The sequence below is a fragment of the Collimonas sp. OK242 genome, from assembly GCF_900107095.1.
Classification (GTDB): domain Bacteria; phylum Pseudomonadota; class Gammaproteobacteria; order Burkholderiales; family Burkholderiaceae_D; genus Collimonas.
Genome location: NZ_FNOR01000019.1, coordinates 57,022 through 102,203 on the forward strand (window position 1 = coordinate 57,022; position 45,182 = coordinate 102,203).

Below are 45,182 nucleotides of genomic sequence, written 5' to 3' on the forward strand. Positions count from 1 at the left end.
GAACTGGCGGCCCAATACGGCGCCTGGGTGCGTCTGCACTATGTGTATCCTTACCCGCACGTCGACCAGATCATTCCGCTGATGGCGCAGGGCAAGGTGCTGCCATATCTGGACGTACCGCTGCAACATGCCCATCCCGACGTGTTGAAGCGCATGAAGCGTCCGGCCAGCGGCGAAAAGAATATCGAACGGATTCAAGCCTGGCGCGCAATGTGCCCGGACCTGACCATACGCTCAACCTTCATCGCCGGCTTTCCAGGCGAAACCGATGCAGAGTTCGACTACCTGCTGGATTTCCTTAAAGAAGCGGAAATCGATCGCCTCGGCTGTTTCGCCTATTCGCCGGTCGAAGGTGCGACCGCCAATGCGCTGGATAATCCGGTGCCGGAAGAACTGCGCGAAGAGCGCCGTGGACGCGTGATGCAGCTGCAAGAGGAAATTTCCAAGAAGCGCTTGCAGGCCAAAGTCGGCAAGACCATGCGGGTGCTGATCGATGAAGTCGATCGTAATGGCGGTATCGGCCGTTCCAGCGCCGATGCACCGGAAATCGATGGCGTGGTCTATGTCAAGCCGCCATATGAGCCGCACAAGAAACTGGTGGTTGGCGAGTTTGTCGATGTCACCATCACTGCCTCCGACGCGCATGATTTGTGGGCTGCTGCATGATGGCAGGGAAGTTTGCCGCAGCACTGGTGTTAGTGCTTGGTGCTGCTTCCGCTCCGCTATTTGCGGGCAATGATAAGGTAGGCGCTGAGGCTGCCGACGTCGCCACTGCCCCCGCAGCGCCGAATTTGTTCGCCAAGCCCTTGACCTTGCGCGGCAAGCTGGGCGACGCGCAGATCGAAATGCATTTGCAATTGAAGCCGGATCCGACCGAAGGCATACAAGGTACTTATACGATTGCCGGCCAATCCACTAAAATCCTGCTGGCCGGCGAATCGGAAAACACCGATGTCATCATGGAAGAATCCATCAATGGCAAAGATGTCTCCGGCGAGTGGGCCGGAAAACTGGTCGACAATACTTTCAGCGGCACCTGGTCCACCATGGACGATGCGGTGACCAAACCCTTCGTGCTGACCGTCCTGACTGCTAAACCCGTTAAATAAATTCTGCTTACTATTGAACATGCCAAAAAAGACCCCTCAAACCGCATTGATGCACAGCGAATATTGCGCGCCGCCAGGTTTTGACGCTTTTCCGGTGGCGATTCATCACGCTTCCACGGTGCTGTTCAAGAATGTCGCGGCGATGCGGGCCCGCGACTGGCAGGAAAAGAGCAGTTATACCTACGGCCTGCACGGCACGCCAACCTCATTCACGTTGGAAGCGCGCCTGGCTGAAATCGAAGGCGGCCGGCATTGCCTGCTCGCGCCGAGTGGCCTGGCGGCGATCACCATGGTTGATCTGGCCTTGCTGAAGAGCGGTGACGATGTGCTGTTGCCAGACAACGTATATAACCCGAATCGTGAACTCAACAACTGGCTGGCCAGGGATTTCGGCATTACAGCCCGTTATTACGATCCTTTGATCGGCGCCGGCATTGCCGATCTGATACAGCCGAATACACGCTTGATCTGGACCGAAGCGCCGGGCTCGGTATCGATGGAAGTGCCGGATCTTCCTGCTATTTGCGCCGCAGCACATGCCAAGGGCGCGCTGGTGGCGATCGACAACACCTGGTCTGCCGGGCTGGCTTTGCGTGCGTTCGATCTTGGCATCGATATCGTGATGCAAGCGCTGACCAAGTACCAGTCGGGCGGATCGGATGTGCTGATGGGCGCCGTGCTCACCAGAGATCCCGCTTTGAATCAGCGCCTGCAGACTGCGCACATGCGGCTGGGTTTCGGGGTCGGCATGGACGACGCCTATCTTGTGTTGCGCAGCCTGCCAACCATGAAGTTGCGCTTCGAAGCGCATGATGCAGCGGCACGTACAGTCGCCGCCTGGCTGCAGCAGCAGCCGCAGATCAGCAAGGTGTTGCATCCGGCTTTTGCGGATTGCCCGGGGCATGAAATCTGGAAGCGTGACTTTAGCGGAGCAGGTGGTTTGTTCTCGGTGCTGTTCGACGCCGGTTATAGCGAAGAGCAGACCGACCGCTTCGTCGACAGCTTGAAATTATTCAAGATCGGCTATAGCTGGGGTGGTGCAAACAGTCTCTGTGTTCCTTACCGGATTCAGAGCATGCGGAAAAACTGGCAGGATCAGGGCGTATTGGTACGCTTCAATATCGGCCTGGAAGATCCGCAGGATTTGATTGCCGATATCGAGCAAGCGTTCGCTGCCATGTAGATGTAGAGTCTGGATCGCATGTGGCAATGGCCACGATCAAATAGAAATGCCGACCCTTTAGCTTTAGGTCGGCATTTTCTATTTATGGATCAGCGCCATAGGGTGGCACGATGCGCCCACCCTATGAGTCCTTCAGCTTTTTTCAAGCAAGTAGTAGCCAAATCCGAGCATAGCCTTGCCTGACGCCAGATAGCTGTCATACCAGCGCTGGGCTCGCTCGCTGAAGCCTGTGGCATCCGGGTCCTCAGGGTGCGTTGCTACATGGCGCATCATTGCCTGGTAGTACATGCCTTCATATTGATCCCATTCATCGTCACTGCTCACCGTTGATGTCAGTAGCTTGTAGCCATGTGTCAGCGCACGGCTCGCGTTCTGTTCGTGACTGGTGAGTTCGTCGCGTGTCGCGCCGAGCATGGCGAGATATTGCTCCGAAGGGGATAGTTTCCAATAGCTTTCGCCAATGAGAAGTAAGCCACCGGGTTTGAGCCATTGCTTGCTGATAGCGAGAGAGCGATCAAAGCCGCCAAATGCGTGGCTCGACCCAATGCAAAGAATGGCATCGTAACCGGTTGCCGGCAGTGGGTGCTGCACTATCAGGCTTTCGACAAGGGTCAGGCGGTCATCGCCCGGATTACTACTAGCCCATTCATTTGCTGCTTCGGCAAGGAACCGTGAATTGATGTCGACGCCGATGCCACGAACCGACGCCGGCGTCGACTGCAACAGATCACGCAGCAGCGCGGCTTTACCGCATCCAGCATCCAGCACCAAGGCATCCGGTGCCAGCTGCAACGCAGCTATTAGCGTGCTGGCTTTAGCAGGCGAAAGAGGGCAGCAATAGCGATGGTCGCTATGCGCGATAGTGGTGTATTTGAATTGATCTTGCGAGGAACTGGACATGCGTCAGGTCAGGTATTGCAGCATATAGATGGCACTTGGCTGGCCAGCCGATACTTGATAGCTGGCGAGATTTTCCTTGGCCGGAGAGTGCGCTACTTCCACGGCTGTGTAGCCCAGCGCGCCCCAAAATATGTGCGACTGTTGCACCGATACCAGCGCACTCCAATGCAAACCGCTGGCGCGCGCGTGTTCCAGCGCAGCCGCCACCAAAACATTACCCGCTTGCCGGCCCCGTGCGTTTGGCGCTACGGCCAGGTCATGCAAGTACAAGCAATCCGGCGTTGTTGCGATCTTGAAAGGCTGGTCCAGCGCGGTGATGACATCTTTGTTTGACGGATAACTGAATAAATACGCCGCCGGGTTTTGTCCCGGCGGCGACCATACCCAGCAAGTGGCCGGCGTCAGGGCGAGGCGGGCGCGGAATACGGCTTCCGACTCTTGCATGGGCGATGGATAACATGCCGCCTGAATGCGCATGATGGCAGGAATGTCATTGTCAGACATGATTCTGACAGCACTGCCGGCGTCAGCCGACGCATGCAGCGCTGTTAATGCCGCGATAGCTGAAGTCAAGCCGGCATCGCCTTATTGTCATTCAAATCAACCAGGCCCTTGATCAGGCGATAGCCTTTCCATAGCCATGCAATACCCCACACAGCGAAAGCCAACGGGATGCCGATCACCGTCAGGAACAGGGCGCCGCCGACGAACATCCACAGCAGATACCACCAGAATGAACGAATTTGCCAATTGTGATGGCTGTACACAAAGGTGTCTGCCGCATCCTGGCGTTTGACATAATTGATGATCAGAGGGATCCAGGAAAATGCCCCCAGGGAAAATACCAGGCTGGCGGCGTGAAAAAGATAAAGCCACCAGGCAAGATTCTTCTCGGAGTGCAATTTGCTATCGAAAACCAATTCTTGTGCCATGGCCGTCCTTTGCATTTTGTTAAGGGGGAAGGCGCTTATTTCAACGGAAATTACGCCAATATAGGCAAGATGCCATCCAAACCGACAAAATTCAAGGCCACGCCGGCTTGCGCCCGCACCACCGGCTTGGCGCGGAAGGCTACCGACAGGCCTGCAATTCTCATCATGTTCAGGTCGTTGGCGCCGTCGCCCATGACGATTGCCTGGCTTGGGGCGATATTCAAGTCGGCGCAGACGCGCTCGACGGTCAGTTTCTTTACCTCGGCGTTGACGATGCCGCCGACTACTTTGCCGGTCAGTTTGCCGTCGACGATTTCAAGTACGTTGGAATGGGCGTAATCGAGTCCCAGGGCGGCTTTCATGCGATCGGTAAAGAAGGTGAAACCGCCGGATACCAGCAAGGTCTTGATGCCGGCAGCCTTGACTGCCGCCAGCATGTTTTCCGCTCCCGGCGATAATTGCAGCCGCTCGTCAAACACCCGTTGCAATGCCGAAGCATCCAGGCCGTTGAGCAAGGCCACGCGCCGGGTCAGGCTCTCATTGAACTCGATTTCGCCACGCATCGCCGCTTCGGTAATCGTCGAGACTTGCGGCTTCAAGCCTTGCATGTCGGCGATTTCATCGATGCATTCGATGGTGATCAAGGTCGAGTCCATGTCCATGACCAGCAGCTTGAAATCCCCCAGTTTTGCGCCCGGTTCCGGCGCTGACGGCAGCCAGGCGCAGTCGATCCCGGCGCCGTAGCACGCAGCGTCGATCAGCGTCTTCAGGCTTCCGGAATACGCGACATTGTCGCAACGCCATGCATGGCGGCCACCGCTGCTTATATCTACAGCGGCAACGCCAGCCAGGTTGGCGATGCGGTCAATGGCGTTGCGTTCTGCACTCAGGCTTTGCAAGATGAGATTCATGTGTCTGTATGGCTTTACGAAAATTTAAATAATTTAATAATTGAGTAGCGATGCCGGCCGATTTTATCTTATTCACCTTGCTTGCCTTGCTCACCCCGCCAGGGCCTTGATGGTGGCCTTGACCTGCGTCAGGCGCGCCGCCAGGTCGGGCATGTTGACGGTAATCCGCAATTTGTCCTGGCCGTTGAGCTTGATATGGCGGTTTTTTTGAATCAGTTCGATGATGCGCATCGCGTCGATCGGCGGATTCGGCAAGAACTGCAGCAGGGCGGAGTCGGTATGGGCGTCGATCTTGACGATGCCTATCGACTTCGCGGCAATCCGCAGGCGATGGGTTTCGATCAAGGCTTTCGCCGGATCCGGCAGCTTGCCGAAGCGATCGATCAATTCCTCCTGCAGGTCGTCGATCTTGTCTTGCGCGTTGCAATTGGCCAGCCGCTTGTAGATCGATAAGCGTTCGTGCACATCGCCGCAATAATCGTTGGGCAGCAAGGCCGGCACATGCAGATTGATTTCGGTGGTGGTCGACAGCGGCGCCGCCAGATCCGGCTCCTTGCCATTCTTCAATGAGCGCACGGCTTCGTTGAGCATGTCGGAATACAGCTGGAAGCCGATCTCTTGCATTTCTCCAGATTGGTTTTCGCCCAGCACCTCGCCGGCGCCGCGGATTTCGAGATCGTGCATGGCCAGGTAGAAACCGCTGCCCAGCTCTTCCATTTGCTGGATCGCATCCAGCCGGCGCTGCGCCAGTTTGGTCAAACCCTGGACGTCATGCACCAGCAGGTAGGCGTAAGCCTGGTGATGCGAGCGGCCGACCCGGCCGCGCAACTGATGCAGCTGCGCCAGGCCAAACTTGTCGGCGCGATGCATGATGATGGTGTTGGCGGTTGGAACATCGATGCCGGTTTCGATAATGGTGGTGCACAACAGGATGTTGAAGCGCTGGGCAACGAAGTCGCGCATCACTTTTTCCAGGTCGCGTTCGTGCATCTGGCCGTGGGCGATGGCAATCCGCGCCTCCGGCAACAGCGCTTCCAGCATCGCCTTGCGGTTCTGGATGGTGTCGACTTCGTTATGCAGGAAGTAGACCTGGCCGCCGCGTTTCAATTCGCGCAAACAGGCTTCGCGGATGGTCGATTCGCCTTCGCTGCGCACGAAAGTCTTGATGGCCAGGCGCTTTTGCGGCGCGGTGGCGATGATCGAAAATTCACGCAAGCCTTCCAATGCCATCCCCAGCGTACGCGGGATAGGCGTGGCGGTCAGCGTCAGGACGTCGACTTCCGCCCGCAACGCCTTGAGCGCTTCTTTCTGGCGCACGCCAAACCGGTGTTCTTCATCGATGATCACCAGCCCGAGGCGCGAGAACTTGATGTCATCGGATAATAATTTGTGGGTGCCGATCACGATATCCAGCGTGCCGTCGGCCATGCCTTTGATCGCTTGCGCGACTTCCTTGCCGGAGCGGAAGCGCGACAGTTCGGCGATTTTTACCGGCCAGTCGGCAAAACGGTCGGCAAAGGTTTGCGCGTGCTGTTCTGCCAGCAAGGTAGTCGGCGCCAGGATCGCAACTTGTTTGCCGCCGAGCACGGCGACAAACGCCGCGCGCAATGCGACCTCGGTCTTGCCGAAGCCGACATCGCCGCAAATCAGCCGGTCCATCGGCTTGCCGCTGGTCATGTCCTGGATCACGGCGTTGATCGCCGCGGCCTGATCGACCGTTTCTTCAAAGCCGAAACTTTCAGAGAAAGCCTCGTAATCATGTGCCGAATATTCGAATGCATGGCCCTGGCGCAAAGCGCGCCGCGCATACAAATTCAATAACTCTGCAGCAGTATCGCGTACCTGTTGCGCAGCTTTGCGCTTGGCCTTTTCCCATTGCCCGGAACCGAGCGCATGCAGCGGCGCATCTTCAGGCGAGGCGCCGGAGTAGCGTGAAATCACATGCAGCTGCGATACCGGCACGTATAACTTGGTATCCTTGGCGTATTCCAGATGCAGGAATTCGGTTTCGCCTTCGCCCAGATCCATGCTGAGCAAGCCCATGTAACGGCCGATGCCGTGGTTGATATGCACCACCGGATCGCCGATCTTGAGTTCCGACAGGTCGCGCACCATCGACTCGACCTGGGTCGCGCCTTCCTGCTTCTTTTTGCCGATGCGGCGGCCGGAGCCGGCGTACAGTTCGGTTTCCGTGATGAAGATGAACTGCGGCAGCTCAAAGCCGGCGTGCAAGGGCGCCACGCCCAGCATCAGTTTCTTGGTGGAGGTGGCGAAGTCGGCATAGCCGTCGCACAGCGCCAACGGTAAATCGTATTCGTTGAAATACTGCTGCAAGGTTTCGCGGCGGCCATTCGATTCGGCGCAGATCATCACCCGCCGCTCGCTTTGCAGCAGATAGGCGCGCAGATTGGTCAAGGGGTCGTCGATACGCCGATTGACCGCGATATTGGGAATCGGCGCCGACAACTCGGAGGCGGCGTCGCTGTGCTGAATCACCCAGCGGCCATACGCTTTGGCCAGGCTGAAAAAAATCTCGTCGGTCAAGAACAAGGCTTCCGGCGCCAGCAAGGGGCGCTCGCGATCCGACTTCAGGAATTTGTAGCGTGACTGGGTATCGCTCCAGAAGCGCTGGATGGCGCCGTCGATATCGCCGACCAGGGCAAACGTCGCAGTGGCGGGGAGATAGTCGAACAAGGTCGCCGTGGCTTCAAAAAACAGCGGCAGGTAATATTCGATGCCGGCCGAGGCGATGCCGTTGCCGATGTCCTTGTATATCGCCGAACGCGACGGGTCGCCTTCGAATACCTCACGCCAGCGGCTACGGAAAGCCGAGCGCGCCGCCTCGTCCATCGGAAATTCGCGGCCCGGCAGCAAGCGTACTTCCTTGACCGGATATAGTGAGCGCTGGGTATCGGCGTCGAAGGTGCGTATGGTTTCGATGGCGTCGCCGAACAAATCCAGCCGGTACGGCAACACCGAGCCCATCGGGAAAATATCGATCAAGCCGCCGCGCACCGAATATTCGCCGGGCGACATGACCTGGTTGACATGGCTGTAACCTGCCAGCGTCAGCTGCGATTTCAGGCGCGCTTCATCCAGCGTCTCGCCCTGCTTGAAAAAGAAGGTGTAACCCGCCAGGAAGGACGGCGGCGCCATTCTGACCAAGGCAGTGGTGGCGGGCACCAGCAGCACGTCGCATTGACCGCTCTGTACCTCATACAAGGTCGCCAGCCGCTCCGATACCAGGTCCTGGTGCGGCGAGAAGGCATCGTAGGGCAGGGTTTCCCAGTCCGGCAGCAAATGGCAGCGCAGGCCGTTGGGCTCATCGCCAGCGGTTTGGAACCAGGGGATTTCCGCGCGCAGCCGCTGGCCATCGGTGGCGTCGGCCACCACTACCACCAGCATCCGTTGTTGCAATTTGAGCGCCAGCGCAGCCTGCGCCAATGCGTAAGCATCGGCCGAGCCGTGCAAAGCCGGCAGCACAAAACGGGCAGCCGGCCTGGGCAGCAATTTTTCTAGATCAAAGGACATTAGGGCCTGTTGAAAATAACATGCGAATAACATACGGCGTGACATACGGCGGCACAAACGATAGTGCAAGCACGGGCATGGTCAAAAAAAGCCGCAATACGCCTGATTTGACAGTTAAAATTCAGAGCCGCATTATAAACCACGGGCATCAATGCCGATTCTTACGGCTCAGGACATGCTTCAGCTAATATCGTCTCAGGCACGCAGCCATTTTTTTCACCGCCATTTTTGCTATGCATTCATGACATTTTCTCAGAATTTCCAGCGAGCCCATTGCGCATGAATTCCTCACGCTATTTTGCCCTGATTCCTGCTGCCGGCATCGGCGCCCGCCTTGGCGCGGATATTCCCAAACAGTATATGCCCCTGGCCGGCCGGCCGATGCTGACGCATGTCTTGACGACCTTTGCCGCGGCCAGCGTGATCAGCCATGTTTTTGTAGTGGTCAGCGCCGATGACGGCTATATAGGCGAACTGATGGCGGCCGCACCGCATTTGCAGGGAAGGGTCAGCGTGCTGTTTAACGGCGGCGCCAGCCGTCGGGAGTCGGTATTGAACGGTTTGCAGGCGATCCGGCCCCTGGTTGGCGATGACGACTGGGTGCTGGTGCATGACGCCGCCCGGCCCGGCCTGACTGGCGGCTTGATAGAACATTTGATTGAGACGCTGCAAGATGACCCGGTGGGCGGTTTGCTGGCGCTGCCGGTGGTCGATACCCTGAAGCGCAGCGATCAGGAAACGCGCGTGGAGCAAACTGTGGAGCGCACCGCATTGTGGGCAGCTCAGACTCCGCAAATGTTTCGCTACAGCCTGCTGTTGCGTGCATTAATGCGGGCATTGGCCTTGGCCGAAGCCGTTACCGATGAAGCCGGTGCGGTTGAATTGCTAGGCCTGCAGCCGCGCCTGGTCGAAGGCAGCCCGCGCAATTTTAAAGTGACCCTGCCACACGATGTGGCATTGGCGGAGATGTTTTTAAAGGAAGAATCGTGAAGTCAATTGCACTGTATTCAAAGGAGCACGTATGAGCCATCCCGGGTTTCGCATCGGCCAGGGCTACGATTGCCACGCCTTGCAGGCCGGCCGGCCATTGATCATCGGCGGTGTGACGATTCCGCATAAAACCGGCTTGCTGGGGCATTCCGACGCCGACGTGCTGCTGCATGCGATTATCGACGCCCTGTTTGGCGCGGCAGCCTTGGGCGATATCGGCCGCCATTTCTCCGATACCGATGCGCAGTTTGCCGGCGCCGATTCACGGAAATTGCTGCGCGAAGCGGTCAGGCTGATCGGTGCGGCCGGTTACGCTGTCGGCAATATAGATTCCACCATCATTGCGCAAGCGCCGAAAATGGCGCCGCATATTCCATTGATGGCGGCGCAGATTGCCGCCGATTGCGGGATTGCCGTCAATCAGGTCAATGTGAAGGCTAAAACCAATGAAAAACTGGGTTATCTGGGCCGGGAAGAAGGAATCGCAGCGGAGGCTGTGGCTTTGCTGTTTCCGCTGTAATCAAGTCCCGCAGGGCGGGCATTATGTGCCCACCCTGCGAAAATTCCCTTAGGTTTTCAGCTGCAGTTCGATCTGGGTCGCCAGGCCGCCGCCATCGCGGTTGTTGACGCGCAACTTGCCGCCGTGTTGCTTGACAATCCGGCTGACGATCGCAAGGCCCAGCCCTGAACCGTTGGCTTGTCCGCGCGCGACATCGAGCCGGGTGAACGGCCGCAGCAGGCGGTCGATCTCGCTATCCGGCACGCCATCGCCGTGATCGGCAATATTCACGATGACTTTGTCCTGGCGGATATGGCAGCTGATGTCGATCTCGACGCAGTCGTCGCCTTCCTTTTTTCCATAGCGGCGAGAATTTTCCAGCAGATTATCCAATACACGCCTGAGTTCGGTTTCGTTGCCGGATATATGCACATTGGGCGTGATGTTGGTTTGAATCTTGATATCGGTTTGGCGCGTCGCGGTTTGCACCACGTTATCGATCAGCTCGCTGAGGTTGATTTTCTCGAAATTGCTGGTATCGGTCGGCTTCGCGTAGTCGAGGAACTGACCGATGATGCCATCCATCTGCGCCAGGTCGGATTGCATGCCGGTGCGCGCGTCATCGGATAAATTTGCCATTTCCACTTCCAGCAGCATACGCGCCAGCGGCGTCCGTAAATCGTGCGAAATGCCGGCCAGGATGATCGCGCGATCCGATTCGATGCGCTGCAAATCGTTGACCATCTGGTTAAAGCTGCGATTGGCTTCTTCAATTTCGGTCGGCCCGGTTTCCGGCAACGGTTCGGGCCGTATGCCTTTGGCCACCGCGCGCGTGGCCGCGGTAAGGCGCGATAGCGGCTGGTTAATCAGGGTCGAAATAAACATGGCGCCCAACAGCGACAGCAACAGTGCGACGCTGGCCCATTGCAGCCATTGAATGCCGGAAGTGCGTTCAAGCCGCTCGCTGTCGAGCATCAGCCAGTATTCGTCGCTATCGATCTTGAAGCTGATCCAGAAGCCATCGATATCATTGACCTTGGATGAAAACCGGGTCTGGTTACCGAGGCGAGCCCGGACTTCTCTTTCGAGGTCTGGCATCAACGCGTTATCGGGCGGCGGATCGATCTTGTCGCTGTCTTCCAGCGGGTAGATGCGGATGCCTTCATTGCTGGCCAGGTCGAACAATAGCTCGCTGCGCAAGTCCGGCGCGGAATGGGTGAGGGCGGCGCGGGTAATGGTGACGATGGAAATGATCTGCGCTGCGATTTGTTGCGCGCGCGGACCCCGTTCGACAATCCTGAAGCTGGCGACCCACGTCGCCATGCTGACCGTAATCAGAAAGGCGAGCATGAAAAAGGTCCGCCACAGCAGACCGCTTTTCAGCCAGGCCAGCCGGTTAGTCGTTACCATGTGGCCGCTTGATACAGTTGTTGCCAGGTGGAAATTTCGAGCAAACCGACATCAACGCGGCTGGCCTTCAGGAATGAATACGTAGCCGAGTCCCCATACTGTCTGTATGTAGAGCGGGCTGGCCGGATCGGGCTCGATCAGCTTGCGCAGGCGCGAAATCTGAACGTCCAGGCTGCGGTCGAATACTTCATACTCGCGGCCGCGCGCCAGCTCCATCAATTTTTCGCGGGACAGCGGTTGCCGTGCGTGCCGCGCAAATACCTTGAGCACCGAGAATTCGCCGGTGGTGAGCGGAATCGACTCGCCATTTTTTTTCAATGTGCGCGTGCCGAGGTCCAGTATGAATTCGCCGAACTCGAAAGATTGCGGGGTCTCCGACGGTGCGCCCGGCAATTCATCGGGGCCTTTGCGTCGCAGCACTGCGCCGATGCGCGCCACCAGTTCACGTGGGTTGAACGGTTTCGGCAGGTAATCGTCGGCGCCCATTTCCAGTCCGACGATGCGATCTACATCTTCGCCTTTGGCGGTCAGCATGATGATCGGCGTCTGGTCGCCGGCGCCGCGCAAACGGCGGCAGATCGCCAGGCCATCTTCGCCCGGCAGCATCAGGTCAAGCACCAGCAGGTCATAACGTTCGCGTATCCACAACTTGTTCATCGCCTGGGCGTTCTCTGCCGTGACCACCTGGAAGCCTTGCTCCGTCAGGTAGCGTCGCAGCAGATCGCGCAATCGAATGTCGTCATCGACCACCAGGATTTTATGTTGGTGGGCTGCGCTTGCTTGATTTTGGGTGTTGATCGTATTCATGGTCATATGGTAACGTCAGAGTGCGCATCGAAAGTACAGTAAATGCTCATGGATTACAAAGTGTTACACACTTTACTAAAAACGTCTTATGCCAATTAATAGAGGAGCTTACACTCAATTTGTGGCGATTAAATCTTAACCGTTATCCAGTATTCACAGAAGAAGTCCATATGATGATGTTTCGGAAAATCAGTGTCTGTTTGTTGTTGCTGTCGGCAATGATGAGCGCCTCTGCACGTTCCGACCGGGCGCCTGATGAGCGCGGAGAGCGCCGCGCGCCGCCGCCGTCGCAGTATGAGCCGCAGCGCGGCCAGGCGCCGGATCAGCAATGGCAAAATCGCGGGCGTGGGTCTGAGCCTAATGATGGCGGACGTGGCAGGATGTCGCCGGACGACCGGCGCGCTCTGCGCCAGCAAATCGACAGGGCTGGCCGCGATATTTATCCGCAGCGTCGGTGATGCGCCTTTGATATTTGATATCCGAAAAAATCAGACACGCCAGCTTGTATGGCATAGCGAAGCGAACCGAACCGGTGATGAGGATCACCGGTTTTTTTTTGTTGCGTGTTACTTTTTAAAGGAAGGCGAGTCGGGAATGCTGTGCGCCATGCGGATGCTGCTTCGGTTTTCCGGCTTTGGCTGACAGGAATCGAATTCACGACCCCTTGGTTCGTAGGAGCGCCGGCAAACAGGGAGTTCATATAAATCAATGCCTTGCGCACCTCGCAAATTGCAAAACAAGGCCAATCAATAGCAATTATTCAGTCAGTCACTCCAAAGCGCGGCATTTATCGGCAACACTCGGTCGCATTCAAACGCGCCGTTGTTGAACAATCATCAACCTCTGACGCTGCCGTCGCGCGCATCGTTCGCCAGCATGATGTCGATGCCCATCAAGTTTTTGCATGGCGCGAGCAGTTCAAGAAGGACGACTCATGGCAGCTATCAAATATAGCAGCTATCAAATATAGCAGCTATCAAATATAGCAGCTATTAATGGGACGCCGGCCCGAGTAACTTTGATTGAGTGTGGGCAACTAACTTAGCGCTGGCATCTGATTTTTGATAAAAGCGATAAACAAAATGGCTACACAAAACTGGGTATTCATTGATGTTCGCACAACAATTGGGAGATACACATGACTGCATATGTGATTCAAAGTTTGCAAAACACAGGTCTATGCATCGGCGCCACGAGCACAGCGGCGGGTTCACTCGTCACTTTGCAAACCCTCTCTGGCGTTGGAGGGAAGTTGTCTCAATGGATTATGGATCCGAATAGCGGCTATATCACGCTGGCGGCTGATCCAAGCAAGTGCCTCGATGTCCAGGGATATACTGGCCAGCAGGGACAGGTCATCATTGCCGACTTGGTTCTGGGGCGGACAAGCCAGCTGTGGAACTGGGTTGGCAATCCTCCACGCATTTCAAACGTGGAATATCCGACCATGGTGCTTGATAATTCCGGCGGTAACGCCAGCCCTGGGAATCCCATTCTGATTTGGCCATCTAATGGCGGGCAAAATCAAAAATGGAGTTCACTGGCCGTACCGGCACTTGCCATGCTTCAAAAAAGCACTGCTCACCTGTCGGGAAGTCCGACACTTGAGGTGGTTCATAACGACGATGCCCAAGAGCAGGATCGCATTGCATTGAGAAAATAGCATCGTTACGCGCGGGGAAATACATCGGTGTCCGATCCCCGCGCGTTTTTGCAACACTGTGCTTCCAAGGCTCACACTCAGGTTTTGTCGCATCAGCGAATTGTGGGCGTTTTGACGATCTGATGCTGCCGATCCCTTACGCGGTACGATTTTGTCCCGTCAACGCGTAAAATTGCTCAAAAAAATTTTGAGATTCACCGCAAATAACAGCATCCCTTATGAAGGGCAGGGCGCGCTTACCACCGCAACCAAAGACAACCCCGACGATTTCAAGAGCGAAGATTAAAATTGACTTAACGCCCCGCACGGTGAAATGCCGCTTGCTCTTTGTCGAAATCATTGCGCCGCTCAGCGCGATCCGCAACATCGCTCATTGTTTTTTCTCCTCGCCTGTTATCAATTCATATTTGTTAAAGCGCACCACCTCCTGCCCAAGCCAATCGTTGAGCGCCAGGAATTGCGTTTGTAGCGGCACCAGCTCGTTACGCGCAAACACCCGCGCGGCCGGTTCTACAGCCCCGAAGCCGCCGGCATTGCTGGGCATGATTCCCATCAGTTGAGGCAGTGCGCGATGGGCGGCCAGCACGTCGTCGCGGGTCACGCCCTTGGTGTTGAAAATTCATTCTTTGCCGCCACGTCCGACACCGGCCTATCCGATGCGCCAGGACGTGAATAAAGGCTGGCTGCAGCAAAGGAATTCATCGATTCCATTTTTGTATATCGCGGCAGGCCAGTACATCAAACCGGCACGTTAGCCTGGAAAAATGCGCTGAAAAAAGTGGCTATTAGCGATTTTCGTTGGCATGACTTGCGACATACCTGGACATGTCGGCAGGTTCAGCGTGGGACGCCGCTGCATGTATTAAAAGAATTGGGAGGATGGGAGACGATGGAGATGGTGCAGCGCTACGCGCACTTGTCAGCCGATCATTTGGCGCAATGGGTACAGTCAGTTAGCAATGATGGCTGTAATCTGGCTGTAGTAGGGTGATGTAAACCAGAAAGGGGTTGCAAGATTTCTCTTGCAACCCCTCGTAATACTGGTGCGGCTGGCAGGAATCGAACCCACGACCCCTTGGTTCGTAGCCAAGTACTCTATCCAGCTGAGCTACAGCCGCGAAAAACAAAATTATATATTAGCTTTGTTAATTTTGGAAGAGGGAAATATCTAAAAACTTAATATTTCCTCTCGCTTACAGAGGTAAAACACTTTTTCTGCTTGCACTCAACCAAGTCCGTTACTATGCCACAGACATTGCACATTGGGAAGCCTTATTTCTAATTTCGCTCTAATTTTGCGCTCGCTGTTTTAATCTTTCTCACTTCTCGTACCGGGTCGCCGCAGATTTCATCGGATGATATAATTAAACAATAATCATTATCATTTGTGGTTTATAGATTGAGAAAGGTTGATGACATGAATATGAAATTGTTGACGGCGGCTGTGCTTGTTTCGTTTGGTCTTGCGGGTGCTGCTTCAGCGGCTGAATATCCGATCGGCAAGCAGCAAATCATGAACGGTCTGGAGATTGCAGCTGTTTATTTGCAGCCGATCAAAATGGAGCCGGAAGGCATGATGCGCAAGGCGGAGCTGTCGGACATTCATGTCGAGGCGGATATTCGTGCAGTGAAGAACAATCCAAACGGTTTTGCCGAAGGTGACTGGATGCCGAACCTGGTCATCTCTTACGAATTCACCAAAGCCGGTTCAACCCAGGTAATCAAAGGCGACATGATGCCGATGGTGGCTAGCGACGGTCCGCACTATGGCGATAACGTCAAACTGGCGGGGCCGGGTAAATATACATTGAAGATGATTATTTCCCCGCCGTCAGCTAATGCGGGTGCGCATTTTGGCCGCCATGTGGATAAGGAAACCGGTGTCGGCGCCTGGTTCAAGCCGTTCACGGTGGTCAACGAATTCACTTTCGCTGGCGTCGGTAAAAAAGGCGGATATTAATTCAGCAGAAATGCGCCCCATGAAATTCTTATCGGAGAGTATGGCTATGGTGTCAGGCAAGGTGCGTGGTTTATTCGGTATCAGCCTGTTGGCGGTGGCGGCGATTTCGGCGGCCGCTGACTTGCCGACCTTCAGGCTGGAAATGAAGGATGGCGTTTTGAATCCGGCGCGGATAGCGGTTCCTGCCGGCCAAAAAATAAAAATCGAAATTCACAATCTCGGCCAGTCCGCGGCCGAATTTGAAAGCGTTCAGCTGCGCAAGGAAAAGGTGCTGGCGCCAGGCGCGCAATCTTTCGTGGTGATTGCACCGCTGCAGCCGGGCGAATACAAGTTTTTCGATGATTTTCATACGCAGGCGCAGGGTGTGATTGTTGCCAAGTAAATGTCTCTATATATAGCTGTGCAGTAATGTAGAGGCAGTCGTTTTTTGTTGCGGGGCAGGGTTGAAGAGTCGCCATGGCGTGACGCGATGCTTTCCCCGCAATTGACTGGAGATGGGTGATGGGTCAGATATTGTTCATCGTCTGGCGCGAGAGCGTCGAGGCGTTGCTGGTAGTCGGTATTTTGCATGCGTGGCTGAAAAATGGCGGCGAGGCTGCGCGCCACGGTCTGCCTTATCTGTGGAGCGGTGTCGGCGTCGGTATTTTGGGAGCGATCGGCCTGGGTGGGGCGTTGCTGGGTTTCAGCGAGCTGCTGTCCGGCGATGCCCAGGATTACTTTCAGATCGTCATGGTGATATTGGCGGCGATACTGATTGTGCAGATGGTGTTCTGGATGCGCAAGCATGGCCGCACACTCAAGCGCGAAATGGAAACCTCGCTCAGCGCAAATCTGCAAAACGCCAACTGGTGGGGCGTATTTGCGCTGGCGGCATTGGCGATTGCGCGCGAGGGCAGCGAAACCGTGATATTTCTTTACGGCCTGGGCCTGGCGCAGCACGGCGACAGCACGGGAGCGATGATGCTGGCCGCAGCGCTTGGTTTTGCGCTGGCGTTCCTGACTTTCTATCTGTTGCAGCTCGGTGGTAAAATTTTTTCCTGGCGCCGCTTCTTCCAAGTCACTGAAATTATCTTGCTGTTCCTCGCCGCGGGTTTGCTGCTGACCGGTATCGAGCGATTGATGTCGCTCGATATTATTCCGACGCTGATCGATCCGATATGGGATAGTTCGCACTTGCTTGACGACACGACTTCCTTTGGCAACCTGGTTTCCACATTGACCGGCTATCGCGCGCAACCGGCGCTGATGAGCTTGCTGGTGTATGTGGCATATTGGGTGTGCGTTTTGTTATTCCTCAAGCGAGCCAGGCCGCAGGCAACCCCAGCTAAATAATCTAATGAATACTTGTGCAACGCCTCAAACAAGACTTTCCCGCGTGGCCGACTGGATGCGGGACCATGCGCAACTGATTCGCTGGGTGCAGTGGGGGATTGTGCTGGTGTATGGCTTGCTGATCCTGGTGCCGATCTTTTTACCGTTGCCGGACGAGACAGCGCACATCTGGTCGAATCTGACATTGATCGCCCAGTTTGCATTCTGGGGCGTCTGGTGGCCGTTCGTGCTGATCAGCATGGTGTTGATGGGCCGCGTCTGGTGCGGCGTGCTGTGTCCTGAAGGTGCGTTGACCGAGTTCGCCAGCCGCCACGGCCGCGGCAAAGCCATTCCGCACTGGATGCGCTGGGGCGGCTGGCCGTTCGTGGCGTTTGCGCTGACCACCATCTACGGCCAGATGGTGAGCGTCTATCAATATCCTAAAGCCGTATTGCTGGTGCTGGGCGGATCTACAGCCGGCGCCATCATCGTCGGTTATCTGTATGGACGCGACAAACGCGTCTGGTGCAAATACCTGTGTCCTGTGAATGGTGTGTTCGGCTTGCTGGCGAAACTGGCGCCGTTCCATTACAAAGTCAATGAAACCGCCTGGCGCGCTTCGTACGGCACGCACAGCCACACGCAGGGCCGCACGGTGATTCCTGTCAATTGCGCGCCGCTGCTGCCGTTGCGGGCCATGAAAGGCGCTGCCGATTGCCATATGTGCGGCCGCTGCAGCGGTCATCGCGATGCGATTGCATTGACCTGGCGCGCGCCGACCGAAGAAATCGTCGAGCACGGCGCGCAGCACAACAATCTGTGGGAAAGCGCCTTGGCCTTGTACGGGTTGATGGGAATTGCGATTGGCGCTTTCCACTGGTCGGCCAGTCCCTGGTTTGTGCAGGTCAAGCAAGCTATCGCTACCTGGCTGATCGACCGCGACATCATGTGGCCTTTCGATACGCACGCGCCGTGGTGGGTGTTTACCAATTATCCGGCGCAGAACGATGTCTTCAGCTGGCTCGACGGCAGCCTGGTGATCGCCTATATCCTCACCACCGGCCTGGTGCTGGGTAGCGCGCTGACGCTGTTGTTCGCACTTGGCAGCCGTGCGCTCGGCGACTGGGATCGCAAGCGTTTCAATCATCTGGTGCAAGCCACGATTCCCCTGGCCGGATGCGGCGTGTTCGTCGGCTTGTCGGCTACCACCGTCAGTTTGTTGCGCGGCGAGCATTTGCCGATATTCTGGGCTAACGACTTGCGCGCCATCCTTCTGATCGCCACAAGTTTATGGAGCGTCTGGCTGGCCTGGCGCGTGACCGGCTGCTATACGACATCGTCTGCACGCCGTCTAGTGAGCATGACGCCGGTGATTGCCGGTTTGGCGCTGGTCAATTTTGCCTGGCTGCTGATGTTCTGGCTGTGGTGAAATCCCATCGTTTTCGAGACATAACCCGACTATTCTTCGATGCCTGGGTTTTAGTGCGTAAAATGAAGCTTGTTATCCCGTCTATTGATCCCGTCCATATTTGGACAGTCTCGGCGTTTTCCTGATCGCTGAGACGGCTGACGGTGACCGGGATACCCTTTTCAACTTTAGCGCACGTTCCTTCTATCATGGTTCGCCCACGTTTTTTGCCTGACAACTTCACGTTGTTATTGGTTACCACAGTTCTTGTCGCCAGTCTGTTGCCGGCCAAAGGCCAGGTTGCGGTTTCTTTCAACCTGATTACCACGCTGGCTATCGGCCTGCTGTTTTTCCTGCATGGCGCCAAGCTGTCGCGCGAGGCGGTAGTGCAGGGTGCGCTGCACTGGCGCTTGCATTTGACGGTGTTGCTTGCCACCTTCGTATTGTTTCCATTGCTCGGGCTGCTGTTCAAGCCGGCATTGCTGCCGCTGGTGACGCCCGATCTGTATCTCGGCATCTTGTTCTTATGCACTTTGCCATCCACGGTGCAGTCGTCGATTGCCTTTACTTCGGTTGCCCGCGGCAATGTGCCTGCCGCGGTGTGCAGTGCATCCGCATCCAATCTGCTCGGCATATTCCTGACCCCGGTGCTGGTCGGACTGGTGGTTGTGGCGCACGGCCAAGGCAAGGGCTCCTTCGAGTCCATCATGAATATCGTGATGCAGTTGCTGCTGCCCTTTGTCGCCGGCCAGATCGCCCGCCGCTGGATCAGCAAGTGGCTCGACAAGCACAGGATCATCCTGAAGATGGTGGACCAGGGCTCGATCCTGCTGGTGGTCTACACCGCATTCAGCGAGGCCGTGGTGCAGGGCTTGTGGCAGCAACTGCCGCCGCTGTCCTTGCTCGGTTTGATGGTAGTGCTGACCTTGCTGTTGTTCGCGATGCTGGTTATCGCTACCTTCACCAGCCGCCGTCTGGGTTTCAATAAGGAAGACGAAATCACGATCGTGTTTTGCGGCTCGAAGAAAAGCCTGGCGAGCGGCGTGCCGATGGCGAAAGTCTTGTTTGCCGGGCATACCGTCGGCATGATCGTTTTGCCCCTGATGCTGTTCCATCAGATGCAATTGATGGTCTGTGCGGTGCTGGCAAAACGTTATGCCGCCCGCCCGGTCGAAATAGCCACCGGCGGCCCGCCGCCGGTCTGGTCCGATGTGAGTCCGGAAGATTAAACCCGGAAGGCTGACTTGCCGGGCGCCGTGCTTAAGGAGCCGGGTTAGGCTGGCGCGAGTGGATCAGCTCGATCTCGTGCAAGATCTCTTCATTCAGCGTCAGGTTGATGCTGTCGAGATTGCTTTGCAATTGTTTTAGCGTAGTGGCGCCAATGATATTGCTGGTCACGAAAGCGCGGCTGTTGACGAAAGCCAGCGCCATCTGCGCCGGATCCAGTCCGTGTTTTAGCGCCAGAGCTACGTAGTCGCCGATGACCCGGTCGACTTGCGGATTGGTATAGCGGCTGAAACGTTCAAACAAGGTGAGGCGGCCGTCAGCCGGCCGTGCTCCGTTCAGATATTTTCCCGAAAGTACGCCGAACGCCAGCGGCGAATAAGCCAGCAACCCGAGCTGCTCGCGGAAAGCAAATTCCGAATGGCCGATTTCAAAAGTGCGGTTAAGCAGGCTGTACGGATTCTGGATGCTGACCGCGCGCGGCAAATCAAATTTTTCCGAAGCTCTGAGAAACTGCGCCATACCCCACGGCGTTTCGTTCGAAATGCCGATGTGGCGCACCTTGCCGGCCTTGATGAAGTCCGCCAGGATGGTCAGCGTCTCTTCAATCGGCACCGTATCTTCGTCTGCAATATGACTGTAATTCTGGGTGCCGAAGCTATTTACGCTACGGTCCGGCCAATGCAACTGGTAGAGATCGACGTAATCTGTCTGCAACCGTTCCAGGCTGCCGTGCAAAGCCTCGGTCAAGCCCTTGCGATCAAAATTATTGACGCCGCCGCGTACGTGGCGCGGGTTGTGCGGCTTGCGTGCCGGCCCGGTAGCCTTGGTGGCGATCATCACTTCGTTGCGCTTGCCGGATTTTTTCAGCCAGCTGCCGACATAGCGTTCGGTTGAACCTTGGGTCTCGGCGCGCGGCGGCACCGGGTACATTTCCGCAGTGTCGATCAGGTTGACGCCATGCGCCAGCGCCATGTCGATTTGCCCATGCGCTTCTGCTTCGGTATTTTGTTCGCCCCAGGTCATGGTGCCGAGCGTAATCAGGCTGACCTTGAGATTGCTGCGTCCTAGTTCACGATATCGCATTGTTGCTTCCTTTGCCGCAGAGGACGGAGAGTATAGCTGGAACGCCGTTTTAGCGCAGGGCGCGGGCCGCCTGCAGCCAGGTGCATGCGATCTCCCGATCATGACGAATAAGGCGAAACCCCATTCTTGGACGCTTAACTCATTATCAAAACAGAATAATTGCTTTTCATTATATGTTTTGCTTATATGAGGTGATAAATAGGGTAAGATCGGTGCTGGAAATCGCTGCTTGAAAGTCTCGCCATACGCGAAAAAAAACCAATCAAAAACGCAACTCTTTCTCCCTGCGCAACTTTTATTTGCGTGCCGAGTGTTTTAAATGAAATTATCGGTTATAATGCGACATCGTTTAAGATTCGAGCTAGTAGTGCAGTATTAGTCTGTCATTTCTTTCTTGCTTCAAACGATCTAACGGGCGACAGCCCAACTTAACTGAAATAGGAAATGTAATGGCAACTGGTATCGTAAAGTGGTTCAATGATTCGAAGGGTTTTGGTTTTATTACTCCTGACGAAGGTGGTGAAGATCTGTTCGCGCACTTCTCCGCAATCAATTCTTCCGGCTTCAAGTCGCTGCAAGAGAACCAACGTGTTTCTTTCGAAGTTACTGCTGGCCCAAAGGGTAAGCAAGCTTCGAACATCCAAGCTATCTAATTCATAGCTCACTCAGTTGAAATAAACTGAGCATCGTAAAAATCCCTGGTTCGCCGGGGATTTTTTTCGTCTGCACCAAACGTAATGAGTATGTCTGTACTAAACGTATAACGTATAACGACTATAAGACCGGAAAGACGGGAGTTGTCAGGAAGCTGTAAGGGTGGCCTGAAATGCTGGGGTGTCTGTATATCAGATAACATATATTGCAATCGCTGGATCACGTTTTACCTTAAGCGGGCTGCCCGGTTTCTGTGAATGCCGGCGCCCACCAATATAAAAACACGGAGGAGACGACATGAACACCATAAGCAAAGCATGTGTGGCAGCGGCACTGATAAGCTGGTCGCTGGCCGCAGGCGCTGCCGAGCCGATCAAAATTGGCGTCACAGGACCATTTACCGGCGGCTCCGCACCTATGGGCGTATCGATGCGTGACGGCGTCAAGCTGGCGGTTGCGGATATCAACGCCAAGGGCGGCGTGCTGGGGCGCCAGATACAATTGGTCGAGCGCGATGACGAAGCCAAGAATGAACGCGGCGTCCAGGTTGCGCAAGAACTGATCAACAAGGAAAAAGTGGTCGGTACGGTCGGCTTCATCAACACCGGCGTCGCCCTGGCCTCGCAGCGCTTCTACCAGGATGCCAAGATCCCGGTCATGAATAATGTCGCCACCGGCAGCATTATCACCAAGCAGTTCGTGGCGCCGGATCAAAAAGATAATTATATATTCCGCACTTCTGCCAACGATACGATCCAGTCGGCGATGATCGTCGACGAAGCGGTGATCCGTCAAAAACACACCAAGGTCGCCATCCTGGCCGACTCGACCAACTATGGTCAACTCGGCCGCGAAGACCTGGAGCGCGCCTTGGCTGCCAAGGGCATCAAACCGGTTGCAGTTGAAAAATACAACCTGAAAGATGTCGACATGACGGCCCAGCTGTTGAAGGCCAAGCAGGGCGGCGCCGAGGTGGTGCTGACTTACGGCATCGGCCCGGAACTGGCGCAGATTGCCAACGGCATGGAAAAGCTCAACTGGAAAGTGCCTATCATCGGCAGTTGGACCCTGTCGATGGGGAACTTCATCGACAACGCCGGCAAGAACGGCGATGGTGCGCGCATGCCGCAAACCTTTATCCAGGACGGCAACACAGCCAAACGCAAGGCCTTCATCGAAGCCTATCAGAAAGCCTACAAGATCGATCGCATGCCATCCCCTGTGTCAGCGGCGCAAGGCTATGACTCGGTCTATCTGCTGGCCGCAGCGATCAAGCAGGCCGGCAGCACCGACGGCGTCAAAGTGCGCGAGGCGCTGGAAAACCTGAACGGCACCGTGGAGGGAGTGGTGACCAATTACACCAAGCCTTATACCCATGACGACCACGAAGCGATCAAGCCAAACATGGTGATGATCGGCGAGGTCAAGAACGGCCGCGTGGTATTAGCCAAGTGATAGGAGGCCGCAGCGCAGCGCTGTCTGTTGTGCTCTGCTCCGGCCGAACATCCGTTTGAGCGACAAGGAAACCAGCCTGTGCAGCAAGCAGGCTGGAATTATTGCGTCAAGCGGCAGTATTGTCTTGCCGTACTTCGGCTATCGCTGTCTCTTGGATCTATATCATGGAAATTCTGCTGCAACTCGTCTTCAGCGGTATCGCGTTAGGCATGATCTACGCGGTGATCGCTTTCGGTTATCAACTCACGTTCGCCACTTCCGGCACCCTCAATTTCGGCCAGGGCGAGGCACTGATGCTGGGCGCTTTGGTCGGGCTCAGCCTGGTCGGCAATATCCACGGCGGCCCCTATCTGAATTATTGGCTGATGATACCGGTGGTGATTGTATTCGGCGCGCTGCAAGGCGTGGTGGTCGAATGGATAGGGGTGCGTCCGGCGCTCAAGATCAAATCGGAATTCGGCTGGATCATGTCGACCATTGCGCTGGCGATCATCTTCAAGAATGTCGCTGAAAACATTTGGGGCAAAGACGACCTGACATTCCCTTCGCCGTTGTCGTCCACGCCGTTCCAGGTGTTCGGCGCCAATGTCCAGCTGATGCAGATTGTGGTGGTGGTGGGCGCGCTGGCGATGATGCTGGCGGTCGAGCTGTTCAACCGCAAATCGATTTATGGCAAGGCAGTAGTGGCCACCTCGAACGATCGCGATGCCGCCGGCCTGATGGGTATCAACACCAGCATGGTCATTACTTTCTCCTACGCGTTATCGTCGGCGACCGCCGCCTTTGCCGGCGTGCTGGTAGCGCCGCTGACCCTGACCGGCGCTACCATGGGCACTGCCTTGGGCCTGAAAGCCTTTGCGGTAGCGATTATCGGCGGCCTGACTTCGGGCATGGGAGCGATCGTCGGCGGCCTGATACTGGGTATTGCGGAGACGCTGACCGGGTTTTATATCTCCACCGGATACAAGGAAGTGCCCGGCTTGGTGCTGTTACTGCTGGTGCTGGCCATCAAACCCGCAGGCTTGTTCGGCAAAACAGCGATCAAGAAGGTGTAAATATGAATAAAAAACTATTTGCACTGGCGCTAGTCGGCATCCTGCTGCTGCTGGCCTTTCCGCAGCTTATTCCGAATCCGTATTACATTCACCTGGCCGAAACCATCCTGATTTACGCCATCCTGCTGTTCGGCCTGGATATCGTGGTCGGCTATACCGGCCAGGTCTCGCTCGGGCACGCCGGTTTGTTCGGCATCGGCTCCTACACCACCGGCGTGCTGGTGTTCAAGCTCGGCTGGCCATTCCTGCTTGCCGCGCCCGCCAGCCTGGCGGTTACCGCCATATTCGGCGCCATCCTGGCCTTGCCTGCATTGCGCGTGACGGGCCCGTATCTGGCCATGGTGACGCTGGCGTTCGGCACCATTATCCAGATCCTGATCAATGAAATGAGCTTCCTGACGGAAGGGCCGATGGGGATCAAGCTGAACAAGCCGGACTTCTTTGGCCATCGGCTCGATGAAGTGGAATATTTCTATCTGGTCGCCGCCTTGATGGTGTTGTCGCTGATTGTGGTGCACCGTATCGTCAAGTCGCATCTGGGGCGCGCCTTCCAGGCGCTGCGCGATAGTCCGATCGCCTCCGACTGCATGGGCGTCTCGGTGTATCGCTACAAAGTATTTGCGTTTGTGATCAGCGCTGCGCTGGCCGGGTTGGCGGGCTGTCTCTACGCTTATTCGGAAGAATATATTTCTCCGAATACTTATAACTTCGAATTGACCATTTTGTTCCTGCTGGCGGTCATCATGGGCGGCCGCAAGAGCCGCACCGGGTCGCTGATCGGCGCCTTGATCGTAGTCATGTTGCCGAGTTTGCTGGCGGACATCGAGTTATTCCGTCAGATTGCTACCGTTGCTGCAGTAATCGGCGTGCTGGCAAGCGCCTTCCTGCTATGGAAGAAACGCAAGACACCGCGCGAGGTGGCGGTGCCGCTGGCGGCGACTGTCGGCATGGCGATTTTTTCCTATCGGCTGGAAAACATTACCGATTGGCGTCTGACCGTATTTGGATTGATGACGCTGTTTGTGGTGTATTACCTTCAGGACGGGATTGTCGGCTTCGCGCGCAGCTTGTTAGGCATGAGGGCAAGCGCAAGCAGCAAGCAGGCCAGCGTGGCGGCGAGTCCCGGGCAAGCATGGGCGCCAGCCGGCGGCAGCGTCGCGGTTGGCGCTACCTTGTTGAGCGGCCAGAGAATACTGATGCAGTTCGGCGGCCTGAAGGCGCTTAACGAGGTCAACCTGGATATCGTCAAAGGCAGCGTGCATGGCTTGATCGGGCCGAACGGCTCGGGCAAGAGCACCATGATGAATGTGCTTACCGGCATCTACAAACCGACCGCCGGCAAGGTCGTGTTCAATGGCAAGGCGATTTCCGGCTCGACACCGGCGGCGATTGCGCTGGGCGGCGTTGCCCGCACTTTTCAGAACGTGCAGTTGTTCGGTGAAATGACTGCCACTGAAAACGTGCTGGTCGGCCTGCACCACACTTTCCGCAGCAATATATTGGACGTGATCTTCCATACGCCGCGTTATCGGCGTGAAGAGCAAGCCGCGCGAGAGCGCGCTGCCAGCATCTTGCAATTCGTCGGACTGAGCGGCCTGGCTGCTGAAGAGGCGCGCAATCTGCCCTATGGCAAACAACGCTTGCTGGAAATCGGCCGCGCACTTGGCTTGAACCCGGAGCTGCTGTTGCTGGACGAACCTGCGGCAGGCCTGACTGCGCCAGACATCAAGGAACTGATCGCGATCATCCAGAAGATCCGGCAGCATGATGTTACGATCATCCTGATTGAACATCATATGGATGTGGTCATGTCGATTTCCGATACGGTGACGGTGCTCGATTTCGGCCAGAAAATTGCTGAAGGCAAACCGGCTGCGGTGCAAAGCGACCCCAAGGTGATTGAAGCCTATCTCGGCGGCACCGCCGGCGAAGCCGCAGAGGCTGACAATACCGCCCATGGCGCGCCGTCCACTTCCAACGCAGCGGGGTCATAAGATGCTCTCGATTTCGAATTTGTATGCCGCGTATGGCAAGGTTGAAGTACTGCACGGCATTTCGCTGGAGGTGCCAAAAGGTAAAGTGGTCACATTGATCGGCTCCAATGGCGCCGGCAAGACTACCACCATGCGCGCAATCTCCGGCATGATCAAGGCCAAATCCGGCAGCGTCACTTTGGCTGGCGTCGACGTTACGGGATTGGCTTCACATAAAATCGCCCGTGCCGGACTGGCGCATTCGCCTGAGGGGCGGCGTGTGTTTGCCACCATGAGCGTGGTCGACAATCTGCTGCTCGGCGCCTTCCCGCGGTTTACCCGCTTGCGTCCGCGCGGCGACATCAAGCTCGATCTGGAGCGGGCGCTGGACCTGTTTCCGCGCCTGAAAGAGCGTCAAAGCCAGCTGGCCGGAACCTTGTCGGGCGGCGAACAGCAGATGCTGGCGATGGCACGCGCCGTCATGCTCAATCCGGAAGTGATCTTGCTGGACGAGCCGTCGATGGGACTGGCGCCGATCCTGGTGGAAGAAGTGTTTCGCATCATTTCCCGGCTCAAGGAGGAGGGCGTGACCATGCTGCTGGTTGAGCAATTTGCGGCAGCGGCGTTGAATGTCGCCGATTATGGTTATGTGTTGGAGAACGGGCGGATTTCGGTGCACGGCCCGGCAGAGAAATTGAGGAATGATCCTGCGGTCAAAGCTGCATATCTGGGCGGCGGGCAGCACTGATGGATGCAGGTCATTGCTGCATGGAAAATATTCGCCGAATAAGTTGTTTTGTGGGAATTATTTCTTGCCAAAGCTAGACTTGTAAGCAAGGTTTAGTTTTCTACAGCGTCCCGAACGTGAGAATCTGGTAATGCCGCGATGCAATGCGTGCATAAAGCGGCCAACCATGTTTTCACTTCGGAGCACTCAAAATGAAACAAGACCAGGTAGCAAACACGTCCTCCCATTCCTCCCATTCCTCCGAGGACAGCTTCATTCCATCATCTTTTCCCCGAAACGTAGCAACAGCAACGCTGCCGGAGGAACGTCTGCCGTTCACCATCAAGATAGTGAACGACAAGCAGGCTTTGCAGAAGGCGGTGGGAATCCGTCATGCGGCATATAGCCGTCACCTGCCCGAGCTGGCACAGAACCTGCTGCGCTTTGAACCGGCGGATCTTGCGCCAGACACGATTGTGCTGCTGGCGGAGTCCAAGCTCGATGGTTCATCGTTAGGTACGATACGGATTCAAACCAATCGTTTCCATGCCTTGGGACTGGAGCAGTCGGTAACCTTGCCGGATTGGTTGCAGGGCCGCAGCCTGGCGGAAGCGACACGGTTAGGCGTCACCTCAAATCAAATTGGCAAGATCGTCAAGACCATGCTGTTTAAAGCCTATTTTGAATATTGTGTGCAAAATGGCATCGACTGGATGGTGATCACAGCGCGCTCCCCTCTGGATCGGCAATACGATGCCTTGCTGTTCCAGGATGTTTTTTTGGGACGGCAATTCATTCCGATGCAGCATGTCGGCAATCTGCCTCATCGCGTCATGGCATTCGACGTTGCGACAGCCCGCCAACGCTGGGCCGCCGCCGGGCATCCGCTGTTTGGCCTGATGTTCGAGATGCATCATCCGGATTTGATGATGGCGTCGCCGCCCAGCATGCTGGCAGAGCAATTCAAGCCGGCTAGCCACGATAGACCGGCAGGGAAGCAACAGGTCCGCAAGCCTGTGAAACAGCCATTTAACTAGGTATTGCTAAAACCTTGCATTGAGGGGGTGTTATTGTTTGTCGTTAAAAGAAATAATGTGTCTTTTTTTACAGTACAGTAGAACCCTCTCACCCTACGGATATGAAGTTTATGTGGCTTTTTCATGCCGATACGCCGAAAAAAATTAACAGGAACATGAAACCTCAAGACTGGATGGGGTTTTATTTTTCGGTGGTATTGGTGCCGATCCTGGTTGCCGTATTTACGATCGTCGCCTTCGCTACGCTCGATAGCCATTTCGGGCATAGCGATCCGAGTCCGTCGCCGTTCCATGTATTGAGCGATCCTGAACAGCGCTTGCTGCCCGCGCAGGCATTGCAGGAATTGGCGGCTACGCCGTTGCAAACCTTTAGCAATACGCACTTGCTGGAGACGCCGTTCTGGTTTTCCTTGTCGGTGCCGGCCGCCGCGAATTCCGGGCTGACGGTGCTTGAGCTGCCTTCGCGTCATGCGCAGCAGGTGAGCTGTTGGGACGGCGCCAGCCAGCGCCTACTCGGGACTGCCAGCCGCGACCGGGTGGAAGGCCAGATCAAAGCCGAAAAAACCGGATTCATCTTGTCGTTGGCGCCCGACGCTCTGCCGCTTAACTTGCTTTGCAAGGGCGTGTTTTCCGGTCCCGCGCGGATTTCAATGCGGTTATGGACGCGTGCCGACTACGAGCAGTCGCAAAAAGAATTTTTTCGCGGCATCGGCTTGATGGAAGGCGGACTGCTGACATTGACCTTGTTTGTCATGGTGGCGGCATTCATCAATCGCGAGTGGATGTACGTATTGTTCGCCATATGGCTGCTGGGAAACTTGCGCCTTGGCGCCAATGCCATGGGGTGGGATGCACATTGGCTGATATGGACAATTCCGAATCAATGGCTGCCCTGGGTCCGCAAAATCACATTCGCAACCTACTACGTTGTCACTTTCACTTTGTTCGGCCGATTGTTCCAGGCTGAATTGAAACAGGTCGGCTATGTCTTCTTGCAAAACGTTTTACGCTGGTTGGGGCTGACCCTGCTGGCCGCCGCCATGGTTCTGCCGTACCAACGCTTTCTTCCCGTTTTGTGGTGCTGGACGATAGCCGGCATCGTCATATTGGTGTTCCTGCTGGCGCGTATCGTCTGGAAGGCGCGCACCCGAGCGGTGCTATGGTATTGCGCCTCCATGTTCATGGTGTTGTTTACGCGGGTCGACGAAGTGGTTGCCGCCGCGTTCGGGATCAAGACTTTGGACGAGGTGCCCAATAACGTGATTGTGGCGTTGTTGTCGAGCTTGATGGCGTCGTTCGCCTTCGCAGAACAGATGCGTGCCGGAAAGCGCGAACTGGCCCTGGCTCAGGCAGAGCTGCGAACTACTTACGAGGTAACGCCAGTCGGCTTGTTTACTTTAGCTGCGGACGGCAGTTTTGTGCGTACCAATCCGGCCCTGGAAAAAATCCTGAGGCATGACGCCAGCGCTCAATCGGTGAAAAAATGGGACGATTATTTCGAACCCGGCGCGCGCGAGAAATTACTGCAAATCGTTGCCGCAGGCGGCAGCAATGAAGCAGAATTGCGCGGCATTGCCAATGCCGACGGTGAAGCCAGTTTTTACCTGGTCACAGCCACCTTCGCCAATGGCCGCATCGAGGGCTCTTTGCAAGATATTACGGATCGATCCCAGGCTGTACAGCGTTTGCGGTTCTTTGCCGAGCACGATCCCTTGACCGGTGTCCTTAACCGCCGCGGCATTGAAATCATGCTGGAGCAGGCGATTGAACGTCAAGCCGATGGCAGGCCGCTGGCATTGGCCTATCTCGATCTGGACCGCTTCAAGCTGATCAATGATCTGTTTGGCCATCAATCCGGCGATGAAGTCCTGAAACAGCTATGCCAACGGGTGCAGGAATTGCTGACCGGCGATAGTTACATAGGCCGCATCGGCGGCGACGAATTCATTATCCTGTTCCGGGATAAAGAGATTGGTGCGGCGACTGATATCTGTTCCGCCATTATTGAAAAAATCAGCTACCACTCGTATCACATCGGCGCCCGCGCATTCCAGGTAAAAGGCTCGATAGGCTTGATTGAAGTGGATGCCGGCATGCGCGTCCAGGATGCCATCTCAGCCGCGGATCGCGCGTGCAGGGAAGCCAAGAAAGCGCACGATGAGCATATTGTGGTGTATGAAAAAAATGCGCCGGTATTCCGCGAGCGCTTGGAAGAACTCAGTTTGATAGAACATCTGGGCGGAGAATTCCTGCCGGAGGGTTTGTTTGTCGAAATGCAGCCGATCATGTCGCTGCGCGAACCCGAAGCTTCGCTCAATTTCGAAGTGCTGCTGCGGCTGCGAGATGCCGGCAACAAGGTGGTGCCGGCAACCAGGGTGGTTGCGGCGGCGGAAGAAAACGGCAGCATTGCCGTGATCGACCGCTGGGTCATGAGCACGGTGCTGGAATGGCTGGCGCAGCACCAGTCGCAGTTGCCGCTGACAAAATTTGTCTGCGTGAATTTGAGCGGCGCTTCGCTGAATGATGAAAAATTCATCCAGGATCTTTTTGTAATATTGGATAAGCATCCGCAAGTGGTGCCCATGCTGTGCATCGAAATCACCGAAAGCGTCGCGCTGCACGATCTGGAACATACCAGCCGCATTATTCAGCGCCTGCAGGCGCTGGGCGCCAAGATTGCATTGGACGATTTCGGCGCCGGCTATACCTCGTTCACCTACCTCAAGAGCTTGTCGGCAGATGCCTTGAAAATAGACGGCGCTTTCATTCAAAGCATGAATACGCACCCGGCCAATGAGGCGATTGTCGAAGCCATCGTCGAGCTGGCGCGCAACCTCGGCATGAAGAGCATCGCCGAATGGGTGGAGGATTGCGTGATGATCGAAGCCTTGGCAAAGCTGGGCGTCGATTATGTGCAAGGTTATGTGGTGGCCAAGCCGCAATCGCCGCAAGCAATACTGGCAGCCAGTTCCGCCGCCAGCTTCATTACGGATCCGGCCCTGGCCCGGTTTGTATCCAGCAGGCGCATCGACGGCCAATCGTGGGGCGAAAACGGTGACGATGTGCCGGCTGCGGGTTTGCATTAGGCTGCCCGGAAACGATATGATGACAATTTCACAAAGTGTTTATGAACGCTGCAATTTCTGGTTTTTCCCTCGGTCTTTCACTGATTCTCGCCATCGGCGCGCAAAATGCCTTTGTTCTCAAACAAGGACTTAAGCGCGAGCATGTTTTCCTGGTTTGCCTGACTTGCGCGGCTTCTGACGCCATCCTTATATTATTCGGCGTAATGGGCTTGGGCATCGTCATCGACCGGGCGCCGTGGCTGATGCCGGTCATGCGTTACGGCGGCGCTGCGTTCCTGATCTTGTATGGCGCCAAAAGCTTCATCGCCGCCTGGCGTTCGTCAGATGTACTGCGGCAGGCCGAGGACGTAAAAGCGGCTTTGCTGCCAACGCTGCTGACCTGTGCCGCGCTAACCTGGCTTAATCCGCACGTCTATCTCGATACCGTGCTGCTGATCGGTTCCGTTTCAACCCAGTTTCCAGGCGCAAGAAGCCTGTTCGCCGCCGGTGCGATGCTGTCGTCGTTCGTCTTCTTTTTTTCGCTGGGTTATGCCGCGGCGTGGCTACGGCCGATTTTTGCCAGGCCGATGGCGTGGCGTGTACTTGAGGTCATCGTCGGTATCACGATGTGGGCTATCGCCCATAAATTGCTGAGTGAATAGGTGCGGGAGGCGAACTTGGCCGGGCTTGACGGTAAAATGACGGCAGACGCTGAATGCGCCATCTATCCAATATTGAACTGAGAATCTTATGAGCGCGACCCTTACACCGACCCTTAAGCACCTTGTATTCTGGAAATTGAAGGAACATGCCGAAGGCGCCGACAAGGCCAGCAATGCTGTGCAGATGAAAGCCTTGCTGGACGGCTGCGCCGGCATTGTGCCGGGCATGCTCAGGTTCGAAGTCGCGATTGCCCAGCCAGGGCTGGAAGCAACTTACGACGTGGTGCTCAATTCCGAGTTTGCCTCGCAGGCGGCGCTGGACGCCTATCAGAGCCATCCGACCCACATGGCGATCAAGCCATTTTTCGGCGCGGTACGGGAAGCGCGCCAATGCATGGATTACCTGAGCTGATCGGCGATCATGTTTCCTTCACATATTTTCCCTATCGATAATCCCTTCCTGAGCTATCTCGGGGTTGAATTTGTCGAGATGGGCGAGGGCGCGGCCGAACTGGCGTTGACTTTGCAAGCGCATCATATGAATAGCTGGCAAGTTACCCACGGCGGGGTTTCGATGACCATGCTGGATGTGGTCATGGCCTTGGCCGGCCGTTCGCTTTATCCGCAAGCCGAAGCGGCGGTCACGGTTGAAATGAAAATCAGTTTTCTGCAACCTGCCGGACAAACCGGCGCACGTATCGTGGCCAAAGGCCGCGCCTTTCATCGTTCCACCACCATGTGTTTTTGCGATGCCGAGTTATGGCACGGCGAGCATCTGGTGGCGAAGGCGATGGGAACCTTCAAATATCTTAAACATCATCGTGCGGCGCTGAAGATCAAGCCGGGTTGATGCTAAATAGAAACGTTGAATAGAAAGCCGCCATGAAATTTCATCTGACAGTCGATAACTGGACAGTCCAAAAAACCGACGCCCGCGCAGTGCGTTTCGATGTATTTGTCATCGAACAGAAGATTCCGGTCGAACTGGAGTGGGACGATATGGACGAGCTCTGCATACATGCAGTCGCTTATAACGAAGCCGGCCAGGCGATCGGCACCGGCCGCTTGCTGCCGGACGGCCACATCGGCCGCATGGCCGTGCGTTCAACCGGGCGCGGCCAAGGCATAGGCGCCGCCATCCTGCAAGCCTTGATGGCGCAAGCGCGGCAACGCGGCGACACCGAAGTGGTGCTGAACGCCCAGACACAGGCTGAAGCGTTTTACGGACGCTACGGCTTCAGCCGCGATGGCGAGGAATATTACGAAGCCGGGATTGCGCATATCTGCATGCGCCACGTGTTTGCCTGATTGGTGCAATGCTGGCTTACCAGCTTGGCGCATCGGTCCCTAAAGGTACCGATGGCCGGCTCCAGTGTGCCGGGGTCAGTGATAATTTTCCGGCATGGCTCACTGCAGTCAAGCGGCCAAAGCCCGATGCGGTGTGTTCCAGCAGATCCTGAATCTGTTCAAAGCTGATATCGGGGGTCGCCAGGCCGTTCTCGACCCGCCCGAGCTGGCGTAGCCAATGACCGGTTTGCGCCAGCGATACCCGTACATGCCAGCTGCCGCCTTCAGTGACCCGACGCGCCAACGCCGTCATGGCGCCAGCCGCCATCAGGTATCCGGCGGCATGGTCCAGCACCTGCATCGGCAGCGGTTTCGGTTGCTCGCTGTGCGCCGCCCGCGCTTCGGCATGGTTGAAGCCGCTGGCGGTCTGCACCAGGGAATCGAAGCCGCGGCGGCCGGCCCAGGGGCCGGCATGGCCGTAGGCGGATAGCGATACATACACGATGCCAGGGTGTTTTTTTGCGGCTACCGCGGGATCAAAACCCAGTGCGTCGAGACCGCCCGGGCGATAGCCTTGTACAAAGATATCTGTATCGTGCAGCAAGTGACTCAAGGTCCGGTGGTCGTCCGCCTGCCGCAAATCGAGCTGGCATGAGCGCTTGCCGCGCCCGGTATCGATCACCAGCGGGCCGATGGCGGGCAGTTGCGGTGCGGTCACCAGCAAGACCTCGGCGCCGTGCGCTGCCAGCGTACGGCCGCAGACAGGTCCGGCGATGATGCGGGTCAAGTCGAGCACCCGCACGCCGTCCAGCGGCCGTTGCGCCAGCGGCGCAGGTAGTTCGCGTGGCGGCGCATCGCCGATCTTTTCTATGGTCAGCAGCGGCAGTGTTTGCACCGCTTGTCCTTGCGGGTGGCGATCCCATTCCTCGAACGAACGCATGGCCGCGACTACCAGGCCGGTGCTGGCCGCAGCGTCCTCGAAACCCTCGGCAGTCCAGCTTTGCAGCGCCTGCCGCACGCTCTCAACCGTATGCTCGCATTGCAATAATCTGAGCACGCCATCTCGATGATGCGGAAAATTGGTGTGCAGGCGTAGCCACTTACCGTCGCCGCAGCAATAGGTGCCGGCGATTTTGTCCCATATCTCGTCGCTGCGGGCGTCATTGATACGGAAGTGGCGTTCGCTGCGGAATTCGGTCGCTGCATGGCGCATGTCGACGCTCACCTGTTGCTGTTGCCGGCTGCGCAGTTGCCACAGCTGCGCGGCCGACAGGGCCGCCACGGCGATACTGGCCTGGGCGGCGGTGCCGACTGCGAACGATGAAGGCAGTACCGGCTCGCTGCCGCTCAGCGACAGCTGCTGCAGGGCCGCGTCCGGCTGGCCAAGGGTGCGCCACAGCTGCTGTACAACATCAGATGGCGCAAGCGTCGCTTGCGACGAATTCGGATCGGATGACAGCAACATGTTCTGCTCCTTGAGGATGGCGGCGACCGTGTCGCCTATGTCAGCGCGAACAGCGGGATTCTGATGGCGATTTAGCGTGTGTATGTATGCGCGACGGAGAATCGGATGGCACCGCCACTCTTTCATGCAGCATGGCGCTGCCGTTGGCCCTGATTTTTACCAGTGTCGAGTTGCGCGTGCCGTAATCGGGCGATTCGATGAATACGGCTGACAGCACGCGCTCCAGTTCAATGCCGACGCCGGTGGACGGCAGCCGGCAGTCGCCGGCGCGGGTGGTGTCGCTCAACATGTCAAAGAAGCAGGCGTCAGGCGCGCCTTGGCACAGCAGGCTGGCAAATTGCGCCTTGGTGCGCACCACCTTCGGCCAGCAGCCGTCTAGCGACGCGTTCGACAATCCGTAGATGCCTGGCGGCAGCGGCTGACCGTTGCGGGCGTCTTCCGCATTTTTGTTGGAATACCAAATCAATTCCTTGCCGTCGCCGACCAGCAGGTTGAAGCCATTGTATTTTTCCGCGTCGCCGTCAATCTCAGCAATATACTCCGCGGCTGTCTGTTTGCTGCCGAGAAAATCCGAGACCAGCGTGCCGCGGGTCGGTGCATCGGCACGCCGTTCAGCCGGCGCTCGCACATTGGTGATGGCGGCAAAGCGGCCGCCGCGGGTGATGCCGATCCAGGTGCCACCGTCTTGCAGGTCGCGGCCGGCGTAGATGTCGGGTTGGTCTTCCCACCAATTGGCGGGTGCGGTCGGCCGCGCATAGAATTCGTCGCGGTTGGCGGCGGCTATCAAGGGCGAGCCAGGAATCACTTGCCACGCAAAAACAATCAAGCACATGATGAAATATTCACAAAAAATTCGGTATGACGGGGGCCATCGATAAGAGCAGCGAGGCCGTGCTGGGTAACCGCCTGTTCGACAATTTCGGTGAAATCCGGCGGCACCGAAGAATACACCTCCATCCAGGTGTGATGCGCATCTTTAATTTCGGGGCTGCGCTTGAGAGCGGTGGCGATCTGATGTTGCAATGAAAGCCCGGCCTGCATTGCCGCCGCAGCAACGTCGAATTGCTGGGCGTTGGCGGCGGCTACGCGGTAATAGATATAGAGATCGCTGCTCATTTTGTTTATTCTGCGCTCACGCCGGCAGTTCCGCGTCCGTTACATCGATAATTGAATAGGGCAAAGTGTGGAAATGCAATTGCGCGCCATTCACTGAACCTATATGTACCGTACCGTTGTTCTCCAATGCGGCCAGCTTGATCTCCAGCAGGCAGCTGCTGCTATCGGCGCTATCGGCTTCGGCATTGACTATCATGCCGCATGGCTGGTCTGGATCGGCACTGGAAAATACTTCCGTGCCGGCGGCAATGCCGGTCGCTGCGACACTGGCCAGGACGGCACGACGCTTGAGCTTGCCAAGGTATTGGCTGCGCGCGACAATTTCCTGCCCCGGGTAACAGCCTTTTTTGAAATTAACGCCGCCAATCACTTCAAAATTAATCATTTGCGGCACAAACTGTTCTTGTGTCGGCAGAGTGATTTGCGGAATGCCGGCCTGGATTTCGCTCAAGCGCCAGGCTGACGCGGCAACCGGCTGCAAGCTTGCGCTCAGTTGCGGCCAGGCGGTGATGGCGTGCCCGGTGCTGGTGATCCATTGATAGCGTGGCGTGGAGTTAGCGTCGGCGACACGGATCAGGGTGCCGTAGTCGTTGTCGATCTTGGCATAGGGTGCATTGGGCAGCGTTGGAAACCAGGGCGCCAGCGCCGCGCCGGCAGCATTGCCGGCCAGGCCTAACACGATCTGTGCATCCGACACATCCGTCAGCTTGGCTTTGGCGCGCATGACAAACATTTGCAGGCGCTTCTGGATCGCTGCCTGCAAGCTGCGCGGCAGTTGCAGGAAGATAGTATCGTTACTCTTCCACATCAGGAAAGTGGCCAGCAAACGTCCTTTCGGCGAGCAATACCCGGCCAGCCTGGCTTGTCCGACGGCAAGATTCTGGACATCATTGGTAAGCTGGGTATGCAAGAAGCTGGCTGCTTCCTCCCCTGTGAGCGCGATCAGGCCGAGATCTGTCAATGGTGCAACAAAAGATGCGCCGGCATCGACCGTTGCGGGCAGCGTCTCAAACGCTTGTTGCTGAGAAAAATCCGGCCAGGTACTTGTTATTTGATTCATAAATTGTAGGCATTCTCGAAACAGCGATTATCATATTGGGTTGATTATAGTGATGTCGCAAAAAAGGCGTTGGAGTTGGCCGTTTTTGCGAGCTAGCTGAAAACCATACGGAGCGGACCGGTCTTGTTTAAAAAACTATTGTTGAGCGTGATCTTGTTGGGCGGGCTGGCCGCTGGCGGTATAGCTTACTGGGCGCAGCAAGCGATTTTCGATGCCGGCGAGGCGCGCCCATTCACGATCGAGCCAGGTAGTACTTTGGCAAGTTCGGTGCAGCAGATCGACGCGGCCGGGGTCGGCGTCAATCCCCAGCTGCTGGAATTGCTGGCGCGGGTGACCGCTAAGGGCGGCAAACTAAAGGCCGGCAGTTATGAGTTGAAACCTGGCGCCACGCCGCTGCGCTTGCTGACCCAACTGGTGCGCGGCGAGTTTGCGCAAGAATCGCTGACCGTCATCGAAGGCTGGACTTTCCGTCAGATGCGGCAGGCAGTGGCGGCGCAGGCGGCATTGAAGCACGATACCGCTGCGCTGTCCGACGCCGAATTGCTGGCGAAAATCACGCCCGACTACAGCGTGCCGGAAGGCTTGTTCTTCCCCGATACCTATTTGTTTGCAAAAGGATCTAGCGACCTGCAGGTCTATAAGCAGGCCCACGGTTTACTGATCAAGCGCCTCAGCCAGGCGTGGGAAGGGCGCGATGCAGCGCTGCCCTACAAGACGCCCTACGAAGCCTTGGTGATGGCGTCGATCGTGGAAAAAGAAACCGGCCGCCGCGCCGATCGCAGCACAATTGCCGGCGTGTTCATCAACCGGCTCAAGATCGGCATGCTGCTGCAGACTGACCCGACCGTGATTTACGGCATGGGCGATCTATATCAGGGCATCATCCGCAAGCGCGACCTGACCACCGATACCCCTTACAACACCTACACCCGGGCCGGCCTGCCGCCGACGCCGATCGCCTTGCCCGGCGCGGAATCGATCAGCGCGGCCATGCATCCGGCGCCGACCGACGCCTTGTATTTCGTGGCCCGGGGCGACGGCAGCAGCCATTTCTCGAATAATCTGGGTGAACATAACCAGGCGGTCAATCAATATCAACGATAGCGATGGCGATGCGCGATAATTGAAGCATCCGCCGGTTTTCTTCAGAACCGCATCAGCAACTCAACAGGCAAGGCAATGGCATCAGGAAAATTCATCACATTTGAAGGCATAGACGGCGCCGGCAAGTCGACCCATATCGGTTTTGTCGCGGATTTGCTGTGCAAGCACGGCTTGCGCGTCGTTACCACCCGCGAACCGGGCGGCACTGAGTTGGGGGAGACGCTGCGGGAAGTGTTGCTGCATCAGAAGATGCATCTGGAGACGGAAGCGATGCTGATGTTCGCCGCCCGTCGCGAGCATCTGGCGCAAGTGATAGAGCCGGCGCTGGCGCGCGGCGACTGGGTGATTTCAGATCGGTTTACCGACGCCACCTTCGCCTACCAGGGCGGCGGCCGGCAATTGCCCCTGGCTAAACTGGAAGCGCTGGAGCAATGGGTGCATCCGCACTTGCAGCCGGACCTGACCTTGTTGTTCGACGTGCCGCTGGAAGTGGCGCGGACGCGCCTGGATGCGAGCCGCACGCTGGATAAATTCGAGCAGGAAAAGGCCGATTTCTTCGCCGCCACGCGCGCTGAATACCTGCGTCGCGCTGCCCAGTTCCCTCATCGTTTTCACATTATCGATGCGACTCAAACGATTGCCGAAGTCCGGCAAGCGTTGACCCGCATCATTTCTAGCCTGTGCGCCGGGTAGGCCGCCATGCCAATGACGATAACGCTCTATAAGCGAAACGGAAAGCAATGAGTAACTCCTTGTTCCCGTGGCAGGACGGCGTCTGGCAGCAGCTGCAGCAAATGCGCGCACGCTTGCCGCACGCGATTCTGTTTCACGGCGCTGAAGGCATCGGCAAAACCGTTTTTGCCGAACTGTTCGCGCAATCGCTGCTGTGCGAACAGCCGCAGGCTGATGGCCATGCCTGCGGCGTATGCGCTTCTTGCGGCTGGTTCATGCAATACAACCATCCAGATTACCGGCGGGTGCGGCCGGAGATCCTGGATGGCGAGGATGCAAGCGATGGCGACGAAGGCGGTGAAGCTGGCGACGGCAAAAAAACTGCCAAGGCAGCCAAGGCGCCTTCCAAGGAAATCAAGATCGACCAGATCCGCGCCTTGTCCGGCTTCATGAACATCTCCACCCATCGCCAGGGGCAGCGGGTGGTGTTGCTGTATCCGGCCGAAGCGCTGAATACTGCTGCCTCCAACGCCTTGTTGAAGACATTGGAGGAGCCGCCGCCAAACACCGTCTTTCTGCTGAGTTCAAACAGCCTCGATCGATTGCTGCCGACTATTTTGTCGCGCTGTCGTAAATTTGCCATGCCGCTGCCGTCGCGCGAGCAGGCCATGGCCTGGTTGCGTCAGCAAGACGTGAAAGACGCCGATGTCTGGCTGGCGGAGCAGGGCGGGGCGCCGTTGACTGCGTATGCGCAGTCGCAAAGCGAAGGGCGCGAGCTGATCGATGAGTTTTTGCTGCATTTGACCAAGCCCGGCATAGACGGTGCGCTGAAATGTGCCGAACATTTGCAGAAAACCCCGGTCGCCGAGCTGGTCGGCTGGCAGCAGCGTTGGCTATATGATCTGTTTTCCTTTAAATTGTGCGGCACAATCCGGTATTATCCTCGTTATGAAAAAGCGCTCGCTGGCTTGGCTGCCAAAGTTGAAACCGGCGCTTTGCTGCGGGCGCTGAAAAGCAGCAATGAACGTCGTGCAATTGCAGAACACCCTTTATCGGCGCGGCTCTTCATTGAAGAAATGCTGTTGGACTACGCCGCAATGTTTGCTTGAATTTTGTTTATAGGATAGCGATGGCAGAAAACTCTACAATCCCGGCCGAGCCGGTCAAATTAGCCCGGCCATCGGTTTTGTCGCTGGTGATCAAGGAGAAATCCGCCTTGTATGCCGCTTACATGCCGTTCCTGACCAACGGCGGCATCTTCGTGCCTACCAACAAGAGCTACCACCTCGGCGACGAAATCTATCTGATTTTGAGCCTGATGGATGACGGCACCAAATACCCGATCGCCGCCAAAGTGGCGTGGATTACACCTAAGAACGCCAACAACAACAAGGCGCAAGGGGTAGGCGTGCATTTCCCGGACGACGACAGCGGCCAGCGGCTGCGCAAGCGGATTGAGGAAGTGCTGGGATCGGCGCTGGGATCGGCGCGCCCAACGCATACTTATTAATACCGGCTGATGCCGGCAACAACCAATCTTTGAATTGCAGATGATGGATTACAGCTTCAGATTAGCCGGCCAGCAGGATTTGCCGGCGATTGTAGATATCTACAACAGCACCGTCGCTTCGCGCGAAGTTACCGCCGATACCGAACCGGTCAGCGTGGCGTCGCGCCAGGCCTGGTTTGACCAGCACAACGCCGATCGGCGCCCGCTGTGGGTGGTAGAGCAGCAGGGCGCGGATGGCAAGGTCTCGATCCTGGGCTGGTTGTCGTATTCCGATTTCTACGGCCGTCCGGCCTATGCCGGCACTGCCGAACTGTCGATCTATATCCATGAAGATGCGCGCGGCAAGGGCATCGGCCGCTATCTGCTGGGGAAGGCGATTGAACATGCGCCAGCCATCGGCGTGCATACCTTGCTTGGCTTCATTTTCGGCCATAACCAGGCCAGCCTGAAATTGTTCGACGCCTTCGGTTTCGAGCGCTGGGCCAACATGCCGCGGGTCGCTACCCTGGATGGCGTTGAGCGCGATCTGGTGATCCTGGGTAAACGCGTCGCATAAGACGCTGTTCCTTGCAATAAATCTCGGGGAAGGCGCCTAGCCTTCCTCTTGCTTTTTCGTCATTGTTTCTCGCCTGCGCCGATCGATGTTGTCCGATTGATCATGCGCGCCGGCCTCGCCCCAACAACAACTCCCGTCCGGTGCTAAAGTACCGGCTTTCTTTGCTTCGAGTCACTCATGTCACGCACACTGGTCCTGGCCTCCAATAACGCCGGTAAATTAAAAGAATTCAGCCAGTTGCTGGCGCAGATCGATTTTGACGTTCGTCCGCAAGGCGAGTTCGATGTCCCCGAGGCGGAAGAGCCGCATCTTAGCTTTATTGAAAACGCACTCGCCAAGGCCCGCCACGCTTCGCGTCTGACCGGCCTGCCTGCGCTCGCCGACGACTCCGGCGTCTGCGTCAACGCGCTGGGCGGCGCGCCCGGAGTGTTGTCAGCCCGTTATGCCGGCGAACCGAAATCGGATGCGGCAAACAATCGCAAGCTGGTCGCCGATCTGGCGTCGCATGCCGATAAATCAGCCTATTATTACTGTGTGCTGGTATTCGTGCGCCATGCCGACGATCCGCAACCGGTGATTGCCGACGGCCGCTGGAACGGCCTCATCATCGATGCGCCGCGCGGCGCCGGCGGCTTCGGTTACGACCCGTATTTCCTGCTGCCGGAGCAGAACAAGACTGCCGCCGAATTTACCGCAGCCGAAAAAAATGCCGTCTCGCACCGCGGCCAGGCGCTGCGTGCTTTAGTTGAAAAATTGCGATGATCCCGATCAAGCCCATCGGCATGCCGGGCCAGGCTAAAAGCCTCGCCAACAACAAGCCATCCGCGGCCGCCCAGGCGGCCCTGGCATATCTGCAGCCGGGTGCGCTCAGCCTGAGCGCCTTGCCGCCGCTGTCGCTGTACATCCACTTTCCCTGGTGCGTAAAGAAATGTCCGTACTGCGATTTCAATTCGCATGAAGCCAAGGGCGGTTTTCCTGAAGAAGAATACCTGGCCGCCTTGCGCGCCGATCTGGAAGCCGCGCTGCCGCTGATCTGGGGCCGCAAGATTTATACGATCTTTATCGGCGGCGGCACGCCCAGCCTGATGTCGGCGGCCGGACTGGATCGCCTGATGTCGGATGTGCGTGCATTGCTGCCGCTGGACGGCGCCGCCGAAATCACGATGGAAGCCAATCCCGGCACCTTCGAGGTGGAAAAATTCAAGTCCTACCGCAACAGCGGCATCAATCGCCTGTCGATAGGGATACAAAGTTTCAACGGCCGCCATCTGCAAGCGCTGGGCCGTATCCACGATGACGGCGAAGCGCGCCGCGCGGTCGAGATCGCCCATGCGACTTTCGATAATTTCAATCTCGACCTGATGTACGCCTTGCCGTCGCAAACGCTGGAAGAAGCGCAGCAGGACGTCGCCACCGCCATCGGCTTTGCGCCGCCGCACCTGTCGCTCTACCACCTGACGCTGGAGCCGAATACCTACTTCGCCAAGTACCCGCCGGTAGTGCCGGACGACGACGCCAGCGCCGAAATGCAAGACATGATCAGTGCCCACACCAGCGCTGCCGGCTACGGTCATTATGAGGTGTCGGCCTATGCCCAGGCTGGCCGCCAGGCGCGCCACAATTTGAATTACTGGGAGTTCGGAGATTATCTCGGCATCGGCGCCGGGGCGCATTCCAAGCTGTCATTCCCGCATCGCGTCATCCGCCAGATGCGCTACAAGCAGCCCAAGGCTTATCTTGAACATAGCCGTCTGGGTAATGTAGTCCAGGAGGAAACGGAAATCGGCCGCGACGATCTCGGATTCGAATTCATGCTGAATGCCTTACGCCTGAACAATGGCTTCGAGGTGAATCTGTTCAGTGAACGTACCGGGCTGGCCATCAATGCGATAGAAAAATCCCTGAATCAGGCGGAAGCCAGAGGCTTGCTGTACCGCGACCACAAGATCATCCGGCCTACTGCGCTGGGGCAACGGTTCCTGAATGATTTACAGCAGATGTTCCTGCTGGATTGAACCGTTTCTCCTGCGTAATCCTGCTTTCATTTCAATAAAAGCGGGTTCGGGATCGTTAATTTTCCACAAATTGGGTATAATTACGCCTCTCTGGAAGTGTGGCCGAGTGGTTGAAGGCACTAGTCTTGAAAACTAGCGACGGTTTATCCCGTTCGTGAGTTCGAATCTCACCGCTTCCGCCAAGTATTTTCATTAACCCCTTGATGTTTAAGGGGTTTTTGTTTTTCTGAGTGTGCCGGTATGCCATTCAGTATGCCATCTCTGATGTGAGTCGATGCACCTGCAGAGATGCCACCGAGCCCGCTCAATTCCTGACTCATGGCCTCTCAGTTGCGTTTCTACATGAGCTTCATGATGGGGCGCCTAATTGATCATCTGACGCTCGGCGTCAGCTTCAGGCTCACAGCTCCTTCCAGACCCATATTTACAAGAGACCAAGCTACGCCAGCGCTCAAGCAGTGCCGCTACAGTAACGCATGTATCGCGCATCGCGCCAGGTACTTCCCGTTGATGTACCGACCACGCTATCTAGGCCACCAGCAAACGATCTGTCCAGAATAAGTCCTATCATTCGTTCTGAGCCGGCTAACTCAAGGTTATTGTGCTGTGGACGACCTTGGACGACTTTGGACTTCTTTGGACGATGTATTATCCAAGTCATGAACAATTAATAAAAATGGAATGACACATGGCTGAAAAGAGGCAATACGGAGCTGGTGCAACGATTCTTCGCTTAAAACAAGTTATGGAGCGGACGAAAATCAGGAAATCTAATGTTTATAACAAAATGAATCCGAAGTCATCTGGCTACGATGCGAGTTTCCCACTTTCGGTCAAACTCGTGTTAAATTGCATCCTATTCTGACCCCTAGTTTGCATCGAATTTTGACCCACTCTTCGATATAACTTATTGGGTTATGCTGAGACTAATCGGGTTTTTTGTTCCTTTCCGGCAGTTTGGTGTTCGTTTGCTTGCTGAATTGACCCGGTCAGTTTGACCCGCCCGCCATACCCTCGCGAACGCCGCGACCCTGTCATAAGATCCCTCAAAACCCAATTCCTTCAGGTCTTCATGGATCTGCTTCAATGTGCGCCGTTGCTTGCGCGATTTGGTCGCCTCGGTCTTTAGCAAAGCCGATAACTGGAACGCATATTTGTCGATTGCACTGGGCGAACGCCGCTCCGCGTAGGACGGCTCTGTGATTTCCGCACGCAGATAGCGCCGGACAGTGTTTCTGGAAATGCCAAGACGTCTGGCGATCTCCCTTAGGGGGACCTGGTCGCGAATGTGCCAGCGTCGAATAATGCCTAGTAATGCCACGTCGATCACTCCAATCCCCTACTCAATGTTGTGAGCAGGATTGTGTCTTAAACGTGGGTCAGTTTCGTGTGCAAATTATGCGGCAAAGTGGGTCAATTTTGGATGCAAATCAACATCTGGGGCACATTGCCGTAGTTTGCGACGAAAGCGGGGACATTGCCGGTAAACTCAAACTCGGAATCTCCATAGATGCTCGCGGCGGCTCCAGGTGCTTTGGAAGATGCTTTGCGGTCGACTTCGTTGTAAGTGTATGCGTAGTCCATGACGCTGACGGTCATGGCGTCGCTTGCGATGTCCGGTGGTGCGTAGGTCCCCCACGTCTTCTGCATCTGCTCGATCTTGTCTGTGGCGCCGGCTTGCTGGAGTATGTGGTAGACGGCGTTGTAGGCTGAATCAAGGGCGCCAACGATCCACCCGTGATGAACGGAGCAGCACTCTCCAGCGAAGTTGAGACATCCTCCGAACTCGGGGGTGAGCAGTGCAGCGTAAATGTTCTTGTACTGTCCGGGGTTAAACAAGGCGAAGGCGCCTCCCCCGGCATGATCGTCCCAGAACCATGTCTTCGTTGTTTTCCCATCATGGTAGCCGGAAAATTGGTCGTAGACATCAACGTCGGGATAGAGGTAGGCGATGCCCTTCAGGCATTCTGCTACGCGCTCCTCGTCGCTGAGTGCGCCGAGTCGGCGAGCGTCCTGGGCCCAGCAATAAATTTGCAGCACACCTTGAGTTGCCTCGTATCCGTAGGTGGGGTAGATGATTTGACGATTGGGCCTGTCGCTGGAAGCAGCGCCAAGACCTTGGCCCTGACGCTGGCCGAGCTTGGCCCAAAATTGCGTTTTGAAGGTGAGAAAGGCCTTGAAGGATGCCATGTATTGGCATTCGCGGATGGCCTGAGCCTTTGGGAAGGAGAGCTGATTGAGAAGGTTGCCCTTGATCTCGCCGTTGAGATAGGCGCCGCCGGGGAGCGTGCTGATCACGTAAGGATATTGCTTTTCGAGTACTTGGGGTTCATTTCCCGCTGCGGAAAGATTCTTGATCTTAACCTTCATTCCGCCGTGGCCATGGTACAGACTGGAGTCGTGCTCTATCTCCGAGACTTTGTGCTGAAGGAAGACTCTCTGTTTTTTTTGAGGAGAGCTGGTAGTTGAGCTTGCCTTGCCGTCCTTGGCCGTCGCACCAGAAGCGGTGGCAGTAGGCTGTGCGTCGGGGGTAAGGTTGGGTGCGGTATAGGAGTAGGGGCCGCCTTCCTTCTCTGGCAGCGCGCCCACCTGGACCTGGGCAAGGCGGCCTTCCGCCTGCAAAACCCCATATTCAAGGTCGAGTACCGTGCGACAGGCATCGGGGAAGCGCTGCATACCCTGGTCCACTGTGAGCATGTAGATAGCGCTGTCTTCTGGATGGTACGGGTCCTTGCTTCCTCCCCAATCGTAGTGTAGTGGTCTAATTTGCCCGGACACCTCGATAGGTGGACAATCCACCATCCGAGGAGATTTGCATGACAAGGCAACGCCGCACTTTCGATCA

The 45,182-nt window shown here is 56.5% G+C and carries 46 protein-coding genes, 2 tRNA genes and 3 pseudogenes (1 of these 51 running past the window's edge); 34 read left to right on the top strand and 17 right to left on the bottom strand.

The window, feature by feature from the left end; all coding sequences use genetic code 11:
• The 3 genes in view from rimO to BLV81_RS19480 are tightly spaced (at most 19 nt apart) and all read left to right on the top strand, a layout consistent with a single transcriptional unit that may run on beyond the window.
• Window positions 1-666, top strand: partial view of a 30S ribosomal protein S12 methylthiotransferase RimO gene (gene rimO / locus BLV81_RS19470; protein ID WP_092359338.1) — the final stretch only. The gene continues 729 nt to the left of window position 1, outside the view; 666 of the gene's 1,395 nt are visible here — the last part of the coding sequence; the start codon falls outside the window, past its left edge; its stop codon occupies window positions 664-666.
• Window positions 663-1,109, top strand: coding sequence for a hypothetical protein (locus BLV81_RS19475; RefSeq protein WP_092359339.1), 447 nt, complete (start codon window positions 663-665; stop codon window positions 1,107-1,109). Before rimO ends, BLV81_RS19475 begins: the two co-directional genes overlap by 4 nt.
• 19 nt (window positions 1,110-1,128) lie before the next feature.
• On the top strand, window positions 1,129-2,292 hold the full coding sequence (locus tag BLV81_RS19480; protein ID WP_092359340.1) for a cystathionine beta-lyase: 1,164 nt from the start codon (window positions 1,129-1,131) through the stop codon (window positions 2,290-2,292).
• 132 nt (window positions 2,293-2,424) lie between these two features.
• Here BLV81_RS19480 and BLV81_RS19485 read toward each other — a convergent pair whose 3' ends face one another.
• From BLV81_RS19485 to mfd, 5 genes are all read right to left on the bottom strand, one after another.
• The gene (locus BLV81_RS19485; RefSeq protein WP_092359342.1) at window positions 2,425-3,192 is read right to left on the bottom strand and encodes a class I SAM-dependent methyltransferase; all 768 of its coding nucleotides are present in this window, start codon (window positions 3,190-3,192) and stop codon (window positions 2,425-2,427) included.
• A 3-nt stretch (window positions 3,193-3,195) separates the two neighbouring features.
• The gene (locus BLV81_RS19490) at window positions 3,196-3,765 is read right to left on the bottom strand and encodes a GNAT family N-acetyltransferase (protein ID WP_092359344.1); all 570 of its coding nucleotides are present in this window, start codon (window positions 3,763-3,765) and stop codon (window positions 3,196-3,198) included.
• Window positions 3,762-4,124, bottom strand: coding sequence for a DUF4870 family protein (locus BLV81_RS19495; protein WP_092359346.1), 363 nt, complete (start codon window positions 4,122-4,124; stop codon window positions 3,762-3,764). The genes BLV81_RS19490 and BLV81_RS19495 overlap by 4 nt, the downstream gene beginning before the upstream one ends.
• Before the next feature lie 50 nt (window positions 4,125-4,174).
• On the bottom strand, window positions 4,175-5,035 hold the full coding sequence (gene serB, locus BLV81_RS19500; RefSeq protein WP_092359348.1) for a phosphoserine phosphatase SerB: 861 nt from the start codon (window positions 5,033-5,035) through the stop codon (window positions 4,175-4,177).
• A gap of 90 nt (window positions 5,036-5,125) precedes the next feature.
• Window positions 5,126-8,566: a transcription-repair coupling factor gene (mfd, locus tag BLV81_RS19505; RefSeq protein WP_092359349.1), complete on the bottom strand. Its 3,441-nt coding sequence runs from the start codon at window positions 8,564-8,566 to the stop codon at window positions 5,126-5,128.
• Between the two features lie 279 nt (window positions 8,567-8,845).
• Between mfd and ispD the strand changes: the two genes are divergently transcribed.
• Together ispD and ispF are read left to right on the top strand one after the other, a co-directional pair.
• Window positions 8,846-9,556 (top strand): 2-C-methyl-D-erythritol 4-phosphate cytidylyltransferase, encoded by a 711-nt coding sequence (ispD, locus tag BLV81_RS19510; protein ID WP_092359351.1) that lies wholly within the window; start codon window positions 8,846-8,848, stop codon window positions 9,554-9,556.
• 31 nt (window positions 9,557-9,587) lie between these two features.
• Complete coding sequence (gene ispF, locus BLV81_RS19515; RefSeq protein ID WP_092359353.1) at window positions 9,588-10,076, top strand: 2-C-methyl-D-erythritol 2,4-cyclodiphosphate synthase; 489 nt, start codon at window positions 9,588-9,590, stop codon at window positions 10,074-10,076.
• 48 nt (window positions 10,077-10,124) lie between these two features.
• Here ispF and BLV81_RS19520 read toward each other — a convergent pair whose 3' ends face one another.
• The gene (locus BLV81_RS19520) at window positions 10,125-11,465 is read right to left on the bottom strand and encodes a sensor histidine kinase (RefSeq protein WP_092359355.1); all 1,341 of its coding nucleotides are present in this window, start codon (window positions 11,463-11,465) and stop codon (window positions 10,125-10,127) included.
• A 51-nt stretch (window positions 11,466-11,516) separates the two neighbouring features.
• Entirely contained in the window at window positions 11,517-12,272 is a 756-nt protein-coding gene (gene ompR / locus BLV81_RS19525; protein WP_143036387.1) for an osmolarity response regulator transcription factor OmpR, read from the bottom strand.
• A gap of 255 nt (window positions 12,273-12,527) precedes the next feature.
• On the opposite strand from ompR, the gene BLV81_RS23985 reads away from it, so the two are divergent.
• The 3 genes from BLV81_RS23985 (at window position 12,528) to BLV81_RS19540 (ending at window position 13,935) form a co-directional block, all read left to right on the top strand.
• Window positions 12,528-12,914, top strand: a complete 387-nt coding sequence (locus BLV81_RS23985; protein WP_176992907.1) for a hypothetical protein — start codon at window positions 12,528-12,530, stop codon at window positions 12,912-12,914.
• A gap of 71 nt (window positions 12,915-12,985) precedes the next feature.
• A complete protein-coding gene (locus tag BLV81_RS19535) occupies window positions 12,986-13,258 on the top strand; it encodes a transposase (RefSeq protein WP_176992908.1) in 273 nt (90 codons plus the stop codon).
• 152 nt (window positions 13,259-13,410) lie between these two features.
• Entirely contained in the window at window positions 13,411-13,935 is a 525-nt protein-coding gene (locus BLV81_RS19540; protein ID WP_092359362.1) for a ricin-type beta-trefoil lectin domain protein, read from the top strand.
• Window positions 13,936-14,071: 136 nt separating this feature from the next.
• Here BLV81_RS19540 and BLV81_RS19545 read toward each other — a convergent pair whose 3' ends face one another.
• Window positions 14,072-14,302, bottom strand: coding sequence for a hypothetical protein (locus BLV81_RS19545; protein WP_092359363.1), 231 nt, complete (start codon window positions 14,300-14,302; stop codon window positions 14,072-14,074).
• A 3-nt stretch (window positions 14,303-14,305) separates the two neighbouring features.
• Window positions 14,306-14,583, bottom strand: a pseudogene (locus tag BLV81_RS19550) (capsid portal protein); the annotation flags it as partial.
• A gap of 40 nt (window positions 14,584-14,623) precedes the next feature.
• Here BLV81_RS19550 and BLV81_RS19555 point away from each other — a divergent pair.
• Window positions 14,624-14,926, top strand: a pseudogene (locus tag BLV81_RS19555) (tyrosine-type recombinase/integrase); the annotation flags it as partial.
• 50 nt (window positions 14,927-14,976) lie between these two features.
• Here BLV81_RS19555 and BLV81_RS19560 read toward each other — a convergent pair.
• Window positions 14,977-15,053 (bottom strand) — tRNA-Arg (locus BLV81_RS19560).
• Between the two features lie 299 nt (window positions 15,054-15,352).
• On the opposite strand from BLV81_RS19560, the gene BLV81_RS19565 reads away from it, so the two are divergent.
• The 5 genes from BLV81_RS19565 to BLV81_RS19585 all read left to right on the top strand — a co-directional run bounded on the left by BLV81_RS19565 (window position 15,353) and on the right by BLV81_RS19585 (window position 19,843).
• Window positions 15,353-15,895, top strand: coding sequence for an iron transporter (locus BLV81_RS19565; RefSeq protein ID WP_092359368.1), 543 nt, complete (start codon window positions 15,353-15,355; stop codon window positions 15,893-15,895).
• A 46-nt stretch (window positions 15,896-15,941) separates the two neighbouring features.
• Window positions 15,942-16,277, top strand: coding sequence for a cupredoxin domain-containing protein (locus BLV81_RS19570; protein WP_092359432.1), 336 nt, complete (start codon window positions 15,942-15,944; stop codon window positions 16,275-16,277).
• 119 nt (window positions 16,278-16,396) lie between these two features.
• Window positions 16,397-17,227: an FTR1 family iron permease gene (locus BLV81_RS19575; protein ID WP_092359372.1), complete on the top strand. Its 831-nt coding sequence runs from the start codon at window positions 16,397-16,399 to the stop codon at window positions 17,225-17,227.
• 4 nt (window positions 17,228-17,231) lie between these two features.
• Window positions 17,232-18,635 carry a 4Fe-4S binding protein gene (locus BLV81_RS19580; RefSeq protein ID WP_176992909.1) on the top strand — a complete coding sequence of 468 codons (1,404 nt, stop codon included), beginning with the start codon at window positions 17,232-17,234 and terminating at the stop codon, window positions 18,633-18,635.
• A gap of 188 nt (window positions 18,636-18,823) precedes the next feature.
• Window positions 18,824-19,843 carry a bile acid:sodium symporter family protein gene (locus BLV81_RS19585; protein WP_092359376.1) on the top strand — a complete coding sequence of 340 codons (1,020 nt, stop codon included), beginning with the start codon at window positions 18,824-18,826 and terminating at the stop codon, window positions 19,841-19,843.
• Between the two features lie 31 nt (window positions 19,844-19,874).
• On the opposite strand, the gene BLV81_RS19590 is transcribed toward BLV81_RS19585, so the two are convergent.
• Window positions 19,875-20,924, bottom strand: coding sequence for an NADP(H)-dependent aldo-keto reductase (locus tag BLV81_RS19590; RefSeq protein ID WP_092359377.1), 1,050 nt, complete (start codon window positions 20,922-20,924; stop codon window positions 19,875-19,877).
• Window positions 20,925-21,373: 449 nt separating this feature from the next.
• Between BLV81_RS19590 and BLV81_RS19595 the strand changes: the two genes are divergently transcribed.
• The 11 genes from BLV81_RS19595 (at window position 21,374) to BLV81_RS19645 (ending at window position 32,860) form a co-directional block, all read left to right on the top strand.
• Window positions 21,374-21,577, top strand: a complete 204-nt coding sequence (locus BLV81_RS19595; RefSeq protein WP_014005790.1) for a cold-shock protein — start codon at window positions 21,374-21,376, stop codon at window positions 21,575-21,577.
• A 298-nt stretch (window positions 21,578-21,875) separates the two neighbouring features.
• Complete coding sequence (locus BLV81_RS19600) at window positions 21,876-23,033, top strand: ABC transporter substrate-binding protein (RefSeq protein ID WP_092359379.1); 1,158 nt, start codon at window positions 21,876-21,878, stop codon at window positions 23,031-23,033.
• A gap of 164 nt (window positions 23,034-23,197) precedes the next feature.
• Complete coding sequence (locus BLV81_RS19605; protein ID WP_092359381.1) at window positions 23,198-24,088, top strand: branched-chain amino acid ABC transporter permease; 891 nt, start codon at window positions 23,198-23,200, stop codon at window positions 24,086-24,088.
• Window positions 24,089-24,090: 2 nt separating this feature from the next.
• Window positions 24,091-26,082, top strand: coding sequence for a branched-chain amino acid ABC transporter ATP-binding protein/permease (locus BLV81_RS19610; protein WP_092359383.1), 1,992 nt, complete (start codon window positions 24,091-24,093; stop codon window positions 26,080-26,082).
• A gap of 1 nt (window position 26,083) precedes the next feature.
• A complete protein-coding gene (locus BLV81_RS19615) occupies window positions 26,084-26,809 on the top strand; it encodes an ABC transporter ATP-binding protein (protein WP_092359385.1) in 726 nt (241 codons plus the stop codon).
• A 191-nt stretch (window positions 26,810-27,000) separates the two neighbouring features.
• Entirely contained in the window at window positions 27,001-27,825 is an 825-nt protein-coding gene (locus tag BLV81_RS19620; protein WP_092359389.1) for an N-acyl amino acid synthase FeeM domain-containing protein, read from the top strand.
• A gap of 155 nt (window positions 27,826-27,980) precedes the next feature.
• The gene (locus BLV81_RS19625; protein WP_092359434.1) at window positions 27,981-30,911 is read left to right on the top strand and encodes a putative bifunctional diguanylate cyclase/phosphodiesterase; all 2,931 of its coding nucleotides are present in this window, start codon (window positions 27,981-27,983) and stop codon (window positions 30,909-30,911) included.
• 41 nt (window positions 30,912-30,952) lie between these two features.
• The gene (locus BLV81_RS19630; RefSeq protein WP_092359392.1) at window positions 30,953-31,552 is read left to right on the top strand and encodes a LysE/ArgO family amino acid transporter; all 600 of its coding nucleotides are present in this window, start codon (window positions 30,953-30,955) and stop codon (window positions 31,550-31,552) included.
• Between the two features lie 88 nt (window positions 31,553-31,640).
• Window positions 31,641-31,964, top strand: a complete 324-nt coding sequence (locus BLV81_RS19635; protein WP_092359393.1) for a Dabb family protein — start codon at window positions 31,641-31,643, stop codon at window positions 31,962-31,964.
• Window positions 31,965-31,973: 9 nt separating this feature from the next.
• Window positions 31,974-32,402 (top strand): PaaI family thioesterase, encoded by a 429-nt coding sequence (locus tag BLV81_RS19640; RefSeq protein WP_092359395.1) that lies wholly within the window; start codon window positions 31,974-31,976, stop codon window positions 32,400-32,402.
• Between the two features lie 32 nt (window positions 32,403-32,434).
• Window positions 32,435-32,860, top strand: coding sequence for a GNAT family N-acetyltransferase (locus tag BLV81_RS19645; RefSeq protein WP_092359396.1), 426 nt, complete (start codon window positions 32,435-32,437; stop codon window positions 32,858-32,860).
• 16 nt (window positions 32,861-32,876) lie between these two features.
• Here the strand turns inward: BLV81_RS19645 and BLV81_RS19650 are convergent, their stop codons facing one another.
• The 4 genes from BLV81_RS19650 to BLV81_RS19665 are packed head-to-tail and all read right to left on the bottom strand — an operon-like array spanning window position 32,877 to window position 36,480.
• Window positions 32,877-34,304 (bottom strand): CoA transferase, encoded by a 1,428-nt coding sequence (locus tag BLV81_RS19650; RefSeq protein WP_092359398.1) that lies wholly within the window; start codon window positions 34,302-34,304, stop codon window positions 32,877-32,879.
• Window positions 34,305-34,344: 40 nt separating this feature from the next.
• On the bottom strand, window positions 34,345-35,136 hold the full coding sequence (locus BLV81_RS19655; RefSeq protein ID WP_092359400.1) for an NRDE family protein: 792 nt from the start codon (window positions 35,134-35,136) through the stop codon (window positions 34,345-34,347).
• Window positions 35,127-35,420, bottom strand: a complete 294-nt coding sequence (locus tag BLV81_RS19660; protein ID WP_092359402.1) for a DUF4936 family protein — start codon at window positions 35,418-35,420, stop codon at window positions 35,127-35,129. Before BLV81_RS19660 ends, BLV81_RS19655 begins: the two co-directional genes overlap by 10 nt.
• A gap of 16 nt (window positions 35,421-35,436) precedes the next feature.
• Window positions 35,437-36,480, bottom strand: a complete 1,044-nt coding sequence (locus BLV81_RS19665; protein ID WP_092359404.1) for a CAF17-like 4Fe-4S cluster assembly/insertion protein YgfZ — start codon at window positions 36,478-36,480, stop codon at window positions 35,437-35,439.
• Between the two features lie 123 nt (window positions 36,481-36,603).
• On the opposite strand from BLV81_RS19665, the gene mltG reads away from it, so the two are divergent.
• The 9 genes from mltG to BLV81_RS24480 all read left to right on the top strand — a co-directional run bounded on the left by mltG (window position 36,604) and on the right by BLV81_RS24480 (window position 43,202).
• Window positions 36,604-37,584, top strand: coding sequence for an endolytic transglycosylase MltG (gene mltG, locus BLV81_RS19670; protein WP_092359406.1), 981 nt, complete (start codon window positions 36,604-36,606; stop codon window positions 37,582-37,584).
• A 75-nt stretch (window positions 37,585-37,659) separates the two neighbouring features.
• Window positions 37,660-38,277: a dTMP kinase gene (tmk, locus tag BLV81_RS19675; RefSeq protein ID WP_092359408.1), complete on the top strand. Its 618-nt coding sequence runs from the start codon at window positions 37,660-37,662 to the stop codon at window positions 38,275-38,277.
• Between the two features lie 47 nt (window positions 38,278-38,324).
• A complete protein-coding gene (locus tag BLV81_RS19680; RefSeq protein ID WP_092359410.1) occupies window positions 38,325-39,365 on the top strand; it encodes a DNA polymerase III subunit delta' in 1,041 nt (346 codons plus the stop codon).
• Between the two features lie 20 nt (window positions 39,366-39,385).
• Window positions 39,386-39,766 carry a PilZ domain-containing protein gene (locus tag BLV81_RS19685; protein ID WP_092359413.1) on the top strand — a complete coding sequence of 127 codons (381 nt, stop codon included), beginning with the start codon at window positions 39,386-39,388 and terminating at the stop codon, window positions 39,764-39,766.
• Between the two features lie 43 nt (window positions 39,767-39,809).
• Window positions 39,810-40,322 carry a GNAT family N-acetyltransferase gene (locus tag BLV81_RS19690; protein ID WP_092359436.1) on the top strand — a complete coding sequence of 171 codons (513 nt, stop codon included), beginning with the start codon at window positions 39,810-39,812 and terminating at the stop codon, window positions 40,320-40,322.
• 177 nt (window positions 40,323-40,499) lie between these two features.
• Complete coding sequence (rdgB, locus tag BLV81_RS19695) at window positions 40,500-41,084, top strand: RdgB/HAM1 family non-canonical purine NTP pyrophosphatase (RefSeq protein ID WP_092359415.1); 585 nt, start codon at window positions 40,500-40,502, stop codon at window positions 41,082-41,084.
• A complete protein-coding gene (hemW, locus tag BLV81_RS19700) occupies window positions 41,081-42,337 on the top strand; it encodes a radical SAM family heme chaperone HemW (RefSeq protein ID WP_092359417.1) in 1,257 nt (418 codons plus the stop codon). The genes rdgB and hemW overlap by 4 nt, the downstream gene beginning before the upstream one ends.
• Window positions 42,338-42,429: 92 nt before the next feature.
• A tRNA-Ser gene (locus tag BLV81_RS19705) sits at window positions 42,430-42,519 on the top strand.
• Window positions 42,520-43,025: 506 nt separating this feature from the next.
• On the top strand, window positions 43,026-43,202 hold the full coding sequence (locus tag BLV81_RS24480; RefSeq protein ID WP_092359418.1) for an AlpA family phage regulatory protein: 177 nt from the start codon (window positions 43,026-43,028) through the stop codon (window positions 43,200-43,202).
• Between the two features lie 135 nt (window positions 43,203-43,337).
• Here the strand turns inward: BLV81_RS24480 and BLV81_RS19715 are convergent.
• Window positions 43,338-43,667 (bottom strand): annotated as a pseudogene (locus BLV81_RS19715) (helix-turn-helix domain-containing protein); the annotation flags it as partial.
• Window positions 43,668-43,750: 83 nt separating this feature from the next.
• On the bottom strand, window positions 43,751-45,013 hold the full coding sequence (locus tag BLV81_RS19720) for a flavin monoamine oxidase family protein (protein WP_218134296.1): 1,263 nt from the start codon (window positions 45,011-45,013) through the stop codon (window positions 43,751-43,753).
• Window positions 45,014-45,182: the final 169 nt, after the last annotated feature.

What these genes read in the sequence shown, in the direction of transcription:
- BLV81_RS19650 (WP_092359398.1), bottom strand. Translation starts at nt 34,304, where the DNA reads ATGTTGCTGTCATCCGATCCGAATTCGTCGCAAGCGACGCTTGCGCCA.
- BLV81_RS19635 (WP_092359393.1), top strand. Translation starts at nt 31,641, where the DNA reads ATGAGCGCGACCCTTACACCGACCCTTAAGCACCTTGTATTCTGGAAA.
- BLV81_RS19630 (WP_092359392.1), top strand. Translation starts at nt 30,953, where the DNA reads ATGAACGCTGCAATTTCTGGTTTTTCCCTCGGTCTTTCACTGATTCTC.
- BLV81_RS19605 (WP_092359381.1), top strand. Translation starts at nt 23,198, where the DNA reads ATGGAAATTCTGCTGCAACTCGTCTTCAGCGGTATCGCGTTAGGCATG.
- BLV81_RS19645 (WP_092359396.1), top strand. Translation starts at nt 32,435, where the DNA reads ATGAAATTTCATCTGACAGTCGATAACTGGACAGTCCAAAAAACCGAC.
- BLV81_RS19660 (WP_092359402.1), bottom strand. Translation starts at nt 35,420, where the DNA reads ATGAGCAGCGATCTCTATATCTATTACCGCGTAGCCGCCGCCAACGCC.
- ompR (WP_143036387.1), bottom strand. Translation starts at nt 12,272, where the DNA reads ATGAATACGATCAACACCCAAAATCAAGCAAGCGCAGCCCACCAACAT.
- BLV81_RS19680 (WP_092359410.1), top strand. Translation starts at nt 38,325, where the DNA reads ATGAGTAACTCCTTGTTCCCGTGGCAGGACGGCGTCTGGCAGCAGCTG.
- BLV81_RS19485 (WP_092359342.1), bottom strand. Translation starts at nt 3,192, where the DNA reads ATGTCCAGTTCCTCGCAAGATCAATTCAAATACACCACTATCGCGCAT.
- BLV81_RS24480 (WP_092359418.1), top strand. Translation starts at nt 43,026, where the DNA reads ATGGCTGAAAAGAGGCAATACGGAGCTGGTGCAACGATTCTTCGCTTA.
- BLV81_RS19495 (WP_092359346.1), bottom strand. Translation starts at nt 4,124, where the DNA reads ATGGCACAAGAATTGGTTTTCGATAGCAAATTGCACTCCGAGAAGAAT.
- BLV81_RS19565 (WP_092359368.1), top strand. Translation starts at nt 15,353, where the DNA reads ATGAATATGAAATTGTTGACGGCGGCTGTGCTTGTTTCGTTTGGTCTT.
- BLV81_RS19590 (WP_092359377.1), bottom strand. Translation starts at nt 20,924, where the DNA reads ATGCGATATCGTGAACTAGGACGCAGCAATCTCAAGGTCAGCCTGATT.
- BLV81_RS19655 (WP_092359400.1), bottom strand. Translation starts at nt 35,136, where the DNA reads ATGTGCTTGATTGTTTTTGCGTGGCAAGTGATTCCTGGCTCGCCCTTG.
- BLV81_RS19620 (WP_092359389.1), top strand. Translation starts at nt 27,001, where the DNA reads ATGAAACAAGACCAGGTAGCAAACACGTCCTCCCATTCCTCCCATTCC.
- BLV81_RS19595 (WP_014005790.1), top strand. Translation starts at nt 21,374, where the DNA reads ATGGCAACTGGTATCGTAAAGTGGTTCAATGATTCGAAGGGTTTTGGT.
- ispF (WP_092359353.1), top strand. Translation starts at nt 9,588, where the DNA reads ATGAGCCATCCCGGGTTTCGCATCGGCCAGGGCTACGATTGCCACGCC.
- BLV81_RS19570 (WP_092359432.1), top strand. Translation starts at nt 15,942, where the DNA reads ATGGTGTCAGGCAAGGTGCGTGGTTTATTCGGTATCAGCCTGTTGGCG.
- BLV81_RS19690 (WP_092359436.1), top strand. Translation starts at nt 39,810, where the DNA reads ATGGATTACAGCTTCAGATTAGCCGGCCAGCAGGATTTGCCGGCGATT.
- serB (WP_092359348.1), bottom strand. Translation starts at nt 5,035, where the DNA reads ATGAATCTCATCTTGCAAAGCCTGAGTGCAGAACGCAACGCCATTGAC.
- BLV81_RS19585 (WP_092359376.1), top strand. Translation starts at nt 18,824, where the DNA reads ATGGTTCGCCCACGTTTTTTGCCTGACAACTTCACGTTGTTATTGGTT.
- ispD (WP_092359351.1), top strand. Translation starts at nt 8,846, where the DNA reads ATGAATTCCTCACGCTATTTTGCCCTGATTCCTGCTGCCGGCATCGGC.
- BLV81_RS19665 (WP_092359404.1), bottom strand. Translation starts at nt 36,480, where the DNA reads ATGAATCAAATAACAAGTACCTGGCCGGATTTTTCTCAGCAACAAGCG.
- BLV81_RS19575 (WP_092359372.1), top strand. Translation starts at nt 16,397, where the DNA reads ATGGGTCAGATATTGTTCATCGTCTGGCGCGAGAGCGTCGAGGCGTTG.
- tmk (WP_092359408.1), top strand. Translation starts at nt 37,660, where the DNA reads ATGGCATCAGGAAAATTCATCACATTTGAAGGCATAGACGGCGCCGGC.
- hemW (WP_092359417.1), top strand. Translation starts at nt 41,081, where the DNA reads ATGATCCCGATCAAGCCCATCGGCATGCCGGGCCAGGCTAAAAGCCTC.
- BLV81_RS19540 (WP_092359362.1), top strand. Translation starts at nt 13,411, where the DNA reads ATGACTGCATATGTGATTCAAAGTTTGCAAAACACAGGTCTATGCATC.
- BLV81_RS19610 (WP_092359383.1), top strand. Translation starts at nt 24,091, where the DNA reads ATGAATAAAAAACTATTTGCACTGGCGCTAGTCGGCATCCTGCTGCTG.
- BLV81_RS19480 (WP_092359340.1), top strand. Translation starts at nt 1,129, where the DNA reads ATGCCAAAAAAGACCCCTCAAACCGCATTGATGCACAGCGAATATTGC.
- BLV81_RS23985 (WP_176992907.1), top strand. Translation starts at nt 12,528, where the DNA reads ATGAGCGCGGAGAGCGCCGCGCGCCGCCGCCGTCGCAGTATGAGCCGC.
- BLV81_RS19600 (WP_092359379.1), top strand. Translation starts at nt 21,876, where the DNA reads ATGAACACCATAAGCAAAGCATGTGTGGCAGCGGCACTGATAAGCTGG.
- BLV81_RS19640 (WP_092359395.1), top strand. Translation starts at nt 31,974, where the DNA reads ATGTTTCCTTCACATATTTTCCCTATCGATAATCCCTTCCTGAGCTAT.
- BLV81_RS19545 (WP_092359363.1), bottom strand. Translation starts at nt 14,302, where the DNA reads ATGTTGCGGATCGCGCTGAGCGGCGCAATGATTTCGACAAAGAGCAAG.
- rdgB (WP_092359415.1), top strand. Translation starts at nt 40,500, where the DNA reads ATGTCACGCACACTGGTCCTGGCCTCCAATAACGCCGGTAAATTAAAA.
- BLV81_RS19615 (WP_092359385.1), top strand. Translation starts at nt 26,084, where the DNA reads ATGCTCTCGATTTCGAATTTGTATGCCGCGTATGGCAAGGTTGAAGTA.
- mfd (WP_092359349.1), bottom strand. Translation starts at nt 8,566, where the DNA reads ATGTCCTTTGATCTAGAAAAATTGCTGCCCAGGCCGGCTGCCCGTTTT.
- BLV81_RS19475 (WP_092359339.1), top strand. Translation starts at nt 663, where the DNA reads ATGATGGCAGGGAAGTTTGCCGCAGCACTGGTGTTAGTGCTTGGTGCT.
- BLV81_RS19625 (WP_092359434.1), top strand. Translation starts at nt 27,981, where the DNA reads ATGAAACCTCAAGACTGGATGGGGTTTTATTTTTCGGTGGTATTGGTG.
- BLV81_RS19520 (WP_092359355.1), bottom strand. Translation starts at nt 11,465, where the DNA reads ATGGTAACGACTAACCGGCTGGCCTGGCTGAAAAGCGGTCTGCTGTGG.
- BLV81_RS19685 (WP_092359413.1), top strand. Translation starts at nt 39,386, where the DNA reads ATGGCAGAAAACTCTACAATCCCGGCCGAGCCGGTCAAATTAGCCCGG.
- BLV81_RS19580 (WP_176992909.1), top strand. Translation starts at nt 17,232, where the DNA reads ATGAATACTTGTGCAACGCCTCAAACAAGACTTTCCCGCGTGGCCGAC.
- BLV81_RS19720 (WP_218134296.1), bottom strand. Translation starts at nt 45,013, where the DNA reads ATGCAGCGCTTCCCCGATGCCTGTCGCACGGTACTCGACCTTGAATAT.